The organism is Bacillus nitroreducens (genome assembly GCF_964021195.1).
In genome coordinates this window covers 2,384,363-2,442,033 of record NZ_CAXHYI020000003.1, presented here as the reverse complement: position 1 = coordinate 2,442,033, position 57,671 = coordinate 2,384,363, and the positions used below count along the sequence as shown (strand labels likewise).

General features: G+C 36.7%; 59 protein-coding genes and 1 pseudogene (2 of these 60 running past the window's edge). 11 read left to right on the top strand and 49 right to left on the bottom strand.

Annotation, left to right across the window (positions count from 1 at the left end; genetic code table 11):
• The 8 genes from ACWPVE_RS15670 to rpsU all read right to left on the bottom strand — a co-directional run.
• Window positions 1-20: the 5' end (the start) of a PhoH family protein gene (locus ACWPVE_RS15670; protein ID WP_453994896.1), read on the bottom strand. It extends 952 nt beyond the left edge of the window; only the first 20 of its 972 coding nucleotides appear in the window; its start codon is at window positions 18-20; the stop codon falls past the left edge of the window.
• A 3-nt stretch (window positions 21-23) separates the two neighbouring features.
• Complete coding sequence (gene yqfD / locus ACWPVE_RS15665) at window positions 24-1,211, bottom strand: sporulation protein YqfD (protein ID WP_453994894.1); 1,188 nt, start codon at window positions 1,209-1,211, stop codon at window positions 24-26.
• Window positions 1,212-1,234: 23 nt separating this feature from the next.
• The gene (yqfC, locus tag ACWPVE_RS15660; protein WP_453994892.1) at window positions 1,235-1,519 is read right to left on the bottom strand and encodes a sporulation protein YqfC; all 285 of its coding nucleotides are present in this window, start codon (window positions 1,517-1,519) and stop codon (window positions 1,235-1,237) included.
• A 67-nt stretch (window positions 1,520-1,586) separates the two neighbouring features.
• On the bottom strand, window positions 1,587-2,066 hold the full coding sequence (locus ACWPVE_RS15655) for a hypothetical protein (RefSeq protein WP_453994890.1): 480 nt from the start codon (window positions 2,064-2,066) through the stop codon (window positions 1,587-1,589).
• 42 nt (window positions 2,067-2,108) lie between these two features.
• Window positions 2,109-3,098, bottom strand: a complete 990-nt coding sequence (gene floA, locus ACWPVE_RS15650; protein WP_453994888.1) for a flotillin-like protein FloA — start codon at window positions 3,096-3,098, stop codon at window positions 2,109-2,111.
• Between the two features lie 283 nt (window positions 3,099-3,381).
• Entirely contained in the window at window positions 3,382-4,707 is a 1,326-nt protein-coding gene (locus ACWPVE_RS15645; RefSeq protein WP_453994886.1) for an NfeD family protein, read from the bottom strand.
• 223 nt (window positions 4,708-4,930) lie between these two features.
• A complete protein-coding gene (locus ACWPVE_RS15640; protein WP_453994885.1) occupies window positions 4,931-5,377 on the bottom strand; it encodes a GatB/YqeY domain-containing protein in 447 nt (148 codons plus the stop codon).
• A gap of 16 nt (window positions 5,378-5,393) precedes the next feature.
• Window positions 5,394-5,567, bottom strand: a complete 174-nt coding sequence (gene rpsU / locus ACWPVE_RS15635; RefSeq protein WP_015595024.1) for a 30S ribosomal protein S21 — start codon at window positions 5,565-5,567, stop codon at window positions 5,394-5,396.
• A 628-nt stretch (window positions 5,568-6,195) separates the two neighbouring features.
• On the opposite strand from rpsU, the gene ACWPVE_RS15630 reads away from it, so the two are divergent.
• Window positions 6,196-7,122: a Na/Pi symporter gene (locus ACWPVE_RS15630; protein WP_453994882.1), complete on the top strand. Its 927-nt coding sequence runs from the start codon at window positions 6,196-6,198 to the stop codon at window positions 7,120-7,122.
• Window positions 7,123-7,156: 34 nt separating this feature from the next.
• Here the strand turns inward: ACWPVE_RS15630 and deoC are convergent, their stop codons facing one another.
• The 13 genes from deoC to gpr form a co-directional block, all read right to left on the bottom strand.
• On the bottom strand, window positions 7,157-7,825 hold the full coding sequence (gene deoC / locus ACWPVE_RS15625; protein ID WP_453994880.1) for a deoxyribose-phosphate aldolase: 669 nt from the start codon (window positions 7,823-7,825) through the stop codon (window positions 7,157-7,159).
• A 141-nt stretch (window positions 7,826-7,966) separates the two neighbouring features.
• Complete coding sequence (gene mtaB, locus ACWPVE_RS15620) at window positions 7,967-9,328, bottom strand: tRNA (N(6)-L-threonylcarbamoyladenosine(37)-C(2))-methylthiotransferase MtaB (protein WP_453994878.1); 1,362 nt, start codon at window positions 9,326-9,328, stop codon at window positions 7,967-7,969.
• Window positions 9,329-9,333: 5 nt separating this feature from the next.
• Window positions 9,334-10,077: a 16S rRNA (uracil(1498)-N(3))-methyltransferase gene (locus ACWPVE_RS15615; protein ID WP_453994876.1), complete on the bottom strand. Its 744-nt coding sequence runs from the start codon at window positions 10,075-10,077 to the stop codon at window positions 9,334-9,336.
• Window positions 10,078-10,108: 31 nt separating this feature from the next.
• On the bottom strand, window positions 10,109-11,053 hold the full coding sequence (prmA, locus tag ACWPVE_RS15610; protein ID WP_453997580.1) for a 50S ribosomal protein L11 methyltransferase: 945 nt from the start codon (window positions 11,051-11,053) through the stop codon (window positions 10,109-10,111).
• 125 nt (window positions 11,054-11,178) lie between these two features.
• Window positions 11,179-12,309: a molecular chaperone DnaJ gene (gene dnaJ, locus ACWPVE_RS15605; RefSeq protein WP_453994874.1), complete on the bottom strand. Its 1,131-nt coding sequence runs from the start codon at window positions 12,307-12,309 to the stop codon at window positions 11,179-11,181.
• Window positions 12,310-12,537: 228 nt separating this feature from the next.
• Window positions 12,538-14,367, bottom strand: a complete 1,830-nt coding sequence (gene dnaK / locus ACWPVE_RS15600; RefSeq protein ID WP_453994872.1) for a molecular chaperone DnaK — start codon at window positions 14,365-14,367, stop codon at window positions 12,538-12,540.
• A 158-nt stretch (window positions 14,368-14,525) separates the two neighbouring features.
• Window positions 14,526-15,122: a nucleotide exchange factor GrpE gene (grpE, locus tag ACWPVE_RS15595; protein WP_453994870.1), complete on the bottom strand. Its 597-nt coding sequence runs from the start codon at window positions 15,120-15,122 to the stop codon at window positions 14,526-14,528.
• A 310-nt stretch (window positions 15,123-15,432) separates the two neighbouring features.
• Window positions 15,433-16,464 carry a heat-inducible transcriptional repressor HrcA gene (hrcA, locus tag ACWPVE_RS15590; protein WP_453994868.1) on the bottom strand — a complete coding sequence of 344 codons (1,032 nt, stop codon included), beginning with the start codon at window positions 16,462-16,464 and terminating at the stop codon, window positions 15,433-15,435.
• 101 nt (window positions 16,465-16,565) lie between these two features.
• Window positions 16,566-17,702 (bottom strand): radical SAM family heme chaperone HemW, encoded by a 1,137-nt coding sequence (gene hemW, locus ACWPVE_RS15585; RefSeq protein WP_453994866.1) that lies wholly within the window; start codon window positions 17,700-17,702, stop codon window positions 16,566-16,568.
• Between the two features lie 354 nt (window positions 17,703-18,056).
• A complete protein-coding gene (lepA, locus tag ACWPVE_RS15580; RefSeq protein ID WP_453994864.1) occupies window positions 18,057-19,880 on the bottom strand; it encodes a translation elongation factor 4 in 1,824 nt (607 codons plus the stop codon).
• 350 nt (window positions 19,881-20,230) lie between these two features.
• Complete coding sequence (locus ACWPVE_RS15575; RefSeq protein WP_453994861.1) at window positions 20,231-20,584, bottom strand: YqxA family protein; 354 nt, start codon at window positions 20,582-20,584, stop codon at window positions 20,231-20,233.
• A gap of 18 nt (window positions 20,585-20,602) precedes the next feature.
• Entirely contained in the window at window positions 20,603-21,790 is a 1,188-nt protein-coding gene (gene spoIIP, locus ACWPVE_RS15570; RefSeq protein ID WP_453994859.1) for a stage II sporulation protein P, read from the bottom strand.
• A gap of 201 nt (window positions 21,791-21,991) precedes the next feature.
• Entirely contained in the window at window positions 21,992-23,131 is a 1,140-nt protein-coding gene (gene gpr / locus ACWPVE_RS15565) for a GPR endopeptidase (RefSeq protein WP_453994857.1), read from the bottom strand.
• A gap of 238 nt (window positions 23,132-23,369) precedes the next feature.
• On the opposite strand from gpr, the gene rpsT reads away from it, so the two are divergent.
• Window positions 23,370-23,636 (top strand): 30S ribosomal protein S20, encoded by a 267-nt coding sequence (gene rpsT, locus ACWPVE_RS15560; protein WP_453994855.1) that lies wholly within the window; start codon window positions 23,370-23,372, stop codon window positions 23,634-23,636.
• Between the two features lie 73 nt (window positions 23,637-23,709).
• Here the strand turns inward: rpsT and holA are convergent, their stop codons facing one another.
• Window positions 23,710-24,726, bottom strand: a complete 1,017-nt coding sequence (gene holA, locus ACWPVE_RS15555; RefSeq protein WP_453994853.1) for a DNA polymerase III subunit delta — start codon at window positions 24,724-24,726, stop codon at window positions 23,710-23,712.
• Between the two features lie 426 nt (window positions 24,727-25,152).
• Between holA and ACWPVE_RS15550 the strand changes: the two genes are divergently transcribed.
• Entirely contained in the window at window positions 25,153-25,287 is a 135-nt protein-coding gene (locus ACWPVE_RS15550) for a YqzM family protein (protein WP_453994851.1), read from the top strand.
• A gap of 77 nt (window positions 25,288-25,364) precedes the next feature.
• Here ACWPVE_RS15550 and ACWPVE_RS15545 read toward each other — a convergent pair whose 3' ends face one another.
• The 3 genes from ACWPVE_RS15545 to ACWPVE_RS15535 are packed head-to-tail and all read right to left on the bottom strand — an operon-like array spanning window position 25,365 to window position 28,932.
• Window positions 25,365-27,734 (bottom strand): DNA internalization-related competence protein ComEC/Rec2, encoded by a 2,370-nt coding sequence (locus ACWPVE_RS15545; RefSeq protein ID WP_453994849.1) that lies wholly within the window; start codon window positions 27,732-27,734, stop codon window positions 25,365-25,367.
• A complete protein-coding gene (locus tag ACWPVE_RS15540; protein ID WP_453994847.1) occupies window positions 27,697-28,266 on the bottom strand; it encodes a ComE operon protein 2 in 570 nt (189 codons plus the stop codon). Before ACWPVE_RS15540 ends, ACWPVE_RS15545 begins: the two co-directional genes overlap by 38 nt.
• Window positions 28,267-28,326: 60 nt before the next feature.
• Window positions 28,327-28,932, bottom strand: a complete 606-nt coding sequence (locus tag ACWPVE_RS15535; protein ID WP_453994845.1) for a helix-hairpin-helix domain-containing protein — start codon at window positions 28,930-28,932, stop codon at window positions 28,327-28,329.
• 102 nt (window positions 28,933-29,034) lie between these two features.
• On the opposite strand from ACWPVE_RS15535, the gene comER reads away from it, so the two are divergent.
• Complete coding sequence (gene comER, locus ACWPVE_RS15530; protein WP_453994843.1) at window positions 29,035-29,868, top strand: late competence protein ComER; 834 nt, start codon at window positions 29,035-29,037, stop codon at window positions 29,866-29,868.
• 173 nt (window positions 29,869-30,041) lie between these two features.
• On the opposite strand, the gene ACWPVE_RS15525 is transcribed toward comER, so the two are convergent.
• The 8 genes from ACWPVE_RS15525 to ACWPVE_RS15490 are packed head-to-tail and all read right to left on the bottom strand — an operon-like array spanning window position 30,042 to window position 35,094.
• Window positions 30,042-30,785: a class I SAM-dependent DNA methyltransferase gene (locus ACWPVE_RS15525; RefSeq protein ID WP_453994841.1), complete on the bottom strand. Its 744-nt coding sequence runs from the start codon at window positions 30,783-30,785 to the stop codon at window positions 30,042-30,044.
• A complete protein-coding gene (rsfS, locus tag ACWPVE_RS15520; RefSeq protein ID WP_453994839.1) occupies window positions 30,782-31,138 on the bottom strand; it encodes a ribosome silencing factor in 357 nt (118 codons plus the stop codon). The genes ACWPVE_RS15525 and rsfS overlap by 4 nt, the downstream gene beginning before the upstream one ends.
• Window positions 31,131-31,712: a bis(5'-nucleosyl)-tetraphosphatase (symmetrical) YqeK gene (yqeK, locus tag ACWPVE_RS15515; RefSeq protein WP_453994837.1), complete on the bottom strand. Its 582-nt coding sequence runs from the start codon at window positions 31,710-31,712 to the stop codon at window positions 31,131-31,133. The genes rsfS and yqeK overlap by 8 nt, the downstream gene beginning before the upstream one ends.
• Window positions 31,702-32,271 carry a nicotinate-nucleotide adenylyltransferase gene (locus ACWPVE_RS15510; protein ID WP_453994835.1) on the bottom strand — a complete coding sequence of 190 codons (570 nt, stop codon included), beginning with the start codon at window positions 32,269-32,271 and terminating at the stop codon, window positions 31,702-31,704. The genes yqeK and ACWPVE_RS15510 overlap by 11 nt, the downstream gene beginning before the upstream one ends.
• A gap of 23 nt (window positions 32,272-32,294) precedes the next feature.
• Entirely contained in the window at window positions 32,295-32,594 is a 300-nt protein-coding gene (gene yhbY / locus ACWPVE_RS15505; protein WP_453994832.1) for a ribosome assembly RNA-binding protein YhbY, read from the bottom strand.
• The gene (gene aroE / locus ACWPVE_RS15500; protein WP_453994830.1) at window positions 32,588-33,433 is read right to left on the bottom strand and encodes a shikimate dehydrogenase; all 846 of its coding nucleotides are present in this window, start codon (window positions 33,431-33,433) and stop codon (window positions 32,588-32,590) included. The genes yhbY and aroE overlap by 7 nt, the downstream gene beginning before the upstream one ends.
• A gap of 34 nt (window positions 33,434-33,467) precedes the next feature.
• Window positions 33,468-34,577, bottom strand: a complete 1,110-nt coding sequence (gene yqeH, locus ACWPVE_RS15495) for a ribosome biogenesis GTPase YqeH (protein WP_453994828.1) — start codon at window positions 34,575-34,577, stop codon at window positions 33,468-33,470.
• Between the two features lie 4 nt (window positions 34,578-34,581).
• The gene (locus ACWPVE_RS15490) at window positions 34,582-35,094 is read right to left on the bottom strand and encodes a YqeG family HAD IIIA-type phosphatase (protein WP_453997578.1); all 513 of its coding nucleotides are present in this window, start codon (window positions 35,092-35,094) and stop codon (window positions 34,582-34,584) included.
• A 605-nt stretch (window positions 35,095-35,699) separates the two neighbouring features.
• Between ACWPVE_RS15490 and ACWPVE_RS15485 the strand changes: the two genes are divergently transcribed.
• Window positions 35,700-35,840, top strand: coding sequence for a sporulation histidine kinase inhibitor Sda (locus ACWPVE_RS15485; RefSeq protein ID WP_453997576.1), 141 nt, complete (start codon window positions 35,700-35,702; stop codon window positions 35,838-35,840).
• A gap of 28 nt (window positions 35,841-35,868) precedes the next feature.
• Here the strand turns inward: ACWPVE_RS15485 and ACWPVE_RS15480 are convergent, their stop codons facing one another.
• Entirely contained in the window at window positions 35,869-36,666 is a 798-nt protein-coding gene (locus ACWPVE_RS15480) for a phosphatidylserine decarboxylase (protein ID WP_453994826.1), read from the bottom strand.
• Between the two features lie 318 nt (window positions 36,667-36,984).
• Between ACWPVE_RS15480 and pssA the strand changes: the two genes are divergently transcribed.
• The gene (pssA, locus tag ACWPVE_RS15475; protein WP_453994824.1) at window positions 36,985-37,524 is read left to right on the top strand and encodes a CDP-diacylglycerol--serine O-phosphatidyltransferase; all 540 of its coding nucleotides are present in this window, start codon (window positions 36,985-36,987) and stop codon (window positions 37,522-37,524) included.
• Window positions 37,525-37,668: 144 nt separating this feature from the next.
• On the opposite strand, the gene ACWPVE_RS15470 is transcribed toward pssA, so the two are convergent.
• Window positions 37,669-39,462: a M3 family oligoendopeptidase gene (locus tag ACWPVE_RS15470; RefSeq protein WP_453994822.1), complete on the bottom strand. Its 1,794-nt coding sequence runs from the start codon at window positions 39,460-39,462 to the stop codon at window positions 37,669-37,671.
• Window positions 39,463-39,644: 182 nt separating this feature from the next.
• On the opposite strand from ACWPVE_RS15470, the gene ACWPVE_RS15465 reads away from it, so the two are divergent.
• The 5 genes from ACWPVE_RS15465 to sigK all read left to right on the top strand — a co-directional run bounded on the left by ACWPVE_RS15465 (window position 39,645) and on the right by sigK (window position 44,926).
• Complete coding sequence (locus ACWPVE_RS15465) at window positions 39,645-41,198, top strand: spore germination protein (protein WP_453994820.1); 1,554 nt, start codon at window positions 39,645-39,647, stop codon at window positions 41,196-41,198.
• Between the two features lie 3 nt (window positions 41,199-41,201).
• Window positions 41,202-42,314 carry a GerAB/ArcD/ProY family transporter gene (locus ACWPVE_RS15460; protein WP_453994818.1) on the top strand — a complete coding sequence of 371 codons (1,113 nt, stop codon included), beginning with the start codon at window positions 41,202-41,204 and terminating at the stop codon, window positions 42,312-42,314.
• Window positions 42,286-43,545, top strand: coding sequence for a Ger(x)C family spore germination protein (locus ACWPVE_RS15455; protein WP_453994816.1), 1,260 nt, complete (start codon window positions 42,286-42,288; stop codon window positions 43,543-43,545). The genes ACWPVE_RS15460 and ACWPVE_RS15455 overlap by 29 nt, the downstream gene beginning before the upstream one ends.
• Before the next feature lie 4 nt (window positions 43,546-43,549).
• Window positions 43,550-43,708 (top strand): hypothetical protein, encoded by a 159-nt coding sequence (locus ACWPVE_RS15450; RefSeq protein WP_453994814.1) that lies wholly within the window; start codon window positions 43,550-43,552, stop codon window positions 43,706-43,708.
• A 504-nt stretch (window positions 43,709-44,212) separates the two neighbouring features.
• Entirely contained in the window at window positions 44,213-44,926 is a 714-nt protein-coding gene (sigK, locus tag ACWPVE_RS15445) for an RNA polymerase sporulation sigma factor SigK (RefSeq protein WP_453994812.1), read from the top strand.
• 656 nt (window positions 44,927-45,582) lie between these two features.
• Here sigK and ACWPVE_RS15440 read toward each other — a convergent pair.
• From ACWPVE_RS15440 to mltG, 14 genes and pseudogenes are all read right to left on the bottom strand, one after another.
• Window positions 45,583-45,723 carry a YrzI family small protein gene (locus ACWPVE_RS15440; protein WP_453994810.1) on the bottom strand — a complete coding sequence of 47 codons (141 nt, stop codon included), beginning with the start codon at window positions 45,721-45,723 and terminating at the stop codon, window positions 45,583-45,585.
• A gap of 370 nt (window positions 45,724-46,093) precedes the next feature.
• Window positions 46,094-46,321, bottom strand: a complete 228-nt coding sequence (locus ACWPVE_RS15435) for a YrhC family protein (protein WP_453994808.1) — start codon at window positions 46,319-46,321, stop codon at window positions 46,094-46,096.
• 138 nt (window positions 46,322-46,459) lie between these two features.
• Entirely contained in the window at window positions 46,460-47,593 is a 1,134-nt protein-coding gene (locus ACWPVE_RS15430) for a bifunctional cystathionine gamma-lyase/homocysteine desulfhydrase (protein WP_453994806.1), read from the bottom strand.
• 1 nt (window position 47,594) lies between these two features.
• The gene (cysK, locus tag ACWPVE_RS15425) at window positions 47,595-48,518 is read right to left on the bottom strand and encodes a cysteine synthase A (protein WP_453994804.1); all 924 of its coding nucleotides are present in this window, start codon (window positions 48,516-48,518) and stop codon (window positions 47,595-47,597) included.
• A gap of 12 nt (window positions 48,519-48,530) precedes the next feature.
• On the bottom strand, window positions 48,531-49,235 hold the full coding sequence (mtnN, locus tag ACWPVE_RS15420) for a 5'-methylthioadenosine/S-adenosylhomocysteine nucleosidase (protein ID WP_453994802.1): 705 nt from the start codon (window positions 49,233-49,235) through the stop codon (window positions 48,531-48,533).
• Window positions 49,236-49,255: 20 nt separating this feature from the next.
• Window positions 49,256-49,900, bottom strand: a complete 645-nt coding sequence (locus tag ACWPVE_RS15415) for a class I SAM-dependent methyltransferase (protein WP_453994800.1) — start codon at window positions 49,898-49,900, stop codon at window positions 49,256-49,258.
• Window positions 49,901-50,224: 324 nt separating this feature from the next.
• Complete coding sequence (locus ACWPVE_RS15410; RefSeq protein ID WP_453994798.1) at window positions 50,225-50,965, bottom strand: YrrS family protein; 741 nt, start codon at window positions 50,963-50,965, stop codon at window positions 50,225-50,227.
• Between the two features lie 89 nt (window positions 50,966-51,054).
• Window positions 51,055-52,833 (bottom strand): peptidoglycan D,D-transpeptidase FtsI family protein, encoded by a 1,779-nt coding sequence (locus ACWPVE_RS15405; RefSeq protein WP_453994796.1) that lies wholly within the window; start codon window positions 52,831-52,833, stop codon window positions 51,055-51,057.
• 152 nt (window positions 52,834-52,985) lie between these two features.
• Entirely contained in the window at window positions 52,986-53,462 is a 477-nt protein-coding gene (gene greA / locus ACWPVE_RS15400; RefSeq protein WP_453997574.1) for a transcription elongation factor GreA, read from the bottom strand.
• A 425-nt stretch (window positions 53,463-53,887) separates the two neighbouring features.
• The gene (gene udk, locus ACWPVE_RS15395) at window positions 53,888-54,523 is read right to left on the bottom strand and encodes a uridine kinase (RefSeq protein WP_453994794.1); all 636 of its coding nucleotides are present in this window, start codon (window positions 54,521-54,523) and stop codon (window positions 53,888-53,890) included.
• Between the two features lies 1 nt (window position 54,524).
• The gene (locus ACWPVE_RS15390) at window positions 54,525-55,775 is read right to left on the bottom strand and encodes a peptidase U32 family protein (protein ID WP_453997572.1); all 1,251 of its coding nucleotides are present in this window, start codon (window positions 55,773-55,775) and stop codon (window positions 54,525-54,527) included.
• Between the two features lie 45 nt (window positions 55,776-55,820).
• Window positions 55,821-56,750 carry a peptidase U32 family protein gene (locus ACWPVE_RS15385; RefSeq protein WP_453994792.1) on the bottom strand — a complete coding sequence of 310 codons (930 nt, stop codon included), beginning with the start codon at window positions 56,748-56,750 and terminating at the stop codon, window positions 55,821-55,823.
• Entirely contained in the window at window positions 56,747-57,397 is a 651-nt protein-coding gene (locus tag ACWPVE_RS15380; RefSeq protein WP_453994790.1) for an O-methyltransferase, read from the bottom strand. Before ACWPVE_RS15380 ends, ACWPVE_RS15385 begins: the two co-directional genes overlap by 4 nt.
• 186 nt (window positions 57,398-57,583) lie before the next feature.
• A pseudogene (gene mltG / locus ACWPVE_RS15375) lies at window positions 57,584-57,671 on the bottom strand (endolytic transglycosylase MltG) (it continues 1,045 nt past the right edge of the window).

Sequence of the window (57,671 nt, the reverse complement as noted above, 5' to 3'; positions counted from 1 at the left end):
ATTACTAAATCTTCGGACATCCTTTAGTCTCCTTGAACTAATGGTATCGTTGTAACGATATTCTCAATTACATTATATTTTATTTCCAATTCCACTTTACCATTGTTAATCGATTGACGCAAAACTTTTTCCTCTATAATTTCAGCATCGCTGCCCAAACCTTGTTCTAGTTCTTTCCGTCCGATATTTTTAGCCTCTTCAATGGCTTCTTTTTCCGTTAACTTTTTAGTAATTTCTTCACTTTCTCTTATCGTTTCATTTTCATACGCGATCGGAAGTTCCCAATTAAAAAATTTCACATGCCGCTTATTAAATTCAATTTTATATTCCTTATATTCAATCTTTCCAAATCCCCAAACAGGAATACGTACATGTCCTATAGAAATGTAATGCTTTTGTTTATTTTCCCCAGTTAGAACATCAAGATTCGTGGAAATTTCTTTCCTTACCTCAACCTTGTACCATGTTTCACCAAAAATTTTTCCGCGTGCGGGTACAAAAATTTCTTCCCCCTCTTTCCCAATCTTGCCTGTAACTAATAAATCTCCCTTTTTGACAAAATCATTTTCGCCGACAACTGGTTTTCCTTCTTCAACGATTAATTTCTTTACGATCGCTGTTTTATTTGCTACCAAGTCTCGTGGACTGAACTGTTCTGGAGGCTCCGGTTGGTTCTTTTCGACAACCTCAAAGTGATAGGTCGTCCCATTTAACTCCACACCAATCCATGTAATATCGTTAATTGCTTCCTCTAAATGTCTCTGCAAGGATTCATTATCTTCTATAAAGAATTGGAGTTTCCCTTTTTCGACTCCAAGTTTTTTCAGTTCTTTAATGATTAAATGCTCAGTTTCAGGTTTAGCTCCTTTTACCTCAATCCCCCATACCATATTTGACAGTATGGTAACGATGATAAAAAATGAAATCGCTCCAATTAAGAACCCGCTATTGTATAACGCCTTCTGTACTAGGAACGGTACACCTTTTTTCCCTATGAAACGAAGTTTACACTCATTCTTGCGGACAACTTTCCTAATTTTTTTTATATCCTTTAAATACATAGAGAAGCTCAGGGCTTGTGTACCTGGCTTCTTTACATTCCACACAACAATTCCTTGCCTTACACATTCATTAATAAATCTCTCGGTCCCTTTGCCTGTGATAACGACCTTCACACTACCACTAAAAATGTGCATCCAATGGTTCTTCATTTTTATCCCCCTACCGATTCAATTCAGTTCTCGATATATTGTACATGTTCAATTCTTCCCTCGAGCATTATCTCCTCAGGTAAAATGGTTTTGATTACAAAGGCATTTCCTTTAATTAGAAGTTGTCCTTGTTTCAGTAACAGCCTTACCTCTTTATCTGAAAAGGTTAATAATCCTCGATGATTTTCTATGTATATATGCAATTGTCCAATCATAGTTATTCTCGGAAGATCCATCATTACGTCAGCAGGAAGTTCCATCTTGTTTGTGATCCATCTTTTCATGCGGTGTCCCAAATTTTTAGGCATAACAAAGAACCCCCTTTCATCTCATGTTTATGAGTGAAAAGGGGTTCATAGAACTTTTTTATAAAGCTTAGCGCCTTATTTGGTATGGTTTTTTCGCCCTAGGTGGACCCAGAATTTCAGACCAAATAATTCCTTCAACTACCTTATTTTTTGTGAATGTTTTTACAGCCTTTCTTTCCGATGAATCAGTAGGCTTAATAACAGTAAGGACAGGTTCTTCTTCCTTCCTTTCCGTTTCACTATACGTACCCTGTTCTTGAAGCTCACGGAACCGGTCATAAAACGGGTTTGGTAAATGGGAATCAGTACCCTCACCTTGTTCTAACTCTGCATTTTCATACTTCGTTTCCACCTGATGTTGGTCTTTTTCTGTTTTAGGATCCTGATCAAATGGGTTAAAAGGCTTAGGCATTGGCACAGGTGTAGTCGGCTCAGACTCTCCACTATTAAATCGTCTAAACGTATTTAAAATAAAACCGATTATGATAATAACTAGCCAGGCATTTGCCATTAAGAAGTCAATCAACCCTTGTATAGGTAATTCCATCATGTAAACCTCCTTTCAAGTTTTGAGGTTTATTTACCTTTATTATTGTTGATCATCATCATGATCTTTCGCACTTTTACCAATTGAATCTCTCATGTCAGTATCAGCCATTATATTTTTTAGGTTTGTATAGTCAAGTACACCTAGGTTACCTGAACGTAATGCTTCTGCCATTGCAAGCGGAACTTCAGCCTCAGCTTCCACAACTTTCGCTTTCATTTCTTCTACACGGGCGCGCATTTCTTGTTCACTAGCAACAGCCATTGCACGACGTTCTTCAGCCTTCGCTTGAGCAATTTTCTTGTCAGCTTCAGCTTGGTCCGTTTGAAGCACCGCACCTATGTTTCTACCGATATCAATATCTGCAATATCAATAGATAGGATTTCAAATGCAGTACCTGCATCAAGACCTTTAGCTAAAACAGTTTGAGAAATCATATCAGGATTTTCAAGAACTTTTTTGTGGTCCATTTGTGAACCGATTGTACTTACAATACCTTCACCAACACGGGCAATAACTGTATCTTCCCCTGCACCCCCGACTAAACGGTCAATATTGGCACGAACAGTGATACGAGTTTTTGCTTTTACTTCAATTCCATCCATCGCAACACCTGAAATGAACGGTGTTTCGATAACTTTAGGGTTAACACTCATTTGGACAGCTTCTAACACGTCACGACCCGCTAAATCGATTGCCGCCGCCCTTTCAAAGGTTAAATCGATGTTTGCACGTTGTGCTGCGATTAACGCATTTACAACACGGTCAACATTACCACCTGCTAAATAATGACTCTCAAGTTGGTTTGTACTAAGATTTAATCCCGCCTTTTGCGCTTTAATTAATGGGATAATAACACGGTTCGGGATAACCCTACGTAATCTCATCCCAATTAAAGTAAAGATGCTTACGCGGACACCAGCTGCTAAAGCTGAAATCCAAAGTGTTACTGGTACGAATGTAAAAATTACTGCTAATAAGATAATACCCAGTGCCACTAATATTAGAATTGTTATCATACCTGTTGGCATACTAAATTTCCTCCTACATCATTTTATTATTTATATAGCGAAACCGGCAGCCAGACCTCCCTTATCGACGCTTGTCAAGGGATGCAGGATTCAACTGCCAGTAAGAGCCTGAATTTAAGAACAAAGACTAAGCGGAATACATCTAGTTTCAAAGTCAATGTGAACACAAATATGTAGCTATAACTGATATTTAGCGGGATGAAGTAGACTAAGAGCTCGACATCCTGTTCCAAACATCTGCACGAGCACTTCCTTTTCCCCTCACTAAATGAGTATCACTTTATCAATCTTCAGAGACAACTCGAACGACAATTCGAGATCCTTCTGTTTTGACCACTTCAATTTTTGAATCTTTGGCAATATAATTCCCTTCTGTTACCACATCAAGTCTTTCACCATTAATAATAGCTGTTCCTGATGGCCTTAATGTAGTGAAAGCAATTCCTTGTTTACCAAGTAAATCTTCTCGATTCTTATTGGATACATACCCACTTTCGGTATTAGTAGAATCAAAAAGAATAATCTTTTTAAAGGCATGTAATTTCTTACCGAATACCTTTATTAATATGATTGATACAACGATTGTCGCTACTAATGCAATTAATAATGAGGTACCAATAAGCCATACACTGCTTCCCGCCATGAAAAAGCTTGTTAATACAGCTCCTAAACCTATCAAGCCTATGATCCCCCCTGGTAATACAAACTCCAATAATATCAATACAATTCCCACAACAAACAAGATTATCGATTCCATTCCAGCTAATCCTGCCACTAAATGACCGTAGAAGAAGAGCAATAAGGCCGATATTCCCATTATACCAGGAATGCCAAATCCAGGTGAATACAATTCAACAACTAAACCTAAGCTACCAATAGATAATAATATGGGTACCACTATTGGATTTGTGATAAAACGCGCAATTTTTTCAGCAAAGCTTACCTCTGCCTCTTCAATAACAGCTTTTTCATATCCCAGTGTCTTTAATAGATCCGCTCTATTCTTTACAATTCCTTCAGCATAGTTCACCTCGATGGCCTGACTAGCAGTCAATGTGAGGTACTTACCTTTTTCAGCCCCTAGTTCTGGAAGGTCAATCTCTTTGTCCGCCATTGCCAAAGCATAAATGGGATCTCGACCATTATTTTCTGCTGCACCCTTCATCGCAGACAGCCAGTAAGAAACAGCTTTTTCATCAGCTGTATTTCCTGCTTGATCAATAATTCCAGCAGCACCCATTCTCCCATCCTCAGACATATATATTTTTTCTGCATTTAATGCGATAAAAGCACCTGCTGAGATGGCATCGTTATTGATGAAAGCAACAGTCGGAATCGTCGTATCCTGGATACGTTTTCCAATTTTAGTTGCAGCATCAACTGCCCCACCTGGGGTATTGATTTCGAGAATAATGATATCTGCCCCTTTTTCTTCTGCATCTGTAAGCGATCGGTCAATAAAAGCACTTAATCCTTTTTCGACAGTATCTTCCAAAGGAATGATATAAACTACTTGGTCAGCTGTACCATAGCTTTTATTTGGCGTTAATGTGAGAATTAACGGTAAAAGTATAATGGAAAGGTATAAAAACAATCTTATTTTTTTCAATGTATTTCCTCCTTTCTATTTATTTTATCGTAATCATAACTATACTATTGAATACGATTCAGTGTAGCATGAGGTTTCATTTTCCCTGCAATTATATTCATTTTTTATGATGGTATTACTTACCAAAATCTATGTAATCTTCTAGATGGGTATAGATTACTCATGTTGCAACAAGCTTTTTATTTCAAAAGAAAAACACCTTACACGATGTAAGGTGCTTTGTTTAAGATAATTGCTGTTGAACAAGTTTATTTACAAGACCGCCGTCAGCCTTCCCTTTTACCTTTGGCATGATTGCAGCCATTACTTTGCCCATGTCAGCCTTTGAAGAAGCATTGACCTCTTGTACTGTCTGTTTCACAATCTCAACAAGTTCCTCTTCGGATAATTGTTTTGGAAGGTATACCTCTAATATCTCAATTTCAGTTTGAATTTTATTAACAAGATCTTCACGACCAGCGTTACTAAATTCACGGAGGGAATCTTTACGTTGTTTTAATTCACGAGTAAGAACTGTTAGTTCTGCTTCTTCTGATAGTTCACCGGTGGTTTGCTTAATTCCTTCATTTTGAATTGCAGCCTTTACCATTCGAATAACAGAAAGCTTATCTTTCTCCTTATTCTTCATCGCTGTTTTCATATCATTATTTAAACGCTCGAGAAGACTCATAAAACTACACCCTCTTTTAGAATTTACGCTTTCTAGCAGCTTCAGATTTCTTCTTACGCTTTACGCTAGGCTTTTCATAGAATTCGCGCTTTCTAGCTTCTTGAATTGTACCTGATTTTGATACAGTACGTTTGAAGCGGCGAAGAGCATCTTCAAGCGATTCGTTTTTACGAACGACCGTTTTTGACATTCTAATTCCCTCCCTCCGAAAACAACCACTAACATCTAATTAAGACACATGTTCTAATTCCCAAAGTGTCGATAAATTAATATCGCCTAAAAAAAAATAACATGTACTTTGACATTATAATATATGCATTATTATTGGTCAACTTAAATTCACAAAGCCACTTAAGAAAGAGCGTATCCTTATCTAGTTTTTATTAAATATTCACCTGTTATTCTAATTTTTTTCTCATTTTTGAATGTTTGTTGCTATAGGTCAATTTAATCAAACGGACAAGTTGAGACCCTCAAAAAAGATTTACATCTTCGTTCGTAAATTCATGTGTGTAAGATACTAAGAAGTCTGCTCTAAAATAGCTGGATTATAGATTCCGTAGTAAATACGAAGTTGACGAGTTACAGCTAAAATACACTCTTTGTTGGGGTTTATTGTTTAGTTTTAGCAGCATCCCAGTTGGTCGAAGAGGCTCAGGCAAGCCTGTTCAAACTACCTACTAATATTGTAAGAGCTACAATATTTGCGAAGGCAGCCATCTTTTTTGTTATAATTCGTGCGCTAAACTTCTTAAATAAAGATGAAGTAGTCATTTTCATGCAACCTTGTCCATACAATGTGATAGGGGTGAAAATGCATGATTGAGATAATTTCATTGTTTGCTGTTTTTATTGCCATTTTTTTATTTGGTATGACTGTCATGAGGACAGGCCTTTATAACCTTACTGGGAATAAATTAAAAACATGGCTGATTCGTTTTACAGATAATCCAGTTAAGGGATTATTAACTGGTATGATTATAACCGCAATCATCCACAGCAGTTCTGCTGTAATGGTGCTTGTTGTCGGATTAATTGCAACGGGATATCTAACCTTTAAACAATCTATCGGAATTATACTTGGTACAAATATAGGTACCACATTTACAGCCGAGATGATCACTTTTGATATTTTTGATTGGATTGTTCCGATCCTACTACTCGGTTTTTTATGTTTATTTGTACGAAATCAACAAGTGTTTAGTTTTGGTGCCTTTTTATTTGGGTTAGGATGTATGTTTGTAGCAATGAATGGATTTGAACAACTCGCTAGACCCATCTCAGAATTTCCGTCAATTCATACATTCTTTCAACAAACAAACGAAAGTGGCCTTTTTGGTGTAGGTGTAGGGACAATTTTAACCTCTATTATTCAATCTAGCACAGCGACTACTGGAATTATCATGGGGTTTATGAACGAACAGCTCTTAACGTTAAATGCGGGAATTGCACTTCTTCTAGGTGCAAATATCGGGACATGTATTACGGCTTTTATTGCAAGCATTGGTAGTCGACATGAAGCTAAATTAGCTGCATATGCCCATATTTGGGTCAATGTGATTGGTGTCGTTTTATTTTTTCCATTTATTAATTTACTTGGTGAAATTGCGATGTTTTTAACCACACATCCAGATGTTCAAATTGCTCATGTTAGTTTCATCTTTAACGTTCTTACTTCACTCATGTTCTTACCATTTGTTGGAGTGTTGACAAATTTCATATTAAAGGTACACCGAACTGCATAAGAAAAGCTGGCCGTTACGGCCAGCTTATTCGTTTTTAATAGTCAGAAGAACCTGTTAGTCCGTTTACAATTGCAACGCCAGCACTTGCACCAATTCTCGTTGCTCCTGCTTCAATCATATCTTGTGTTCCTTTTACATCACGTACTCCACCAGATGCTTTTACCCCGATTTCTGGCCCTACTGTTTTACGCATTAAACGGATATCTTCCACAGTAGCCCCACCTGTTGAGAAGCCTGTTGATGTTTTTACAAAATCCGCTCCTGCTTTAACTGCCAATTCACAAGCTCTAACTTTTTCCTCTTCTGTAAGAAGAGATGTCTCAATAATTACTTTTGTTAAAGCTTTTCCTTTCGCAGCCTCCACAACTGAATGAATATCTCTTTCGACTAATTCATCATTTTTATCCTTTAAGGCACCAATATTAATAACCATATCTACTTCAGTTGCGCCTTTTTCAATCGCATCTCTTGTTTCGAACGCCTTCGTTTCCGGTGTATTTGCTCCTAGTGGGAATCCAATTACAGTACAAACTTTTACATCAGAATCTTTTAATAAGCTAGCTGCAGTTTCTACCCATGTAGGATTCACACAGACAGACATAAAGCCATATTCCTTGGCTTCTTCACAAAGTTTTTCAATTTGAGCTTTTGTTGTATCTGCTTTTAATGCTGTATGGTCTATCATTTTTGCGATATTTGTCATTATGTAATACTTCCTTTCTGTTGTACGTACCTCTTATATCTTAACATTGATGCTTATAGGTGACTAGCACCAATTAGTTATATTATGTGATAAAAAAAAGAAGCTAATCAGAGGATTAACTTCTATTGGATAATTTTATGTTTAAGCAGTCGTTTTTGTTGCTTTTTCTTCGATTTGACGGTCCTCTTCAACCTTTACAAATTTGCCTTCGTTATATGGATATCCAGCTTTTGTAATTTTCACTTTAACAATTTTTCCGACCATTTCTTCAGTTGCATCTAGTTTTACTTTTAAGTAATTGTCTGTGTATCCAACGTATAAACCGCTTGATGGATCTTCCTTGTCTAGTTCTTCAGGAATAACTTCTAAGACTTCACCTTCATAGTTTGATGCATATTCTTTCGCTAATTGATCAGAAAGCGTAATTAATCGGTGAACACGTTCATTTTTTATTTCTTCATCAATTTGGTCTTCCATTCTCGCTGCTGGTGTTCCAGTTCTCTTTGAGTAAGGGAAGACGTGTAATTCTGAAAACTTATGTTCCTTTATGAAGTTATAAGTTTCCATAAATTCTTCTTCAGTTTCGCCAGGGAATCCAACTATCACGTCTGAAGTGATCGCTAATCCTGGTAATGCTTTACGTAATTTCGTAAGGCGTTCAGCAAAGAACTCCATTGTGTATTTACGTCTCATTCGTTTTAACACAGTGTTTGAACCAGATTGCAATGGTACATGTAGATGCCTAACAACCTTTGTTGATTGATCTAATACTTCAATGATTTCATCCGTAATTTGACTAGCCTCAATAGAGGAGATACGAATTCTTTTTAGTCCAACTACTTTTGATTCTAGGTCGCGGAGTAAAGCAGCAAGATTATAATCTTTCATGTCTTCACCATAGCCACCTGTATGAATACCTGTTAGAACAATCTCTTTATATCCTGCATTCACAAGCTGTTGAGCTTGCTTAATTACTTCTTCTGGGTTACGTGAGCGCATTAGACCACGAGCCCATGGAATGATACAGAATGTACAAAAGTTGTTACAACCTTCTTGGATTTTTAAAGAAGCACGTGTACGATCAGTGAAAGCAGGAACATCCAGTTCTTCATATACACGTGTTTTCATAATATTTCCAACACCATTAATTGGGGTACGTTCTTGTTTGTATTGCTCGATATATTCAAGCATTTTCTTTCGATCTTGTGTTCCAACAACAATATCAACCCCAGGAATCGCCATGATTTCTGCAGGTGATGTTTGTGCATAACAGCCTGTAACACAAATAACGGCATCAGGGTTTTTTCGTATGGCTCTACGAATGACCTGTCTACTCTTCTTATCCCCTGTATTTGTAACTGTACATGTATTAATTACATATACATCAGCAGTACTTTCAAATTCAGTACGCTCATATCCAGACTCTTTAAATAGTTGCCAAATGGCCTCTGTTTCATAATGGTTTACTTTACATCCTAATGTATGGAATGCAACTAATGACATTGTTGTCACCTCGCTAATTCAAAATGATATGACACAGCAGATAAAACATATAACGGTGCAGTTTCAGTTCGTAATATTCGAGGACCAAAGCTTGCGGAAATAAAGTCATTTTCAATTAATGTGGATACCTCTATTTCTGTTAAACCACCTTCGGGGCCAATCACTACAAAAAGAGAATCACCATGTTTCGCTTTTGATAAAACCTTTGCTAGATTCGATCTTTCTCCACGCTTTGCATCCTCTTCATACGCTACGATCTTATAGGTATAAGATCTACTATAGGACAATAATTCACGAAAGGATAAAGGTTTAGTAATAGTAGGGACTGTCGCACGGTGAGATTGCTCCGCTGCTTCCTTTGCAATCTTACCAAAACGTTCTACCTTTTTATGTCCTTTCTTTTCATCCCATTTGACAATGGAACGTTCCGCAACAAAAGGGACAAACTCAATTGCCCCGAGCTCAGTCCCTTTTTGGATTACATATTCAAGCTTGTCCCCTTTTGGTAGTCCGCTTGCAATACATACCTTAATGGGGAGTTCGCTTGTATTCTCCACCCATTCTACAACATTTGCCAAAACTGTATCATTGGTAATTTCAGTAATTGCACAAAGTGCTACCCTTCCATTATAACAACAATATATAGGGTCTCCAACTGACATTCTCATGACTCGTGTTATATGGTGAACATCATCACCTGTGATTGTGGCCTCTTCCTTATTCATCTGATTGACGAAATATCGTTGCATCTTTTATTCCACCGCCTGCAGCAAGATTCGCTTATTCACTTTTCTTTCTAGCAATCATGGATACCCAATCTTCCATGACAAGTACTTCTTCAATGACAAATCCAGATGCTAGAAGACTATCCTTCACTTCTTGTTTTTTTGTATTAATAATACCTGAAACAATGAATGCTCCATTAGGTTTCAAAATTTTTGCAGCATCATCCGTAAAGCGAACAATGATTTCAGCAAGTATATTTGCCACGACGAGATCCACTGGACCTTCAACATCATCAAGAAGATTATTTTGAGAGACAGTCACAACATCATGTACCTTATTGAGTTCAATATTGAGTTTTGCACTTTCAACTGCCACTGTATCTAAATCAAGAGCTTTGACAGACTTTGCTCCGAGCATCGCCGCAGCTATACTTAATACGCCCGAGCCCGTTCCAACATCAATAATCGTATCTCCATGCTTAACTGTTCGTTCGAGAGCTTGTATGCTCATAACGGTTGTAGGATGAGTTCCCGTTCCAAAAGCCATCCCTGGATCCAACTCGATGATTAATTCATCACTATGAACAGGCTCGTATTCCTCCCATGTAGGTACAATTGTAAATCGCTCTGATATCTTTACAGGGTGGTAATACTTCTTCCATGCTGTAGCCCATTCTTCTTCATGCACTTCATTAATGGAGATGCGATTATGACCCAAGTCAATATCAAATAGTAAAAGGTTATTAATTGCTTCTTTTATCTCTTCAATCGTTTCCCCTAAAAAGCTATTTACAGGGAGATATGCTTTTACAATAACGCCTTCATCAGGGTAATCATCTGGATTAAGTTGGTAGATCTCACCAAACACATCTTCTCTTTCTTTCGTTAAGTCAAATGGATCCTCAATGACTACTCCACTGGCACCTGCTTCATGTAGAATATTTGATACCGGCTCCACTGCCTCTTGTGTTGTGTGAATGCTAATTTCTGACCATTTCAATCCTACCAACTCCAATCCAATATTATCAATTGCACCTTGACGTATTTGCGCTTGATTATATGCCCACAGAAAGTAGGTCATGAAGAAGTCGCCACACGCTGTACGCCTTTATTCCTAAGTTTTTACTACTCGCCTTTAAATGCTCGCTTTACTTTAGCGAAAAAATTATCATGCTGTTCATCAGGAACATCGTTTCCACTCATTTCTGTAAACTCGCGAAGCAATTGCTTTTGCTTTTCTGTCAGTTTTGTTGGAGTGATGACCCGAACATGAATATGTTGGTCTCCTTGACCATAGCCTCGTACATTCGGTACACCTTTGCCACGGAGGCGGAATTTTGTTCCAGTTTGTGTACCAGCTGGAATTTTAAGTTTTACTTTACCATGTAAAGTTGGCACCTCAACTTCGTCCCCTAGTGCAGCTTGTGCAAAAGTTAGAGGCATTTCACAATAAATATCATCGCCATCACGTTCAAAAAACTCATGGGACCGAACGTGGAAAACAACATATAAGTCTCCTGGAGGTCCACCGTTGACTCCTGGTTCACCTTGACCTGCTACACGAAGTTGTTGACCATCGTCAATTCCAGCAGGAATTTTAACATGGATCTTCTTGCGTTTTTTCACTTTACCAGTTCCAGAACAAGTAGAGCATTTATTCTTAATAAACTTACCAGTTCCACTACAATGATGACATACTCGACGATTGACTATACGGCCAAAAGCAGTGTTCTGCTCTACACTAATTTGACCTGAACCACCGCAGTGTGAACAGGTTTCAGGTTTTGATCCAGCTTTTGCTCCTGAACCATTACATGTTGAGCAGTCTTCTTCTCTTGGTATTTCAATGTCTGTTTCTTTTCCAAATACAGCTTCTTCAAAATCTAGTGTCATTGTATATTGTAAGTCTGCCCCTTGACGTGGTGCATTAGGGTCTCTCCGTCTAGTTCCACCACCAAAAATTGAACTAAAAATATCTTCGAAACCAAAGCCACCACCAAAATCAGCACCTCCACCAAAGCCACCGAAGCCTTGATTTGGGTCTGTATGACCAAATTGATCATAATGAGCACGTTTGTTATCATCTGTTAATGTATCGTATGCTTCTGTAATTTCCTTAAATTTTTCAGCAGCATCTGCTTCTTTATTGATATCGGGGTGATATTTTTTTGATAATTTTCGATATGCTTTTTTTAGTTCATCTTTACTCGCATTTTTCGAAACCCCGAGGACCTCATAATAATCTCTTTTACTCATTAAATCCACTCCCGCATCATTCACATAGAGAACATTTTATCACTTATTTTTATGAAAAGACAATATTACTTGTTTATACAACAGTGTTCGTAATTATCTAATTTTTCGCTGTATTATGAAATTAGATGCCTATGAATAAAAAAAGTCAAAGCCAAGACAGGCCTGACTTCGACTTTTTTCTACATTAAATTCAAAATGATGTCTGGCTTTAGCGTCCAGGACACACCATTATTTGTCGTCTTTTACTTCTTCGAATTCTGCGTCTACAACATCGTCATCTTTTTTATCTTGGCTCGCGCCTTCTGCACCTTGTGCAGCTTGTGCTGCTTGTGCTTGCTCATAAAGTTTCACTGAAAGTTGTTGAACGATTTCTTGTAGTGCATCTTTCTTCGCTTTGATTTCATCAAGATCGTTTTTCTCAATTGCTTGTTTTAAAGCATCTTTAGCTTCGTTTGCTTTGTCAACCTCAGATGCATCCACTTTACCTTCTAAGTCTTTAAGTGTTTTTTCAGTTGTAAACACTAATTGATCTGCTTCATTGCGAAGTTCAACTTCTTCTTTACGTTTTTTGTCGGCTTCAGCATTTTCTTCTGCCTCACGTACCATACGTTCAACTTCTTCGTCAGATAAGCCTGAAGATGATTGGATTGTAATTGCTTGTTCTTTATTTGTACCTAGATCTTTTGCACGTACATTTACAATACCGTTCTTGTCGATATCGAATGTTACTTCAATTTGTGGAACACCGCGTGGTGCTGGTGGAATATCAGTTAATTGGAAACGGCCCAATGTTTTGTTGTCAGCAGCCATTTGACGTTCACCTTGAAGCACATGGATATCAACAGCTGTTTGATTATCAGCAGCAGTTGAGAATACTTGTGACTTGCTAGTTGGGATTGTTGTATTACGATCAATTAAACGTGTAAACACGCCACCCATTGTTTCAATCCCTAGAGATAATGGAGTTACGTCTAAAAGAACAACGTCTTTAACGTCACCAGTTAGTACTCCTCCTTGAATTGCTGCACCTAAAGCAACTACTTCATCTGGGTTTACTCCTTTATGTGGTTCTTTTCCAATTTCATTCTTAATTGCTTCTTGAACAGCTGGAATACGAGTGGATCCACCAACAAGAATAACTTTATCGATATCGCTTGCTGAAAGGCCAGCATCTTGAAGTGCGCGACGAGTTGGTCCCATTGTGCGTTCAACAAGTTCTGAAGAAAGTTCTTCAAATTTTGCACGTGTTAAATTGACTTCTAAGTGAAGCGGACCAGCTTCTCCTGCAGTGATAAACGGAAGAGAAATTTGTGTAGAAGTTACACCAGATAAATCCTTCTTCGCTTTTTCAGCAGCATCTTTTAAACGTTGTAATGCCATTTTATCTTTAGAAAGATCAATGCCATTTTCTTTTCTAAATTGATCTACTAAATAATCGATGATCACTTGGTCAAAGTCATCTCCACCAAGACGATTATCTCCAGCAGTTGATAGAACTTCGAATACACCATCACCTAGTTCTAAAATAGAGACGTCGAATGTTCCACCACCAAGGTCATATACAAGAATGGTTTGATCATCTTCCGTTTTATCTAAGCCATATGCAAGTGCAGCAGCAGTTGGCTCATTAATAATACGTTCAACTTCTAGACCAGCGATACGACCTGCATCTTTCGTTGCTTGACGCTCAGCATCATTAAAGTATGCTGGAACCGTAATTACAGCTTTTGTTACCTTTTCTCCAAGGTATTCTTCTGCATAGGATTTAAAGTATTGAAGTAGAATCGCAGATACTTCTTGTGGTGTATATTGCTTACCTTCAATTTCAACTTTATAATCTGTTCCCATGTGACGTTTAATTGACATGATTGTGTTAGGATTTGTGATAGCCTGACGTTTAGCCACTTCACCTACTTGTCTTTCCCCATTTTTAAATGAAACAACAGATGGAGTTGTACGGTTACCTTCTGGGTTAGGGATAACTTTTGGTTCTCCCCCCTCCATAACAGCAACACATGAGTTTGTAGTACCTAAATCTATACCGATGATTTTACTCATATAAAAACCTCCTTAAATTGACAATAACCTAGACTTAACTAATGTATAGCTCCAGGCGCCATCACCTCAAATCATAAGCCATTAGAAGATGATAGGACCTTCTGTCAGCACTCATACTATGCTTGAAGGTGATAAACGGGCACGCTTAGAGCTTTTCGTTATTCATTCACCTTCACCATTGAAGGTCGAATTACTCGATCTTTTAATTTATATCCTTTTTGGAACTCCTCTAAGACGACATTTGATTCTGCATCTGGCTCACTTACCTGCATAACAGCTTGGTGTACATTTGGATCAAATTGTTGTCCAACCGCTTCAATTGGCTCTACCCCTTCTTTTTTCAGGGCATCCATAATGCTGCGGTAGACCATTTCAACACCTTGGATAATAGATTTTGCTTGGTCATTAGTCGCTTCTATTTGAAGTGCTCTCTCAAAATTATCAAGAGCAGGTAACAGATCACTCACAAGACTTTGCGCTCTATATGTAGCAGCTGTCTCTTGATCTAAGCGAGCACGTCTTTTAAAGTTTTCAAAGTCGGCAATTTGGCGCAAGTTGCGATTTTCTGCCTCTTCAAGCTTAGCTTCAAGTTCTGCAATTTTTTCATTGGCTTTCGAAAGTTCAGCTTTCACATCTTCTTCTTGTTCTTCTATAAGTTCTGCTTCAGCTTGTTCAATCGTTTCTACCACATCATTTTCTACGTTTGCTTCTACTACTTCAATTTCTTCTTTCATTACCTCTTTCTCGTTAGCCAATACACTCACCTCCCTCAAAGTGAAATTACTTATTCTACTATATCAAAAATATATGTATGAGAGGGTTATTCACCCTCATTAATCTGACGCACATAAAATAAAGCGGTATAACAATACGTTGTATCAGGATGTAGTGTTTTAAGACTTAAAATTAATATTAGAAAACACCCTGACAAAAACTGTGGTATCCGCTAGAGACTTTTACCTTTATTCCAACTTAGTTGATCCTAAATGGGAATGGTACTCTACTTGCATTATCACCAATATATTAGTCAAGTACTCCCTATGAATAAAGATAATTTAGCCTCTACTATTCATTTTGGTACAACCTAGTCAGTTCCTTCGTAAAATCCTGACTGATGTGTTGTAATAAAGAAATAACACGTGAATATTCCATACGTGTCGGACCTAATATAGCAATCGATCCTAGATGTTCATTTCCAACAGAATAGGTAGCGGTAATTAAACTACAATCGTTCATAGCAATATTGTTATTTTCTTGACCAATTTTAATATTAATTCCTGCTTTATCTGTTCGTAAAAGTTGCGGTAATACATGTTCACTTTCAATCATCGTTAATAATGTACGGACTTTTTCTATATCGTGGAATTCAGGTTGGCTTAACATATTGGCCTTTCCACCAATATACATCCTCTCTTCTGTTTGAAGATTAAGTGTTTTGTCAAGGACATTAATCACCATATCATAATTACGTATATTGGTTTTTAGAAGTTGAGCAACCTCTTTGTAGATTTTGTTTTTCAAATCAATCAAAGGAACTCCAACAAGTCTCTCATTTAGGATGTTTACCATTTTTTCAATATCGCTTGGATCAATCGACTCTGGGAATGAAATGGTACGGTTTTCCACATGGCCGTTATCTGTCACGATAATAGCAACTGCAGTTTCATTATTAATGGGCACAATTTGCAGCCTCTTTACTTTATTATCTTTAAAGGCTGGACCTAGCACGATTGCAGTATAGTTCGTTAGGTCAGATAAGATCTGTGCAGATTTTTGAACAATTTTTTCTAATTCATAAATTTTCTCAGCAAAAATTGATCTTAACTCAAGTTTATCTTTTGTAGATAATCGGCTCGGAGACAATAAATGATCCACATAGTATCGGTAACCCTTTTCTGATGGAACTCTACCAGAGGAACTGTGGGTTTTCTCGATAAATCCTAGTTCTTCCAGATCTGCCATCTCATTGCGAATAGTTGCTGAGCTAAACACAATCCCATCCTTTTTCGACAATGTTCTTGACCCTACTGGCTGTGCAGATCTAATAAAGTCATCAATTATTACTTGAAGAATCAATAGCTGACGATCTGTTAGCAAGGAACATCACCTCTGTTAGCACTCCTAAACTGCGAGTGCTAATTCTATAATTAAATTACCAAATACGAATCTCATTGTCAACGATAAAACAACGATTACCTTCATAACAAAAATGCTTGAAAAACCTCATTCCCAAGAAACTTTCCATTATGTGTTAAACGAATAAAATCATCTTTCTCTTCCAGTAAGCCTTTTGCCTTTTGTTCTTCAATTTGTTCTCCAAAAACGTCAAAGATGCTTTCTGAAAATTTTTCTTTAAAATGTTGAACGGAAACTCCCTCTGTTTTACGCAAACCTAAAAAAAGCTCTTCTTCCATCTTTTCTTGTTTTGTTACTTCATGTTTTTCGACATAAGCAAAGCCGTATTCGTCAATTGCAGACATATATTTTTTAATTGGACCTGCATTTGAGATTCGCTTTCCTGCAATATAACTATGTGCCCCTGCACCAATTCCATAGTATTCTTCATTATTCCAATATGTTAAATTATGACGACTTTCATAACCATCTTTTGAAAAATTGCTAATTTCATACTGATGAAATCCATGTTTATTCATCTCTGCCATGAGTATTTCATACATGGCTGCTTCATTTTCTTGGCTTGGTAGATGTAACTTACCTCTTCTCATTAAATTATAGAACACTGTTTTGGGTTCAATAATAAGGGAATATGCCGATACATGTTGCACATCCAATGAAAAGGCTAATTCAAGCGACTCTTGAAAACTTTCAAGCGTTTGATGGGGGAGGGCATACATTAAATCAATACTTATGTTCTTAAAACCAACATCTTTTGCTAATTCAATCGTTTGAAAAACATCAGTCCTTCGATGTGTTCTTCCAATTGATTTTAGTAGCTCATCATCAAAAGTTTGCACACCAAAACTGATTCGATTCACACCAGAGTCTCGTAATACTTTTAATTTTTCCTCAGTAAGGTCTCCAGGATTCGCCTCAAAGGTAAATTCCATTGTCTCACTTCTATTTTTTAAATGTTTGTTAATACTTGTTAAAAATATTTCTAGTTGTTTGGTGCTAAGAACGGTGGGCGTGCCACCACCGACAAATATGGATTTTAGTGTACCAGAAGGATTTGCCTCAACTGTGTTTTTCATTTCTAAATCCATAGATTGAAGATATTCGTCAACAGGCTGACCTTTTAGAAATACTTTATTAAAGTCACAATAGTGACAGATTTGTTCACAAAAAGGTATGTGAAGGTATGCTGCTTCTACCAAAGAATCACTTCTCTCTAAATTACTGTTAAAAAATAGGGTCGAAAATGACAAGTTAAATTTTTGTGTTATCTAGCTTCTGGAGTTTTCGTACACTCACTTGGCAAAACTTGACACATAGGAAGTCGTATCCTTATCTATGCGGTCTTATCAACCTTCGACTAATATGGAAAAACCGCAGAATTGTCTGCGGTATCTGGATATGAGTTGTCTTTCTATGTCTCGCAACGATAGCAAGACTTACCATACCATTCGTATGATGAATACAAACTACTAAATCATTCTGCGGCACATTTGTGAATCCTACTTCGTGTACGCGTAAATAAAGTACGTCTGTTGCTACTTGATTCGTACTTTTTAGTTATCATCCATTTTTAATACGGCCATAAATGCTTCTTGAGGCACTTCGACTGAACCAACTTGCTTCATTCGTTTCTTACCTTCTTTTTGTTTTTCTAGAAGCTTACGTTTACGAGAAATATCCCCACCGTAACATTTTGCTAAAACATTTTTACGAATTGCTTTAATCGTTGAACGAGCAATAATTTTTTGACCAACAGCTGCTTGAACAGGTACTTCGAATTGCTGTCTAGGAATTAATTCCTTCAGTTTTTCAACTATTAACTTTCCACGATCATATGCTGAATCTCTATGAACGATAAACGACAGAGCATCCACTTGTTCACCATTCAATAATATATCCATTTTCACAAGTTTAGATGGCTTATATCCAATGAGTTCATAATCAAATGATGCATAGCCCTTTGTATTTGATTTTAATTGATCAAAGAAGTCATATACGATTTCGGCCAAGGGAATTTCATAAATGATGCTTACTCGTTTTTCATCTAGATATTGCATATCGATAAAGATACCTCGTTTACCTTGGCAAAGCTCCATGACTGCACCAACATAGTCGTTAGGTACCATCATCGTTGCTTTAACATAAGGCTCTTCGATTCTGTCAATTTTTTGCGGATCTGGCATCTCAGCTGGGTTATCAATTTTTAAATCTGTCCCATCTGTTAAAAATACATCGTAGATAACACTTGGAGCCGTTGTAATTAAATCAATTTTAAACTCTCTCTCGATTCTTTCTTGAATAATCTCCATATGCAATAAACCTAAGAATCCACAACGAAAACCAAAACCTAATGCTTGTGATGTTTCAGGCTCATATTGAAGTGCAGCATCATTTAATTCGAGTTTTTCTAATGCTTCTCGCAAATCATTATATTTTGCTGTATCAATTGGATATAGACCACAATATACCATAGGATTAAGTCGTCTATAACCTGGTAACGGTTCTGTAGCACCGTTCTTAGCATTTGTGATGGTATCCCCTACACGTGTATCGCCAACATTTTTAATGGCAGCAGTTAAATAACCAACATCCCCAACTGTTAACTCTTCACGAATTGTAGCACGTGGAGTGAAAACACCCGCTTCAATCACTTCAAATTCCTTACCAGTTGCCATCATTTTAATTTTATCACCAGGCTTAACTGTCCCTTCAATAATACGAATGTAGGCAACCACACCACGATACGGATCATAAACTGAGTCGAAAATAAGTGCACGTAATGGTGCATCTGGATCACCTTGTGGTGCAGGTACTTTTTCAACAACCTGTTCAAGGATATCCTCAATCCCAATACCTGCTTTAGCAGATGCTAGAACCGCTTCTGATGCATCAAGGCCAATTACATCTTCAATTTCTTGTCTAACCCGTTCAGGGTCTGCACTTGGTAAGTCAATTTTATTAATAACTGGTAAAATTTCAAGGTCATTATCTAAAGCAAGATACACATTTGCGAGTGTTTGTGCCTCAATCCCTTGTGCTGCATCGACGACTAGAATTGCACCTTCACACGCCGCTAAACTACGGGAAACTTCATATGTAAAGTCGACGTGCCCTGGGGTGTCAATTAAGTGAAAAATATATTCTTCGCCATCTTTCGCTTTATATTTTAATTGTACCGCGTTTAATTTAATCGTTATACCACGTTCTCTTTCCAAATCCATAGAATCTAGCAATTGCTCTTTCATTTCACGATGGGTTAACGCATTCGTTTTTTCAAGAATACGGTCTGCCAGAGTAGATTTACCATGGTCAATATGGGCAATGATTGAAAAATTCCGGATTCTAGATTGTCTATTACGTCTCTCTTCTTGGTTCATAAAAAATCCTCCTGATACGAAAAGCGCAAGCGCCTAATTCGTGTTCGTCTACTAAGTACCTGCCACATTCTATTACAAACATAGACGGTAGTACTCTTTGTGCAAGTACGACAAGTGCTTTAGAACCCTGACGAGGTGGCTGTTGCCCACAGCAGGGGGCTAAAAGCGACTTCGTAGGCTAGGCAGCTTGCGCTGGACAATATAATTAATTTTAGCATTCCAGTCTTTTAAAATTACACTATTACACTAGATTAGATTATACAGAACTCTTTTCTTACATTCAATTAAGAAAAAAAGCCGACGACTTATTAAATAGAAATAGAGTTTGCCATCTGGCAAACTCTAGGTAATCAAAGTTTCTCGAGGAGCATCCCTATCCCATTCCCAATGGTTTTCATGATTTTTTCAAACAAAGAGCTTATCCCATCACCGAGTTTCTCTCCTAGCTTTGAAAAAAAGTTGAATGCTTCTACGTCCTCTAGTTGTTTTTGCTTTTGTTCTAAATCATGACTCGACAATTTTCGGCCCAAGACCGATGCCTCAATTTCACCGTTATTATCCGTGATGTGAAAGGCACCTTGAAGAGAGGGGTCATTATAGCCCCTCATTTTCTTCATTCCTTCATTTGCTTGCTGCATCCCAATTAATACTCCTAAGAGAAGAACGGTTACAATCAAGAAACATTTCATCATGAATTTAGCCATTGGAATTCTCCCTATTCATTATTCTACATTTGCATTTACCTTTTCGGCCTGCCAATAGTATTCTGATAACGCATCTGCAACAGCCGCTGCTGTTCGACGTAGCTCTTCGAAATTATTATCGACACCACCGAATTCAAGAAGTAACGCATTTTCTGATTTATTCTGATTATATACACCATTATTACCAGCTCCACCTTGACCTATTACACCTCTACTTAAACCAGGATATTTTTTCTCTAAAATTTGATGCAATTCTTTTGCTAGTGCAGAATTCTTTTCAAACTGAGGATTATCGGTACCAACTATAAAGGCTATTTTTGCATATTCTTTACCGTTTAATGTGATGGTCGTTTTATCTTTTCGATGGGCATCTCGATGGATATCGATAAAATAATTAAGATCTCGATTATTGTTCATAGCACTAGCAAAAATTTCACCAGATGCCTTATAGGATTGATAATAATTGTACCCTTTAGATTTTAAATATTTATCCATATTGGTCTTATCAACCTCTGTACCAATTCCCCTTGCCTCTAATTCCTGAGCTAGCATTTCTCCTACTTTTGTTACATTTACCTCTGGATGTCTGGCATTATTTGCATTTGCAGTATCCACACCTTTTAAATGTGGAAAATATGCTTCAGAAGAATGTGTATGATAAATAAAAGCTACTTTTTTATCACCAGTGGTCATGGTCGGTGGTGGTACTGGCTCGGATGGTTTCTCAGCCTGCTCCACATTTTGAGTTGCTATTTGTCTCTCATCGAGTAATACATCCAATGGAGGAGGAGACTCAATTGGCATATTCGTATAATTTGTTCCTTCACCAGCTACAAGTATTTTTCCATCAAATGCAGAGAATCCAGGAAGTTCCCTACCTAGGAAGCTGCGTGGGTCATCCAAAGAGAGATTGGTTGCCGCTTTAAAGACTGCACCTAAGTAGTCTGGTTTTGTAGTAGATTCAGGTAATCCTTGTACGAAATAATGATTTTCATATCCTAATAAATGAACAAGTGCTTCCCCTGAAAGATTGGTTGCCACATTACTGATGGAAGATGAACTTATTCTATATTCTGGTTTAAGAGAGACGATTGCTCCCGTGATCGTAAACAATAGTATAAAACTAAAAATGAGGAATAGAATCCCTTTTACAATGCTTGTTCCTTGAATTGAGATCATCATTCCTTGAGCACGAAAACTCTTCATATTCTACCTCCTCAATGTTTGTCTATCATATTGATATGTACAAACTTAAGTTGGTAGAACCAAATTGCTAGAATCAATTCTCTTTTTTATTGGTAGCTCTAGGTCTTAAAAGTGTAACCCATTCACTTCACAGCCAAAACAAACCGTATATAACCATATGTCTTATGCTTGAGCCTAGCTTTTAGCGCTTAGCATTTTTTATTAGTGTGTATAAGCACCCGAATTTTCCTGATTTATCTCACCGTGTAATGCTGTGTTAAGCCCACCTGCGATAACGTTAGCCATGTCTTCGATAAATACATCTACTTCTTTTGGTGTGACCATTAAGTTATGCCCGAGAGGTGACAAAACTTCATGAATGAGCTTTCTCTTTTCATCGTCAGGTAAGTTTCCGACTATCCCCAAGAAAGTATTTCTTTCTTCTTCACCTGGTAAATCATCATCCGTTAAAACTTTTCTTTCCCCGAAATTCATACCTGCTGGAACGAGAGAACGTGAAGGCTTATCTCCTTCCTTCAACTCTCTACCAAAATGCTTCAAAATAAAATCAATCGCATCACTGGTAATAGATACAGCATCTACCACAGTTGGAATTCCAATCGCAATCACGGGAATTCCTAAAGTGTCTTTACTAAGTTCTTTTCGTTTATTTCCAACCCCTGAACCAGGATGGATTCCCGTATCTGAAATTTGAATAGTAGAATTAACTCTCTCTACCGATCGTGCTGCTAATGCATCAATAGCGATTACAAAATCAGGCTTAGATTTTTCAATTACACCATAAATGATGTCGCTTGTTTCTATTCCAGTTAACCCCATTACACCTGGTGCTATGGCACTTACAGAACGAAAACCATCTTGAACGTTTTCAGGTTGAAGCTGAAAAAGATGCCTTGTAATAACTAAGTTCTCGACTGCCAATGGCCCAAGTGCATCTGGGGTGACATTCCAATTTCCTAAGCCAACAACAAGACAACTTGCTTCTTTTCCTATATTTAACTTCGATAAGAAATGACTGAATTCCTTAGCAAATACTTTTTGTACCTTTTCTTGGAGTTCAGAGTCTTTTTGTCGTATTCCCTGAACTTCAAGAGTTAAATAATTTCCCTTTTTCTTCCCGATAGCCTTAGCGCCATCTTCAGTAATTTCTACCGTAGAGACGGTAATACCGTCTTCTTGTTTCTCTTTAATGATTACCCCTTCTATGTCTGATACAGGCTGTTGATCTTCCTTTAGGGATTTATTACGTTCTTCGACTGCCATTGCACTTGCTTCTAGTGCCAAGTCAGTACGTACCGAGTATTTAGTTAAATCTAATTCTCCCAATCCAATAACCTCCATTTTTCACATATTAACTATAGCTTTACCTCCAAATCTGAGGTTCATGCAATTTTTATCATGAGTGAATTAGATTAGTATTGCATTCTCACATTCAATTTGATAGAATAACTTTTGTTGTAACATCAGAGTATCAAAGACTGTATATGAGATCATTACGAAGGAAAACTTTATATAGAGAAGGTTTTCGTATTATGATTGATCGTGTTAAATCATCTTGATATTCGCAGGAGGTGAAAGTATGCCAAATATTAAATCAGCTATCAAACGTGTAAAAACTAATGATGAAAAACGTGCTCATAACGCAACTATCAAGTCTGCAATGCGTACTGCTGTAAAAAACTTCGAAGCATTAGTTGCTAACAAGGACGTTGAAAACGCAAAAGCAGCTCTTTTAACAGCTACTAGCAAGCTTGACAAAGCAGCTCGTAAAGGTCTTATCCATCAAAATGTTGCTGACCGTCAAAAATCTCGTCTAGCTAAAAAACTTAACGAGGTTAACGCATAATAAATAAAACGACTCGTTTCGAGTCGTTTTTTTGTGCTTGTCGCCGATGGACGGGCGCCTTGTACTTTTGAATTTATTTAGCTAATTTCATAATAAATAATTCCAAAATTAATTGTTTATCCATTTTTCCGTTTTTCAATTCATAATCTGCTTCCGCCAGCTGGTCCATAATTTTTAATAATTCTTCTTGTGTAAATAAGTTGGCTTGCCCACTCGCAAGTTTTACCCTAAATGGATGAACTTTTAAATTCCCAGCAATCTGCTGTTGTCCATAACCTTGCCTAGAAAGCTCCTTCACATGATATATCAATCTAAATTGAGTAGCTAATAAAGATAATATTTTTATCGGTTCTTCATTATTTTGCAAAAGGTCATAAAAAATTCGCAATGCTTCCTCAAGTTTCCGATTTACCACTTTATCAATTAAGGAAAAAATGTTTTGCTCCAACGATCGTGGCACTAGTAATTTTACTGTATCCTCAGTTATCTCACCATTAATACCGAGGTAAAGACACATCTTATCAATTTCCTGTGTAATGTTCATCAAATTTGTTCCTGCAACTTGTAACAAATCCTGAATAGCTGAAGAACTTATGGTCACCTGATGCTGCATAGCTCTATCCGTAATCCATTTATGTAAATCTTTTTCAGATAACGTATTAACCGTTAATACTTCTGCCTTTGCTTTTAATTGCTTGACGATTTTTTTTCGTTCATCAAGCTTTTCATAAGGTGCTGTTAACGCAAGGATTGTAAAGGGTGCAGGACTATTTAGGTAATTCTCGAGCACAGAAAGATTATGCTCAACCTTTTCTTTGTTTTTTACCGCTGTTAAAAAGTGTGGATTTTGTAAAATAACGAGTCGTCTCTCTCCCATAAATGGAAGTGTTTCAGCGTCAGCTAGAGCTACTTCAACTGGGGTTTCTTCTAAATCAAATACGGATAAATTAAAATCCTTTTCATTATCATTCATGCTATATGAAATAAGTAGATCTTTTGTTTCTTGAATTAAAAAACTTTCTGTTCCATGCAATAAATAGATAGGTGCAAATTGTTTTTTCTTTATCTTTTTCCATAGCTCTAAATTCATACTTAATTCCTCTCCAAGTTAAGCCTTCAATTACATTCTCAATCGTATCGGGAAAACGAAAATTTTTCAACCAAATAAGTAAAGGGAATTGGTTTTTACCAATTCCCAATCTATATAAACATTACCAAACAAGCCCCGGGAATCTTGTCTGAGTAATGATTATTTGAAACTGGTCTATTACAGTGTCGTTTTCATATGTAGTATTAGGTTTTGCATGTTTTTTTGAACTATTTGTGACAAGTGTTGTTAATAAAGGAAGAGTATCGGATAATAGGGGAAAAAGGGTTTTCATTCTTTTTGGAACTTGTTTAACAATTTTAGGAGAGCGTTTACTTATAAATTGTAAAACAAATCCAACTTTTTTAAGGAATTATAGATTTTTTCAAGTAGTTAGGCTATACTATAACTGTTTAGGAGGGGTTAGGCATGAATGAATTTGAAAAAAATATTAAAAACACAAGAAATGACGTTATAGATGCTGGAGTAGCATTCGTTGCATCCTTTGGTTTCTTCGCGGTGATTTTCATTATCGCAACATTAATTAAGATAATCGGAGCTTAATACTGACAGATATACATATTAACTGTCAAATGATGGGACTGCCTACATGAGGCAGTCTTTTTTCGTTCTACCTTATGTTATGGAATTGTTGTCATAAAGGTTCCTGAATTTCTGAAAAAATGATATTGAATCGCTCCATCCTTATCCGTTTGATAAATCTTCATATTTCTCATCTTAAACCGATTTATGACATCAGGATGTGGATGGTTAAAACGATTATTTTGACCAACTGGGATAAGCGCAACTTTTGGATTTAATAACTCGATAAAGTCTTCCGTAGAAGAAGTTTTGCTTCCGTGATGACCTACCTTTAAAACATCTGTTCTTAGGTTCTTATACGTTTTAATTAAATCAAGCTCTCCATTTTTTTCTGTATCACCTGTAAATAACCATCTTAAACCGCCTAGTTTTGCATAAAGCACAATTGAGTTATCATTTTCCTTCATTTCATTTCCAAGTGGTGCAAGAACATGAAATGTGTATCCGCCATGTTCCCACTTTTGTCCACGTTCAACATGAGTGATGTTAATTTCTTTATCGAAAGCTATCTTCTTTAGTTGAGCCTCCTTGCTTGAGTCCTTTTTGGTTTTTCCGAAAACAATTTCTTTAACCTGAATCTTTTCAACAAGCTTTTGCGCACCACCAATATGGTCCTGATCCCCGTGGGTAATGATAAGTTTGTCAATTTTACGTACTCCTCTTGATTTTAGATATGGCAGAATGATATCAGCCGTTGAAAATTCTTTCCTTCGTATTGTCCATTCTTCTTGTTCGAATTGAATGGTTCCACCTGTGTCTATTAAATAGACCCCTTTTCGGAAGGGGAGTTCAATATAGATACTATCTCCTTGTCCAACATCAAGCATTGTAACTTCCCCATATGGATTAAGGTAAGGAAGTACTAAGTGTATAAGTAAAACAACAATTGGTGCACAGAGTGCAAACTGCTTAAGTGTTTTTCGTTTCTCCCAACAAATTAAGAAATAAATGATGGTAACACTATAAAAAACCATTACTATTATCCCTGGCTTACCTAGCGTTAAGACAGATAGATGGGATTGTGATGCCCATACTGTAACTCCATTTATCCAATCAAGTAACAAAGACAAAACATCTGCAAATAGTTGACCTACAGGATCGAAAACTGCAAGTAAAAAAACGGTTATCAATGCAAATGGCAAAATTACGACCGAATATAAAGGAACATACAGCATATTTAACGGCAAACTTAACAATGAGAATTCATAAAAGTGGTGGAGTAAGATTGGCAGTGAAGCAATCTGCGATAAAAATGAAACAACAAATAAAGAAGTGAATGTGTTAGGATAGTGCCTGAAAATAGCCTTTGAGGAAAGAATCAAAGCAGCGCTAACCATAAAGGATAGTTGAAACCCGATATTGGTTAAATAATAAGGGTTAATGGCAAGCATACATAGACATGCCAAACTGATGACATCAAGCATACCGCCTTTTTTCCACCAGATCATACTTGCAAATAGAAGCATACTCATTAATACTGAGCGAATGACTGAAGGGGAGCCACCTGCAATTATGATATAAACTGGAAGGGAACAAAATAGGAAAATCGCTGTAGACTCTCGTGTTATACCTAAACGAATGCAAGTGAAATACACCATACCTGTCATAAGACTTACATGAAGACCTGAAATGGCTAATAAATGAATCAACCCAAGGGATTGGTAGGAATTAATAATTTCACTTTCAATATTTGTCCTTTCCCCATATATCAATGCTTGGATTACTCCAGCCGTTGATCCTTCAAAATATGATTCAATTTTCTTAATTCCCGATTCTCTAATTTTTAGTAACACACGACTGATGGACCAGTTTTCCTGCGGATAACATTCTTGTAGCGAGATTTCATTTACCTCATATATCCAATGAATTTTTTGTGTATATAAATATTGCTTGTAATTAAACGCATTTGGATTGCGTGAGATTTGAGGTGCTCTTAGTAATCCATCAAATGTACATACTAGCCCTACTCTTACTTCATCACTGAATTCCTGTTTTTCAATTTCAGTTTCAATATAGTGAACAAGGAGTAGTTTCTCTTTGGTAGTTGACTTAACGATCACTGAGAGTTTGTTGCCATTTATATCTGGAGTCTCTAAAATTTCGGCTTGAATTTTCGTTGTCTGAGGAGATAACTTCGTCTGATTATTTGAATCGATTATGAAGAACAGACTCATATAAAAGAATAATGTGAGCATACTGAGGAAAACCAAAGAAAAATCGTGGCGGAGAATGATATACCCGATTAAGAGTAGTGTGAGAAAAATACTAAACAGAGAAAATAAAGTATAAGGGACTAAGATACCAAAAACAGCAAAGAGTGCTAAATAGATAAGTTTACCTTGTACATAGTCCCTATACTTTAATGTCCATTTAACTAATATTTGCAAACAATGCAGCAGCTTGTTCATGTAATGCCTTTATCTCTTCATCATCCGCTCCTGATGCTGTTAATTTTCCAATTAGATTATTTACAAATTCCAACTTTTCTTTTGATTTTAAATCAATTACCATTTCCTGAAGTGGAACCTTCTCGACTCTAATATTAGACTTAGCAAACAACTCCATCGCATATGGATGATTTTTATAATCTTCTGCATAGTAGACAACCTTTATACCTGCCTGGATAATCGCCTTTGTACATTGCAGGCATGGAAAGTGCGTCACATAAATTTCTGCATTCTCTGTAGGAACTCCAAACTTCGCGCACTGTAGTAAAGCATTGATTTCAGCATGTACAGTTCTTATACAATGATTATCTACAACATAACAACCCTCGTCGATACAATGCGTACCACCAGAAACTGAACCGTTGTATCCTCCTGCAATAATCCGCTTATCTCGAACAATTGTTGCACCTACCGTTAGTCGTGTACAAGTGCTTCTTAATGCGAGTAAATGACTTTGAGCCATAAAATATTGATCCCATTTTATTCGATTCAACCTTCCCCCAACCCTTCTACAAAATCTTACAATTATTTTATCTGTATTCCTCATCTATCGTCAATTTAATTTAAGCGAGTCCTTTATTTTTTCGAAGGATTTTTCGCCGATTCCACTGACTTGCATAAGGTCCTCAAGTTTTTTAAATGGTCCATTTTCTTCTCTGTACGAGATAATTGCAGCCGCCTTTGATGGACCAATTCCCGATAAAGTCTCAAATTCCTCCTGTGTTGCCTTATTGAGTGAGACCTTCCCTTTGGCCTTATCTGATATTGTGTTAGAGTCTACTTCAGTAAGCTCTTCGCCAATTCTAGGAACGTAGATGACCATCTCATCCTCAACTCGTTCGGCCATATTTACTTGCCTTACTTCCGCTTCTTCAATAAACCCTCCTGCCAAATCCACAATATCCTTAACTCTCATCCCTTCTCTAGCTTCATATACACCTTCATTATGTACAGCACCCTTAATGTCCACAAAAATGTTTTTAGCCTCTTCCACAGATACAGGTTCTAAATTACTTTCTGTTTCTAGTGCAAGTTCCTCGTCAAGATTCAGGTCTCCCTGTGGTTCTTTATCGAAGACCTGATAAAACACAATAAAGATTCCGATACAAATGCCTAAAACCATAAAAAGTAATTTTATTTTTTTATCATTGAAATTCACATTTTTTCTTCCTTTCCATTTTCAAATAGATAAAATCTAATCATATTTCAGTCAAAAAAAACATATTGTGTTAGGAGAATAGTCTGTAAAGGAGGGACGAACTTGAATATAGGGTTTATCGGTACAGGAAATATGGGGAAAATTTTAATAGAGTCTTTTATAGAATCTCTTGCAGTTCCACCTTCAAAATTAACAATAACAAATCGTACAATTGAAAAGGCATTAGCCATTAAAAACTCCTTACCAGATATCAAAGTTGTTGCGACAAACGAAGATGTTGTGAAAGGCTCAGATTTAATATTTATTTGCGTGAAACCATTAGAAATCCACCCCCTTTTACACCAGTTATCTTCTTCACTTACAAGGAATAAATGTATAGTATCTATTACTAGTCCAATTGCAGTCGAACAGATTGAAGCTATTGTAGATTGTCAGGTAGCACGCATTATTCCAAGTATTACAAATCGTGCATTATCAGGAGTATCCTTATTTACTTATGGTAACAGTATAAGTAATAGGTTTAAGGAATACCTTGAATTCCTATTTGAGCAAATTTCCACACCCATTCACATAGATCATGACATTACACGAGTAGCTTCGGATATCGTGAGCTGTGGCCCTGCGTTTTTCACCTATTTATTAAGACGCTTTGTATTTGCAGCAGAGAAAGAAACGAAAATCACGGAGGAGAAAGCGACAATATTAGCGAGTGAGATGATTATTGGAATGGGAAAATTGCTTGAAAAGGAAATATATACGTTACCGACTCTCCAGGAGAAAGTTTGTGTGAAAGGCGGTGTAACCGGAGAAGGAATTAAAGCAATGGAAGAACATATTGGTGAGTTATTTGAAGAGTTGTTTAGAAGCACTCATAAAAAATTTAATGAGGATATCTCTGAGGTGAATGAACAATTTAATGAGACACCATCTCGATAAATATATCATTTTGTAATAAAATGCGCAAGGCATCCACTTTAGCGGTAACAAGCTCATCACATGCGTATTTTTGCATCTTAGGTAAGTTGCTCGTGATTCGAGTAAAATGGCGGCTAAAGTGCTATTAGGTACTACGTGAAGAAGAAATAGAGGAGCGAACTTTGTTCACTCCTCTATTTCATTACGGTAAATAATATTCGTTCAGAAGTGTCAAGGACACCATTCGTAAAATCTCCGATTATTTCTAGCACGGTAAAACCAGTTTCCTCTAGCCAAGTATGGTATGTTTCAACTGGAAAACTTCGTTGTTCATGATATTCGTCAATTCTTGTGTAATCCTCATTATGGTCATTTTTCACAAAAAAAGACAACTCATGTTCAACACTGTGGGGATGTTTTCCCTCAAAACAATTCCAAATAAAACTCACTTCTTCATTACTGCTTACAAACGGACCATCCAAAAAAATCGAATCCATTTTATAGACAGAATGAACATCAAACATAAATAAACCACCAGGACGTAATTGTTGAAACACATTTCGAAAAGTAGTTTGAACTTCTTCTTCTGTATGCAAATAATTAAGCGAATCACAGAAAATCACAATCACATCAAATGGAGCAAATCCTTCGATTTCAACCATATTTTGCTGGTAAAATTCTACTTTTACTCCCATCTCCATTGCTTTATGATTCGCAACAGCCAACATATCTTCAGAAAGATCTATCCCAACTACCTCAAAGCCTTCCTTTGCAAGACGGATTGCTATCTCACCAGTTCCACAGCCTATATCAAGAACTCGTAATGGGCGAGAGCGGTCTAAAGAAGAGACTTTGTCTTTAAAGTACATAATCCATTGCTCATAATCTACATCTCGCATCAATTCATCGTAGATATAGGCAAATTCTCCGTAACTCATAAACTTAGCACGTCTTCAACTGTTTCAGTAGGCGCATCTCCCCATAAGCGTTCTAAATTATAATACGTTCGTTCATCTTTATGGAACACGTGAGCAATGACATCGCCAAGATCAACAAGTACCCATCTCGCTTCGTCAAACCCCTCAAGTCGTTTAATATGAATGCCATTCTCATCTGCTTTATCTTTAATTTCCCGCGCAATTGCTTGTACTTGTTTTTCTGAATTTCCGTGGCAAATCAAGAAATAATCTGCTATTAATGAAAGACCCTTCATATTTAGTGCAACAATATTTTCTGCACGTTTATCATCAGCTGCTTGAACTGCTAAAGTCAGTATGTCTCTTTCATTCATTCGCTGATTCCCCCTTTTTTTCAAATATTAACGCATTATACGTGTGTATTGTTTCAGGATAGATGGCTTGATTTTTCTTTGCCAAAAACATGATTGTGTTTCGTAAGGAATATATAAGGGCTAAGTCTAAATCCTCTTTCACAACTTCTCTTACTTCTTCAACTCCTGGAAAATGCCTTCCTGGTTCAATATAATCCGCTACAAAAATCACTTTTTCAAGTTGAGTCATGTGTTCTCTTCCTGAAGTATGATAACGGATAGCGTCGAGGATTTCTTCATCCTCAATCCCTACCTCTGTTTTAACAAGATAAGCTCCTACTGGTGCATGCCATAATTCAGAATGATGAAATAATAAATCTGCAGGCATTCGCTCGTTGATGATAATTTGCTTCATTTCATCCTTTGGTCTAAATTTTGCATAGTCATGTAGGATTGCAGCTGTTTCTGCCTTTTTCACATCTACATTGTATCGTTCCGCAAGCTTGATGGCTGTCTCCATTACACCAAGCGTATGCTGATAACGATGCTCGGTTAATTGTTCTCTCACAATTTTAAGAGCATGCTCACGTTCCATATAAATGCTTCTCCTCAATATAGTTTCGTACTTTTTCTGGCAGTAAATACATTGTATTTCCATTTTCCCTTAATCTTTTTCGAATTAAGGAAGAAGAGATGTCTAATTGGGGAATATCAAGCTCCACAATTGGATATTCTTTTGGAAATGAGTAGCCTGGTCGCTTTACGCCAACAAATGTTACCATTTCGACAAGTTCCTCAATTTTATGCCAATGCGGCAGATATTCAACCATATCACCGCCAATAATAAAGTAAAAAATCGTATCTGGATAGTTTTTACGTAATAATTGAATTGTGTCATATGTATATGAGGGGCCTTCTCTTTCCAGTTCGATTAGCTGTAATTTAAATGTAGGCTGATCCGAAATGGCAAGATGAAGCATTTCGACCCGCTCCTCATCGGTCACATAACTCTTTCGTTCTTTATGTGGAGGAATACGATTGGGCATAAGCCACACTTCCGAAAGATTTAGCCTAATCAATGCCTCAGAAGCTATAAATAAGTGACCTATATGTGGTGGATCAAATGTACCACCTAGGATTCCGATACGGTTCATAATAGCATTACCACCTAAAGCACCTATTTTGACTTTGGTAATTCTAGTTGCTTGTTTTCCTTCGATTCTTTGTATAGTACAATTGTATTCCCAATAATTTGAACTATCTCGGCTTTAGCACCCTTACTTAACTCTTCGGCAACCGTATCACGGTCATCCTCACAGTTTTGGAGCACACTGATCTTTAATAATTCACGCGCTTCAAGAGCGTCACTAATCTGTTTAATCATATTGTCATTTACTCCACCTTTTCCAACTTGGAAAATGGGGTCTAAATGATGTGCTTTTGATCTCAAAAATCGTTTTTGTTTTCCTGTTAGCATGTCTTACCTCCTAATAACTTTGTAACTAGTCTTTCCATTCGATCTGTATCTGGAAATCTGCCTGTCCATTTTTCAAAAGCTAAGGCACCTTGATAAACGAACATACCTAATCCATTTTGGGTGATTGCCCCGCGCTTTTTAGCTTCAAGCAATAGCTTGGTTTCAAATGGATTATAAATTATATCACTTACAATTGTTTTTGGTGCGAGATAATCTAATGACAGAGGGATATCATCCACATTCGGATGCATTCCAACTGAGGTCGTATTAATGATAACCTGATATTCACCTAAATGACGTGTAACTTCTTCAAAATTTATTGCTTGTGATTCAACCTCAAACTTGCAATCTTCGATGATTGCTTTTGCTCGTTCAATGGTGCGATTGACGATATCAATTTTTTTCACACCCATCGCTGCTAAAGAAATAAATATTCCTCTCGCAGCACCACCAGCTCCAACAATTAATACATTTGCACCTCGTAATTCCTCATTGCTAATTACACGATTTAATGAGCGAATGAACCCATTACCATCCGTATTATAACCAACCAACTTCCCATTCTGATTCACAATGGTATTAACCGCACCTATATTGGCTGCAACCTCTTCAACTTCATCCAAATATTCAATTACTTCAACCTTATGTGGAATCGTAACATTAATGCCTGAAACCCCGAGTGCTCTTATCCCTTCAATCGCAGCCTTTACTTGTCCAGGCTTAACATGAAAAGCATGATACCTTGCTTCTAGTTTATAATAGTCAAAAATATCATTGAGCATCGCTGGCGACATTGAATGTGAAATGGGATCTCCTATCACACCATAAATCTTTTCCATATCCTCACCCATTGCAATTGATTTTTCTCTCTATCTAAATTAAAGATTTTCTAATAATAACTCCAACACCCTTTGGAACGTGAGCTACGACTTTTGTATGTGGTTCGTTAATTGTTACCCAACCCAAGCCAGAAAAAACCACATCTGTTTTCGCTTCTTTGATCATGAATTCATGAGCAACCAGGGGTGGAAATTCATCCAATTCATTTTGCCTAGGGGGATGCAAGAGCTCCCCTTTATGTTTTTCATAAAGTTCGTCAGCATTTTCTAGCTTCGTTCGATGGATCGTAAGCAAATTAGAGAAATGACAAACGAATGATTGTCTGTTTCCACTTACAAAATCAAATCGTGCCAGGCCACCAAAAAATAAAGTTTGCCTTTCATTTAACTGAAAAACTTTAGGCTTAATTTCTTTTTTAGGGGTGATGACTTTTAAATCTTGTTTTGATACAAAATGTGCCATTTGATGATGATTGATTATTCCAGGTGTATCATATAAAGAATGCTCGTCATCTAGTGGAATATCAATGATATCTAATGTTGTACCAGGGAAATGCGAGGTCGTGATAACGTCCTCCTTCTCTCCGCTAAATTCTTTGATTAAGCGATTGATGAAAGTTGATTTTCCGACATTCGTACATCCAACAACATATACATCTTTTCCAAACCGATAGTGCTCTATTGCTTCTGCTACCTCTTTTATGCCTGTGCCTTTCTCCGCACTTATTAAAAAGACATCAACTGGTTTTAGCCCTAGCTCCCGAGCTGATTCCTTCATCCAGTGAATGAGTTTATTTGGTTTAACCGATTTCGGGAGTAAATCTACCTTATTACCTATTAATAAGATATTATTGTTACCTACAAACCGATGAAGACCAGGCAACCAACTTCCATTAAAATCGAATATATCCACGATTTTTACAATTAATGCGTCTGTAGAACCAATCCCATGTAAGATTTTCAAAAAGTCATCGTCTGTTAATGAAACATCTTGTACCTCATTATAATGCTTAAGCTTGAAACAACGTTGACAAATAATTTTTTCCTTTTCTAATGCGGAAGGTGGCGCATATCCTAATTTTGTTTGGTCGGCTGTTTGGATTTCAACTCCACAGCCAATACAACTTATTTTTTCCTGTTCCACTTTATTAATCCTCCCAATACAGCATTCCACGACGCTTCATCCATGAAAGTATCCTTCTTTCGACTAAGCGATTAAACTTTGTAAAGAAACCATCAGTTTGTGCTACTGGAACAACAAGTATCGTGTGCAAGCCACTGCGATTTCCTCCAAATACATCCGTTAGTAGTTGGTCTCCAATGACCACAACCTCATCCTTCTGTAGCCCCATTTCCTTGACAGCACGCTTAAAGGCTCGTACTAATGGTTTTCTTGCCTCAAAAATAAATGGGATCCCTAGAGGATCTGCAAAATCTTTAACACGTTTTTCATTATTATTTGAAACAATTGTTATATCAATCCCATGTTCTTTCACTTCTTTAAACCATTCAATAAGTTCAGGTGTTGCGTTGGGACGATCCCATTCAACCAATGTATTATCTAAATCGGTTATGACACCTTTGATTCCAAGTTCTTTTAATTTAGTAGGTGAAATCTCATAAACTGATTTCACATGTTCGTTTGGTAAAAAAAATTTCAACAATTCACTTACACCTCACTGGACTAACCTTTATATCCCAAACTTAACAGACAGCTCAGACTCCCATCTTTTGATTGTAAGGACCTAAAGTAGATAAAGGGGAGAATAACGATCCGTAAAGGTCTGGTAAAGAGAAAAGACGATAAACACCCTATCTGCTAACGTTTCTATTCCCCACAGATTTTGGTTCTAAACTAACAATCCGTTGAGGATGGAAAGAACCATCCTAACAGATGAGTTTCTCTTTATATCCATCCTATCATAACGAATTAAAAAGATTTCTCAAAGTATAATTAGACAAATTTCTTCAATTTATGGATATTATAAAAAAGTTTTCGACAAAAATCAGTTAATTTCAACACTTGTGGATAAACTTATACACATATTACACAGCGATATCCTTAGATTTCCAAATTTTATAAACAAAATACTCACAAGTTATCCACTATCTTCTGTGGATAACGGAACGGTTGTTCTATATTTTTTTTCATGATAAAGTGAATTTAACAATAAGACAACCTATTAGTATATGACAACATGAAGGATTTAGAACATATTGTTTTACTTTTTATAGGAGGTGAATGGCCAACTATTGGCAGCATGTTATGAAAAAATTATCAGATGACTTGTTAATTGAATCTTACTTTAAGGCAATAAAATTAAAGTTAAGTCCTGATTTTATTCACCTTATAGAAACTGAAATTATACGCAGATCATTGGGACATCGAATCAGAAATATATCATAATTAAGATGGAATAATCAAAGAAGAGCCATTAATGGCTCTTTTTTTCTTTTTGAAGGATGCCAAGAGCTTCGCCAACTTTTACCTCTGTTGATGGCCCAATTTTTGGATTAAGGGTAAAACTGTCTTTTTCAAATAGGAGAATAACAGTTGAACCGAATGAGAAATAGGCAATTTCCTCTCCTTTTTCTACAGTTTCACTTGTATGGGTTGTTTCTATACTATTGACAAACATTGCACCGACCTTAACCATCACAATATGGGAGTCATTTACTTTTATTTCCGTAACTTTTCTAAAATTCTTGGACAAGGGGTCCTTTCCATATTTTAATCCAAGTCGATTAACTGGATATGATTTCAGTCCCAACTCCCACTGTTTTGTGATGACCCCAGAAATTGGAGCATGAATTCGATGATAGTGGCTTGGACTTAAATAAAGAATAAGAAAAGTCCCACCAATGTATTTGGAAAGTGATTTTTCATCTCCAAGCATTTCTACAACTTGATAGGGTTTATTTTTCACCATCATTTCCTTGGAGGCAGTGATGGTTCCTGTTTCTTCAATTACAGCATCGACTGGGCTAATCACAGAATTTAACGTTTGGTCAAACGGTCTACTTTCTTTTTTTAGCCTTCTAATAAAAAGGTCATGTAAAGTTGGAAAATCTTTTAAATTTTTTTCCATTTCAGCCTGGTCAATATTGTATATTTTCGCATAACTTGGAATAAGTATAGCACTAACTCTTGATTGCGAGAACTTTTTTAATAATGCAGATGATAGGCGATGGTTTGTTAATTCAATGAAGAAACGGTAAAGCCATTTTTGCAAATCAAATTCCTCCTAGAAACTTCATAAACTTCTTTACAAATCCAAAAAGAAAAGAATAAAATAAGGTTAATAATGCCAATACTATTCTATTTTATGTATTTTTTGCTCGTATTACAAAGAATTTATAGATTTATCGTCCAAATATAGGATGAAAAGAACCACGTCGACAAAACATCAATCTAGTTGTCTTGTTGACATTAGCACAACTTGTGAGGCGAAGTGAGGCACTACAAGTTTAATCATCATCTTTCTTGTACGTATAAAAAGTTTTTATTCTACCAAGAAACACAAAAACAAGCCAACGAAAGGAGTGAAGAAATGTTTTTATTGGATTATCTAGATTCTACACTAAAAAAGCTTAAAGCTCACACTGCTAATATACTCACTTTAGTCAACTTAAGCTTAGGTGGTTTCTCCATTTTATTTATATTAAAGAACGAACTAAATTTAGGGTTATTACTCATCTTCTTAGCTGCGCTTGCTGATCGTTTTGATGGAATGGTAGCAAGAAAGTTTCAAATCGAATCTGAGCTGGGAAAGCAGTTGGATTCAATGTGTGATATTATATCATTTGGCGTCGCACCCGCGCTTCTTTTATACCAAGGAATTATCCATGAATTTGGGGCACCTGGTATGTTTTTTACCGTCTTCTATATTGGATGTGGAGCATTTCGCTTAGCCAAATTTAACATTAGCGACAATAAAGGCTTCTTTGTTGGATTGCCAATTACAGCCGCTGGCTGCCTATTAACACTTAGCTTCTTAGCAATCCCGTATGTATCTCCTCAATTTTTCATTTACCTAATAATTATTCTTTCCTTCCTCATGGTCGGTACATTTAAGTTAAAGAAAGTATAAATAAAAAACACCAACCCACTACTAGTGGATAGGTGTTTTTTATTTATATATCAAGTGCTAACAAGGTTAGAAATCACAAGCAAACTGTAAGCTAGATCGTACTCTGTCATCGCTTTTGTTGTGATGGTATATTCTATCTGTTCATTATTTAGTAAGTAATAAAAATTCTTCAACATCTTTAATGGATAGCTTCACTGCCATTTCCCAGAAATCGCGTTTTGTTAAGTCAACACCTAAGTGTTTTTCAGCTAAGTCTTCCACACTCATACTCGCAGTATCCTTTAATAAAGCAATATACTGCTCCTCATAGTCTGTTCCTTCCTCTATAGCCTTTGCGTAAATACCTAAAGAAAATAAATAACCAAAAGTATATGGGAAATTGTAAAATGGTACACCTGTAATATAAAAATGCAACTTGGACGCCCAGAACTGCGGATGATAGTCATTTAATGCTTCACAATATGCCTCCTTTTGTGCTGCAAGCATTAATTGATTCAATCGTTCAGTACTAATGATCCCCTGTTTCCGTTCCTCATAGAATCTCGTTTCAAATAAGAAGCGCGCGTGAATATTCATATAAAACGCAACACTTCTTTGTATTTTATCTTCAAGCAATGCTATTTTTTCCTCTTTTGACTTAGCATTTTTTACAGAGGCATCTGCAACAATCATTTCTGCAAATGTAGAAGCTGTTTCAGCCACGTTCATTGCATAACTACGATTTAATGGATGAACTCCTGCCATAGCATGTTGATGGAATGCATGCCCTAGTTCATGAGCAAGGGTTGAAACATTGGATGGAGTCCCTGAGAACGTCATAAAAATTCGTGATTGATTACTTTCAGGGAAGCTTGTACAAAATCCACCTGGACGTTTTCCTGGCCGATCTTCTGCCTCAATCCACCTATTTTCAAAGGCCATTTTCGTAAATTTTGTAAGCTCAGATCCAAATTTACCGAATTGCTCTACTATAAATTCAGCTCCTTCTTGGTAAGTGAGCTTACTTTCTGATTGGCCAACCGGTGCATCCAAATCGTACCAACTTAACTTATCAAGACCTAATAATTGTGCTTTACGATTTAAATATTCCACAAATGGTGCTTTATTTTCCGTAATAACCGTCCACATCGTTTCCAGTGTTTCCTCGGACATTCTATTAATATCAAGAGGTTCTTGCAGTACGTTTTCCCATCCACGTGATTTATACACGTTCAAACGAAATCCACCAAGGTGATTTAATGCTGCACCGATATAATCCGTATGCTCTTCCCATTTCTTTTCCCACGCTTCAAAAACCGTTTTACGAACACTGCGATCAGCGCTTGAAAACTTGTTAAATGCTTGGCCAACCGATAGCTGCTTCGTTTTATTATTGTCCTCGAATGGAATCTTGATATTTCCAACAACCAGATTATAAAGCTGGCCCCATGAATGATATCCATCAACACCTAAAGCATTAATCAGTTGTTCCTGTTCGAGTGATCCTTTTTCTTTTGCTCTTCTCCTTCTTTCCTCTAACACATAGGATAGTTCCTTTAAAGGTTCTTCTGATACTAGCTTATCCCAAACAGGTTTATTGATTGCTACGAGCTTTTGATCAAAGTCTGTAAGTATGGATTGAAGTTCACTACTCAATTGTGTCGTTTTCCCTTGTAAAAGCAATGCTCCTCGATCTGTTGTGTCCTGTGCTGTTAAACAACTGACAAATGCTCCTGCTTGACGCAGCTTTTTAAAAGTTGATTGGAAGGCGTTTAGGATAATGATTAACTCTTCCTTCTCATCTACGTTAGTTGGTACTTGAAAGGACTCAACTAACGCACTAAATTCAGATAACTCCTTTTGTAACGCTTCCAAAAAAGACTGAAATTCAAGAGAACTGCTTCCCCCTTTGAAAAAGACATCTAAATCCCATTTTTGTTCATATGTATTTGTACTCAAAATGAACTCCCCCTTCCCAATTACTTAGGCTCCCTAAATAATTATAATATTTATTATATAAGGATTTTTATGAAATTTCTATCCCTCATGGAGTTTTTAGTAGAAATACAATCTTTTCCCATCACCTGTATGATTTTCCATCTTCGGTGGCAAACTTAGGAAAAAGACGGGAGTTGAGTGCGTTGAAAAAAATTCCCATTCAGAATTATTTTGATAAATTCAAAAATCCGAAACTCGCCCCTGCACAATATCCTGAGGAATCAGCCTCTGAAGATATTCAATTAAAAAAACAAGAGATCGATCCAGATATTCAAATAAACATCTCAAACTTTGAAAAAATATATACACTACCAGAAAATAGCGATGTGAAAATCCACGAATTTACGATTGGCGGAATAAATAAAAAAGCAGCTATCTTATTTATTTCAACGATTACTTCAATCGACATAGTGAATGAGCATATCCTTGAACCATTGCTACAAAATGATGATTCTTCAAAGCAAGTTCAGGATCTTATCGAGGTCCAATCCTTTTCAAAGCTTCAACAAATAAACGACATAGTGAATGGGATAAATCAAGGAAATACTGTTTTATTCGTAGATGGTGAACTAAATGCTTATGTGATCGGAACATCTAACTTCCAAAGTAGATCTGTAGAAAAGGCAGAAAGTGAAGTTGTGCTCAAAGGCCCAAAAGAGTCATTTAACGAAAAAGTTGATACCAATATTTCATTAATTCGGAAAAAAATCAGAAGCGAAAATTTAATCGTTGAACACACAACGATTTCAAAACGTTCACATAATGAGTTGTTTTTGCTTTATGTCAAGGACCTTGCAAATGAAAAAATGATTAAAAATATTAAAGAAAGAGTTGCTGCTCTAGACGTGGATGCGATTCAAAATCTCTCTTTACTAGAGCAATACATTGAAGAAAGACCGAAATCTATTTTTCCAAGTATCTTATACACTGAGAGGCCAGACCGCGCTACTTCGTTTTTAGAGGATGGGTATATCGCCTTATTAATGAATAACTCGCCAGCAGCTTTAATACTTCCAGCAACCTTTTGGTCCTTTATTCATAACCCTGAAGATCATTATTTACGTTTTATTTATGGGAACTTTATACGTATCCTTCGAGTATTTTCGTTATTTATTACAATTTTTGCATCTGCTATCTATGTATCCTTGTTGAATTATCATGCAGAAATGGTTCCAACCGATCTTTTATTAGCGATAGCCTCAACACGAGAAAAAGTTCCATTTCCTTCTCTCATAGAAGTTCTAATGATGGAAATCGCCTTTGAATTAATAAGAGAGGCTGGGCTTCGAGTTCCTAATCCAATTGGTCCCACAATAGGCATTGTTGGCGCCCTAATTTTAGGTCAAGCAGCTGTGCAGGCTAATATTGTCAGTCCTATTGTTGTGATTGTTGTCGCATTAAGTGGATTATGTTCATTCACGCTTAGTGATGTTAGCATGAATTTTGCGATTCGAATTATTCGATTCGGCTTTATCATTTCAGCAGGATTTTTCGGGATTTTCGGGATGGCGGCCTTATTTACATTAGGCATGTTTTATCTGAATTCCATTAAATCATTTGGGGTTCCTTACATATCACCAATGTCACCAAAATATCTTTCTTCTGGAGATACAATCATTCGAAAAATGCTCAAAAACGAAAGACTACGCCCTGGTTACTTAAAACCAAAGGACGTAATAAAAAAGGCAGATGAATAAAATATGGAGCATTCAAGAGGGAAAATTGGAATAAGAGAATATGTTGCGATTGTCGTTTTAGTAGTTGGTTCAAAGCTATCAGATGACACACCCTCCATTTTTGTTGGCTACCTTGATAGCGCATTTTGGATGGCACCCATATTAATAGGGATCTTATCAATCATTCCCATTTATTTTACGTTAACAGTCATTACATCATACAAAAATAAAAATTTACACGATATGATTATCCATTTATTTGGAAAATATTTCGGGACCTTGTTATCGATTGTACTTATTCTAGTACTCACCACCGCACTTATTACTGATTCTGCCCTATATGTTGACATTATCGGTACGATGTATTTTTCTCAAACACCTATCCTGTTCATTTATTTGCTCATGATGATCATTTGTGCATATGGTGCAAAAAAAGGGATTGAACAAATTGGAACTGTTTCATGGTTAGTTTTTTTTTATATCCAATTTACACTGATTTTAGCAATCATTTTAGCATTTAACGAAAGTAGCCCAGCATACATTTTTCCAATTTTAGGTCCAGGTTATTGGGAAGTGATTAAAACAAGTACAAGCCATGTATCCATGTTTGGCGATTTTTTTTATTTTGGGTTAATAGCTCCTTATATCACATCCGAAAAGGCCTTTAAAAAAGGAACATGGATTGCATTTGTGGCTGTAATTTTTTATATCACTTTTTCATTTTTAGCCTATTTATTTGTATTTGATTATGAAGGATTAAAAATGATTGATTATCCTTATCAAGAATTAATACGATTAATAAGATTAGGTTTTCTAACAAATATCGAAACCTTTTTCTTTCCATTTTGGCTCATTGCTTCATTTATTCGCTTTTCAGTGTATTTGTATTTAATTGTAGTCTTTATAGGAGGCGTCTGTAATATTAAACAATTTGAATACTTAGCACCCATTCTGGCGTCCATTGTTGTCATATTCGGAATGGCTCCAGAAGCACCGAGTTTTACAATCTTTTCTATGAGAGAAGCTTTATTGGGTTTGGCCAGTCCTCTGTTTTTCTTTATTCCGAGTATAATGTGGATCATTGCAAAACTAAAAGGGGATTTAACATATGATAATAAAACGAGCAAAGACAACTAGATATTCTCTTCTATTTATTATGATATGTATGTTGGTTGGATGTTCCGATTTACAGGAGATTGACCAGCGTGCCTATGTTCTAGGGATTGGATTGGATAAAGCGGAGGAAAAAGGTACTTTTAAAATAACGTATTTAATATCAAACCCAGAAGCTGGTTCAACACAACAAGGTGGGGGTGGTGATGAACCCACTCACGAGATTATTACATTTAATGCATCAAGTTTTATTGAATCTCAAAATATTGCAAATGCGGTAATCTCAAAAGCCATTACATATGATATTTTAGACTTTTTTGTCATTTCAGAGGAACTTGCAAAGGAAGAAAAATTTATCCGCTTGATTTATGATGCCGCGAAGGACCGTGAAGTTAGACGTGATACGAGGCTAATCGTTACAAAGGAAAAAGCGTATACGTTTATGGAAAAAAACAAACCAAGACTAGAAACTAGGAGACATGAATATTTTGAAACATTATTTACTAATGCAACTGAAATTGGACTTATCCCAAATTCTGAACTTCAATACATGTTCAAAATAACTGAAGCAGATGCTGAGCTCTATATTTCTGCCCTTGCAACAACGGACAAGGACGAACATACATCGGAACGAAACGCGGATCATGAATTAATTGCTGGAAATATGAAGGTGTCTGGAAATACAAATCCGGCTCAATTTCTCGGTTCTGCCGTTTTTAAAGAAGGACAAATGGTCGGAACACTATCTGTACAAGAGACCCGATTAACCAGAATGTTACACAAATTGATGGACAAACCAAGTTTTTTGGCCTCCTTACCTGATCCGTTTATGGATGATTTTTGGATTACTGCACGATTCACCCAACTATCCGATCCAGATGTGACCGTTGATGTAACTAAACAAGCACCTAAAATCAAGGTCAAACTTCCAATCCAAGTGGACATCTTAACGGATCATAGTATGACTAATTATGCAAAGGACGAACAAAAAAGGAGTGAACTAAAAGAATATGTTAGTGAAAGAATTGAAAATAAAATAAATGATCTATTAAAACGCTCGCAAACGGAATTTAAAGGAGACCTATTTGGGTTCTCTTTAGTAGCAAGAAGACATTTCTTAACGATTCCACAATGGGAGGACTATAATTGGATGAATAAGTATCCTGAAGCTGATATTAAGGTTAACGTTGATGTCACGTTTGGTGAATTTGGACGCCAATCAGTAATACCAAGATATGATGAGATAAGGGATTAGAAAAATGAGTGGATTCATTTATTTACTGATGTTGATCATGTTAATTTATACAATCGGTTTTTCCATCTCTCTTTGGAAGGATAAAAACAAATTAGGTTCCGTCGTTATATTTGGATTTGCTTTAGTTATAGCTGTCGCCCCTTTTTTCACATTACTAAAATAATGCGACAGCTTTTGTTGACAAAAAACATCAATTACACCCTCCCAATGTGATTGACTTAAAAAGGAATACCAAACTTTGAACTAGGATAATCATGGCGTAGAATCAAATACGCCTTAGCGTATTTGCGCCCAATTTTTTTAGGCCCACACGAGGTGGGTCACAAAGACGTTGCCACAGGACGTGGCGTTCTTAGTCTTTGATCTTTACTCAAAACGTTTTCCCCGAAAAATTTTTGCATCCGCCAGAGGTTTTAACTTTATTAAGCCAGTGTTTAGACCACCAATGAGTTGGTTAGTCTTATCGCATTCATGCCCACATATTAAAGTATAGGACTTTTGCTGAATAAAATTAATGGTCTTTTTAACTAACCTTAGCTTTTTTCAATAGGACAGACACATGCAAGCATCTCTCCTCATAACATTAAGTAATAGGCAAAAGCCTAGATAAAGTAGTGTATAGCGTAACGCTATGTACATACACTGCGATTATTGTGGAGGTGAGCGAATGTCTGGACTGTTAGTAGCATTAGGTTATTTTGTAAAAGAATTATTATTTTTAGTATCCTATGTGAAAAATAATGCTTTTCCTCAACCGTTATCATCTTCAGATGAGAAAAAATACTTACAGTTGTTGTCCGAAGGAGACGAAAACGCTCGGAATGTGTTAATTGAACATAATTTACGGTTGGTCGCTCATATTGTAAAAAAATTTGAAAACACTGGTGAGGATACGGAAGATCTTATTTCAATTGGCACAATCGGCTTAATAAAAGCGATTGAGAGCTATTCACAAGGTAAGGGTACGAAACTAGCTACGTATGCCGCTCGGTGTATCGAGAATGAAATTCTCATGCACTTGCGAGCGCTCAAAAAGACAAAAAAAGACGTTTCCCTTCATGACCCAATTGGCCAAGATAAGGAAGGCAATGAAATTAGTCTTATTGATGTACTGAAGTCCGAAACAGAAGATGTGATTGAAACGATTCAATTAAACATGGAACTTGAAAAGATTAAAGAATATATTGATGTCCTTGACGAGCGAGAAAAGGAAGTCATCGTAGGCAGATTTGGCCTCGATTTAAAAAAGGAAAAAACACAGCGTGAAATCGCTAAGGAACTAGGAATCTCAAGAAGCTATGTATCGCGAATTGAAAAACGGGCGTTAATGAAAATGTTCCATGAATTTTATCGGGCGGAAAAAGAAAAAAGAAAAACATAACAAAAGGTGGATTGCCGTTTTTGCAATCCACCCTATTTTTGTTTATAATTCTACACTTACCTCTGTTCCAATTATAATCGCAATAACAGACGCAACGACAATCCCCAAAACGATTGCTAGCATATGCATCAACCTCCATATGAGTTATACATTTTTTAAGGTGTACTCCTTACTTTTACTTTATCACTTACAAACCGTGTAAACGTTATCCACTTTTGAACATTGTGTTACCGAAAATTGACAATAATATGGCAGTAATCCCAATAAAAAAGAGAGTACCACATATGATACTCTCTACATTACCCCGCTTTAATTGTCAGTAAGACCTCTGCTCAAAACATTAAGAGATACAAGGGCAGTAAAGACTCAGGCATATGCTAAACCAGAATGCCAGATCCCATAGGGCAATGTCCTTATAACTACCTTACCACCCACCAGCAAGGGCAAAGAAAATTCAAACTGATGGGAGTTTCCTTTGTTATTTAGCTTTCTTTGTAAACATAATTGTAAAAATAAGCACGTGAACAGTTAGCATAGATAACTCCTCCTATATTTTTATGCGTTAGGTGGAATCCTTCTCCACAGATAACCAAGCTACAATCGGACAACTTCTCATTAACATATTCATATCCCCTTTCTTTCCTATTTTTCTATTCTTAGAATAAGCGCATCATGGAATATTGGCGATCCTTCATTTCTTCCATGTGTTTATTAATCCGTTCCTCACGTACATATTCTTCGAGAGACTTTTGACGTTTCGAAATCGAGATCGTTAAAAAAAATAAATTAATGGTCATTATTTACTCACCTCCTTTAAGGTGGAATTTCATTTTAACAGGAAAAAAAGACACAAAAATGCCACAGGCATACTACTAGTCCTGTGGCATTTAAAAAAAGGCATACTAAAGCCACAGGCATACTATTCCACCTGTGGCATAATTAACGTAACGTATCTTTACAATTAAAAATTAATCACCAGTTTGGTCGAATAGACTGTTCGATATGAAGTTTGAAGTTTTAACATAATTCCGTTTACTTTAATCATGATATTCGACCTCCTTTTTCGATTAATTTTCCTTATGTGGTAATTATAACCAAATTCGATATGTATGTAAACACTTTTTTTGCAAAAAAAAGTCCTTCACCATAATTTAGGTGAAGGAACAATTATTCTTCCATTTGTTTTTTATATTTGATCACTGCCATAAAAAATATAAATGACAAGCTTAATAGAACGAGAGTTGATCCCATCATAACATGAAGTTGAAACGGAGAACGTCCCTCGGGAATGATAACACCAATATATATATATGCACTTAACACAAGCAGGATATATCCAAAGTTTTTGTAATCTTTCACTTTACTACGCAGGTTTTTCATTTCTTTGTCTTCCATCAACTATCACACCTACCAATATAGTAAACTACAATTCTTATCATAACATATCTTTATATTGGGGTAAGAATGTAAATTTTAGCAGTTTACTTACATCAAAAGACCTCTAACCTTTTAAGGCTAGAGGTCTTGATATTCTTATTTTAGACCTTGCTCAAGGTCTTCGATTAAGTCTTCTACGTCTTCCAATCCTACTGAAATACGAACGAGGCCATCTCCAATACCTAGTTCTTCACGACGGTCTTTCGGAATAGAAGCATGCGTCATTTTTGCAGGAACAGAAATTAAACTTTCAACTGCACCTAAGCTTTCTGCTAGAGTGAAGTATTTAACTTTGCTCAGTAGCTTATCCGCATTTTCAGCACTGCCAACATCAAAAGACACCATTCCACCAAAACCTCTTGCTTGAGACTTTGCAATGGCGTGATTTGGATGTGTCTCAATCCCAGGATAGAATACCTTTTTTACAGCTGGATTGTTTTGAAGGAATTCCACAATCTTTCGTGTATTCTCTTCATGTTCCTCCATCCGAATCCCTAGTGTACGAATTCCTCGAATTAACAGCCATGAATCTTGAGGTCCAAGTACTCCACCAGTAGAATTTTGAACAAAGTGCAAATCCTCTCCCAGCTTTGCAGAATTCACCACAACAAGACCAGCTACCACATCACTATGTCCGCCAAGATACTTGGTCGCACTATGGAGAACGATATCAGCACCAAGAGCAATTGGATTTTGCCAATACGGCGTGTTAAAGGTATTATCAACGATTGTTAATAGATTATGTTTTTTCGCGATGTCTGCTGCACCTTTAATATCTGTAATTTTTAGTAAAGGATTAGTTGGTGATTCAATGAAAATCGCTCTTGTGTTTTCACGAATTTCACCTTCAATATTGTCTAAGTTACTTGTATCGATAAAGGTTGAATCGATCCCTAAACGTTTAAGTACTTTTGTCATAACACGATAAGTACCACCATATACGTCATCCGTTAGAAGCACATGGTCACCACTGTTAAATAGCATCATGACTGCAGTGATTGCTGCCATTCCTGAACCGAATGCAAATCCTCTTTCTCCGCCTTCTATATCTTTAATTAATTCCTCAAGAGCGTGTCTAGTTGGATTTCCAGTACGGGAATATTCATATCCCTTAAAATTTCCGATTCCTTCTTGTTTATAGGTGCTCACTTGATAAATCGGGGTATTAACAGCACCCGTTTGTGGATCCTCACCAACTCCACCATGGATAAGCAATGTTTTTCGCTTCATTCTATATCCCACCCTCATAAATTTTTTTACTTAAGTAACGTTCACTACTATCTGGAAAAATCACAAGTATATGTGAACCTGGCTTAGCATTTTGAGCCTCAGTAAGTGCTGCATGAAGAGCAGCCCCTGAAGAACTTCCAACTAGAAGTCCTTCCTTCTGTGCAACTTCTTTCACCCGATGGAATGCATCCTCATCAGAAACCGTATGGATCGAATCAAAATAAGATGTATCCATATAACCTGGAAGGAATTCCATTCCTATTCCCTCCGTCTTATGTGGGCCTGATTCGCCTCCGTTTAGGATAGAACCCTCTGGCTCCACAATAACAGTCTTTATAGAACGGTTCATTTCTTTTAAGTAGGTTGCAGTTCCCATAAATGTTCCGCCTGTACCTGCACCTGCTACAAAAATATCAATTTGTCCGTCAAGTTGCTTCCAAATTTCTGGTCCAAGCGTTTTATAATAAGTCTTAGGGTTAGCTGGATTTGCAAATTGCTGTGGACAATAAGAATTTGGGATCTCGTTAAGTAGTTCTTTTGCCTTCTCAATCGCACCAGTCATCCCTGCTTCTGTTGGTGTGTTAATAATCGTTGCGCCCAACGCCTTCATTAATTCTTGTTTTTCTATTGAAAACTTTTCTGGAACGCACAAAATCACATTGATATTACGGTTTAATGCTGCAAGTGCTAATCCAATCCCCGTATTACCTGCAGTAGGTTCAATAATCGTTCCACCTTCAGTTAATTGTCCTGTATTTAACGCTTCTTGAAGAAGTTCGATTCCTAAGCGATCTTTTATACTTCCACCTGGATTATAAAATTCGAGTTTTGCAAAAAGACGAACATCATTTTGCAACGGAAAGTTTGTCAATTCCACAATTGGAGTATTTCCGATTAACTCATGAACATTTTGAAAAACTTGCATATAAATCCTCCGTTACATGGATGTATTGATTTGTTCTACCATTTTTTCTACGACGTTTGATGAATTTTTAGCTGCCGTTTCTAAGAATTGATCAAATGAGATATTAGATTCTTTTCCTGCAATATCTGACAAAGCACGAATGACCACAAAAGGTGCTCCAAATTGATGACAAACTTGGGCCACCGCAGCAGCTTCCATTTCAACGGCATATAAGTCACCAAACTTTTGACTTACAAATGAAACCCGCTCAGGATCATTCATGAAGGAATCACCTGTTGCAATCAAACCTGTTGCAACCTGTATATCTGTGATTCCCTCAGCACTTTTTTGAGCTAATTCAACCAGCCTTGCATCTGCTTTAAATGCTGCTGGTAGTCCTGGCACTTGCCCATATTCATAGTTAAATGCAGTAACATCGACATCATGATGCCTTACTTCTGAAGAGATGACGATATCACCTACATTAAGGGTAGTTAAATAACCACCTGCAGAACCAGTATTTACTACAAAATCAGGTTTAAATTGTGTAAATAAAATGGTTGTTGATATGGCAGCATTTACTTTACCAATTCCTGATTTTAATAAAATGACATCGTACCCATTTAATGTACCTGTATAGAATACACTTCCAGCTACTGTGGTTTCCTGTCTATTCTCAATTTTATCTCGTAAAATCGCTACTTCTTCATCCATTGCTCCAATAATTGCTACTTTCATAAATACAAATCACCTTTCATTTACTGTTTCGTTGCTTCCATCACCCATACAAAGTGATTAAACCGTGTAAACTCCACTGTAAATCCGTTTTGTTTTGCAATTCCTTGCAACACTGGAATTGTTGTGTAATATTCCGTTTCCAAGTCTTTCGCTAGGTTTAAGAAGCCCTTTTCTTTAGCGGACTCAATCGTCATGTTATATTCTTGTTTATTTTCGAACATTGTATCCGCAAACACTATTTTACCACCTTTTTCAAGAATATTGCTATATTCGATAAATGCTTGATTTTTCTCAGTATCATTTAGGTGGTGAAAGGCATACGTACTTACAATTGTATCAATCTGTTCTTCAGGTTTTTTAAATACAATAAAATCACCATCATCTATTTTTAGAGAGTAGCCCTTTAGTTTCTCAATTGCAATCTCACGCATCGGTTTTGATGGTTCAACCCCGTATACTGTTTTATTTTCGTTTAGGAGTTTTTGAGTGAGATTACCTGTACCCACTCCAAATTCCAAGACAACGTGGCCAGATTTCTGTACAACATCATTTAAGATATCATCATATCGTGAAAATACTTCTTTATATTCAACATCATGGCCAGTAACTGTTGAATCATAAGTTTCTGCCCAACCTTCAAATACCTCTAAAAATTCTCGCCCCATTTTTCTCACTCTCCGCAAAATAATATTATTCCTATAGATATACTATGATTTTAAAAATGAACTGCTCTAAATTTAACATATTAATCTATGATTTTCAATTATCACTCATTAAATAGGTAAAAAAAAACGCAGGCATCACCTGCGTTTTTCATTCAAATATGCTTTGGCACTCTATCCTGAAATTTGGCCACATGTCTTGTTAAAAATTATCATACAGATGGAGTGCTCTAAAACGTATATCATAGATTGTTAACAAGTTTTCTGGCATTCGTCTAAACGCGTAATCTCAAACTCAGGTGAGGGTTACCCCTATCAAAATGTCAGTTAATCATCGTCATCGCTGTCATCATCATCGTCTGGTTCCGATGTATTCGTAGCCTTTTTGTACGTTTCACTGTCATTTTCTTTTAATTCTTCAATCTTGGTTGGCTTCCATCCTTCATTAGGTACCCAGTCTAAATAGACTTTAAGCACTTGTTTCGTTGTTTTAGATGAGACTGTTGCAGTAATTGAATTTCCACCGTTTCTTCCAAGCCACCAAACAACCATATCAGCCCTGTCAAACCCTGTGGCATAGCTGACTGCTTTTTCCATTTCATTACGGTCAACTGAACCAGAATCAAAGCTAGTGGTATGTGGTTCTGCTTGTTCAGTACCGATTGGTTTCCAGTTAGGATTGACAATTGTATTCACTATATTTGAATTAGGGTCACCTTCAGTTACAATAGTAGAATCATCTGATTCTGGAGCTGTTTGCTCGTCCTTGTTTTCCTCATTTGGTTCTTCCAATTCTTTATTGTTTTCTTCATTTTCAGGCGTTTCTTCCGTTTTGTCCTCGGTATCTCCAGAAGCTGAATTGCCTTTATTATTATCTGGTTGTTCAGTTTGATTTGAAGACACAGTATCCTCCACATTTTTGTCACCAAAAATGAGTTTCCCACCAAAGAAGACAATCAGAACAATAACAAGGACAATTAACATATTTAAAACTCGATTTACTTTTTTTCGTTTCGCCCTTCTCTCAGATCGAGGCCCTGCATAAAGTTTATCTAGATCATTCCCCATGTTTATAGTACCTCCTATCATCAACCATCACAAACGGTAGTCTATTTTTCTATTCTAGCATGTGAGTCTGAAAGGTTGAAGACATTTCTTTATCCATCATTCGAATTGGTACCTTTTCCCTGTTCTGCGTCATATATTCCTTGAACGATATCATAAAAGACAGTGTTTGCTACTGACTTTGCGCCAGGTTGCTCTAAATCAACGACAACAAGCGCATATTTAGGAGCTTCAAATGGAAAATAACCCGCAAACCATTTATTCACAAGGACAGTGTCACCCTTCTTTTTTCCTGTTTGGGCAGTCCCAGATTTTCCAGCCACTTTGTAAGGTAGCTGTGCAAATCTTTGTCCCGTCCCAGAAGTAACTACAGCCCTTAACAATTCCTGAAGTCTACTTGCCGTATATGGGGCAATCTTTGGACCTTCCATATTCTGCTTAGTAAATGAAAATAATGTTGTGCCATTTTTATATAAAACATCACTCACTGCTCGAACTTCTTTCTTTGTACCTCCTCGAGCAATTGTAGCCATCATATTTGCAATTCCCAACGGGGTTACTCTAACATCTTTTTGTCCGATAGCCGTCTGTGCAACGGCCTTTGCCACATGTTTATCACGTTCATCTGACCAAATCTGACCATTGTATTCATTTGGAAACTGCTTAAAGTCTTGAAATCGAAAAACATCCCCGTTCCAACCAACTGGTCCAAGTAAACCGAGCATTTCAGAATACTTTTCAATCACCTCGTGGTCATTCTGGATTAACTCTTGAGCAATTGTAGCAAATGTATAATTACAGCTTTGAGCAAAGCTTTGATGAAAGTTTAACATGCCATGCTGATATTCTGCTGGACCTTCTCCATACAAATCTAAGTCACAATTAAACATTCGTTCATTTGAGATTTGTTGGTTTTCAATTGCTGCAGCAGCAATTACAGCCTTGAACACTGATCCAGGAAATTGTGGCATAATCATTTGGTTTTCGGCAGTACCATCTCTGAATGGGTTTGATGTATTAATATCTGGTTTACTAACCATTGCAAGTAAATCACCCGACTCTATGTCAAGCAGAACTATTCCACCTTTTTTTAGTTCATGCTTATCAACGATCTCCTCTGCTAATACTTGAAGTTCTTTATCTAGAGTAGTTTGAATGGCAACAGGATAATATGGGTTTGCTGGAGCTGTGTATTTCACATCTATACCGAATAAGGGACCACCATCCCCCGCTACATGGTATAAAAGTTTAGCCTCTCCTTCTGGTAATAGAAATTCATCAAAAGTTGATTGTAAACCTGTGATTCCTAGTTTTGTATTTTTGGGTAAATAGTTTTTATCTGGGTAACGCTCTTGGAACAACTCACTGTTTTCCCGGATTAATCCGATTAAATGTTCTGCAATAACACTATCAAGCTCATATTGTCGGTGAATGGCGAATACTCCAGGGATTTGCAGATTGTTAATTTTGTTCATTTGCGTTTCGGTTAATTCTATGGGTTTTTCATCGCCGAAGATAACTGGCTTTTTAGCATCTGCAATCTCACGTTTCAATTCTGTTGCTGAAACATTTACGATTTTCGCTACATCTTCTGCAGGCCATTCTATATTTTTTAAAAAAGGAAATAACACAAGTGTGGGATAATATTCATGAGTGAGTGCCTTTTTATTGCGGTCTATAAATCGCCCCCGTCCTTGGTCAATGACGAGTTCTTGCGTACGCTGCGAAACACTTGCTTCAATTAAGTTTATATCACGTTTTGTAAATGATTCAGTACTTATCAATTGAAGCTGAATCAATCTCCCAATTAATCCTGCCAATAGGATAAGCACAATCATTATTAATATATATGCACGTTTTTTTAGTACCATAGAAAACACCTCGTCTACAGTTTGGACGAGGTGTAAGTGTTTTTATACTTATAATTGGTTGTCAAAAAAGCGGTGATTACGCACACGTGGCATGAACTGCGACTAAGTGTCGAAGTGATTCTTTTCATCCACTTTTTTGAACACTAACTTATTTAGTCGATTTTCGTAATCTCAACAAGCATTTCTCCACCTGGAGTCTGTACAGTTACTTTGTCTCCAACATGTTTTCCAAGTAAACTTTTCGCAATTGGAGAATCATTTGAGATTTTACCTTCAAATGGGTCTGCTTCCGCACTACCTACAATTGTATATGTTTCTTCTTCGCCGTCTGGAAGCTCAATGAAAGTTACTGTTTTTCCAAGCGTAACTTTCCCTTCACTATCGGCATCTTCTTCAATGATTTTAGCATTTCGAATCATATTTTCAATTGTTGTAATACGTCCTTCAACAAATGCCTGTTCATCTTTTGCAGAATCGTACTCGGAGTTCTCTGATAGATCCCCAAAACTTCTTGCAATTTTAATGCGCTCTACAACTTCTTTACGCTTAACTGTTTTTAAATATTCTAATTCTTCTTCTAATTTTTTCTTTCCTTCTAATGTCATCGGAAATACTTTCTCTACCATAATTCCCTTCACTCCTCAATCGTCGTTACAATCCCCCTGTGATTGCTGTTAAATCAAATGTGCCTTGGCATATTTGCACCCGATTTTTTGGCCCACACGACGTGGGTCACAAAGACGTTGCTCGCGTGTCGTAGCGATTTTAGTCTTTATCCTAAGCTTGAAATGTTATAACTAAAAAATCGTCGCATCCGCCAGAGGCTTTACCTTTATTCAGCTGGGGTTTTGATCCCCACCCAAGTTGGTTCGTCTTATTGCATTCTTACCCCACTTATAGAAGTAGGAGGTCTTTTGCTGAATAAAGGTAAATAGTATGTAGTACGAAATGGTTTTCATTATTGTAATAGTAAGGAAAGGAATGATAGGTAACTTCTACCATTCCTTTCCTTTATGTTTAGTACTATCATAACACCTTTATCTCTGTTATGTTATTACAAAATGACATTTTGTTCAAGAATTGTTTGGATTTTAGTTACCATTAAATCGATAGCAACGTGATTTTGTCCACCTTCAGGAATAATAATATCTGCATATCGTTTTGTCGGTTCAATGAATTGATTATGCATTGGACGAACTACCGTTTCATATTGCTCAATTACAGACTCGAGTGTACGACCACGGTCTTTAATATCACGTAACATTCTTCTAATTATTCGAATGTCAGCATCAGTATCCACGAATAGTTTAATATCCATTAGGTTGCGTAATCGTTCATCCTCTAATACGAGAATACCTTCTAAAATGATAACATCTTTAGGTTCAACATGAATCACTTCGGAGGACCTTGTATGAAATTTATAGTCATAAACTGGTTTACTTATACCTTTGTATTCAAGAAGTTTTTTTATATGTTCAATCAGCAGGTCATTATCAAATGCCAAAGGATGGTCGTAATTTGTATTTAATCTTTCTTCAAACGGCATATGGCTTTGATCTTTATAATAAGAATCCTGCTCAATCATCATAATCGAATGGCCTCTGAAATGCTCGTATATTGCTTTCGATACACTAGTCTTCCCAGATCCCGAGCCTCCAGCAATGCCAATGACGATTGGCTTTCTGTTCATCTTACTTCCCCTTTCGCATCATGTTGTTCGGATATACAGGCTTATCCACCTTAAATGAAACAATTTGTAGCGGATGTCTAGCAGCATCCATTTCATTACCATTTTCATCCCAAATGGTCTCGATTTTTTGGGTAAAGTTTTCAATCTCAGGACCAAAGAATTCGACTTGATCTCCTTTTTTAAAGAAGTTACGCTGTTGCAACGTTACAACTCCAGTTTCCTCCTCATAGTCTAACACTAGACCTGCAAAATCATAAGTTGTTTTTTTACTATGCGTTCCAAACATTTGTTCGTTAACGCCAGGAACCCCTTCAAAAAAGGCAGGAGCAGTATCACGATTTGCACATTTATCGAGTTCTTCTAGCCATTCTTTATTGATAACAAAATTGTCAGGATCTGCACAATAAGCATCGATTACTTTTCGATACACACTTACAACTGTTGCAATATAATGGATTGATTTCATCCGTCCTTCGACTTTCAAACTGTCAATCCCTAACTCAATCATACGTGGAATGGACTCAATAAGCTTTAAGTCTTTTGGACTCATAGCAAATGGTGAGTCATCTTCACTAAATAGAGCTACCTCGTTTTCATTAGCATCTAGTTTAAATAAATCATAATCCCATCTGCACGATTGACAGCAGCCACCACGGTTGGAGTCTCGTGCTGTCATATGATTACTAAGGGTACAACGACCAGAATAAGCAATACACATTGCACCATGTACAAAGGTTTCTATTTCAATATCCACTTTTTCCTTCATTTCTTGAATTTCTTCAGCACTCGTTTCACGTGCTAGTACAACACGTTCTAGTCCTTCTTCCTTCCAGAATTGAACAGCCTTCCAGTTCGAAAGTGATTGCTGTGTACTTAAGTGAACTTCCATTTTTGGCGCGACACGTTTACATGTTTCAATGATAAGTGGGTCAGCCACAATAATCCCAGATACACCCGCATTCTCTAGTCCCATTAGGTATTCATCTAAACCGTCAATATTTTCGTTATGTGCGAAGATGTTTGTGGTGACATAGATTTTAGCACCATATTTATTTGCAAACTCTACACCCTCTGCGATTTCTTCTAGAGTAAAATTATCAGCATTTGAACGCAGCCCATATTCTTGACCACCGATAAAGACAGCATCTGCACCGTAATGAACAGCAATTTTTAATTTTTCCAAATTCCCTGCAGGTGCAAGTAGTTCTGGTTTTTTCACAATCACACGCTTACCGTCAACAATTTTTGACATAGGTTCTCTGATTGCTGTTGACATGCATTTTCCTCCTTTTTGCTATTAATAGACCGTTTCTTTAAAGTAGAAGCCTGTGTCTAAAGGTCGATTGATTGGTTGTAACTCTTCTAGTTGTTCTAAAAGATCATCTTTGATATCTTCGTATTCATCCCGATTTTCCACACATAAATCTATCGCTTTTCGATAGATTTTTGTCACTTCAATTAAATATTCCGTAGATTTTAAAACACCTTCGATTTTAAAGCTGTCGATACCTGCATCTATCATTTCTTCCAATTCATCCACAATACAGACATCATTTGGGCTCATGATATGCGTTCCATTTTCATCTTCAAAAATCGGATACTTATTTCCACGTTCTTTATCAAATAAGAACATATCTTTCTCTTTTTTACGGTTCTCGATTTCCATCACATTGCCTTGATATTCGAAATAGTTACCAATTAAAGAACGTTTGGATTGGAACATGCACATCATTCCATGTACTTGAACTTCAATTTCTACTTCAGCATTCTCTTTGATTTCGACAATTGCATCCATATTTAGCTCACGTGCAAGTACTGCACGTTTTGCACCTTTTCTTCCCCAATAATTACACGTATACCAGTTGGTCGCTGTTGTTTCAGTGTTCCAGTGTAGCTTCATTTCTGGGGCTACTTCACGGGCAGTCATTAATACTGCTGGGTCACCGAAGATAATCGCATCTACATTACTATCACGTAGAAATTCAATATAATCTCCTAGCTCAGGAACTTTATCATTATGGAATAAGGCATTCATGGATACATAGATTTTCGCATCTCGTGCATGAGCAATTTCAACCGCTTTTACAATATCCTCTCGGCTAAATTCACCTGCAAGTCGCAAACCGTATCTCTGTTCACCTATAATAAAAGCTGTTGCTCCAGCATTAATCAATGGTTCAATATCTTCAACACATGTAGGAGTTACCAGAAGTTCTGGTTTTTTCATTCCTTAACACCTCTTCTTTTACTTAATGCCACACCATCTCCAACAGGTAAGATGGTCGTATGATATTCTGGGTGCGCGAGGAGCCATTCATTGTACGATTTTATTTTTGTTACTAGACTTCGGATTCTTTTACTCTCGATTTCCTCCTCAGTAACAAGCCCTTTAAATAGTACATTATCTGTCACTATTAAACCATCCCCAGATAGACATTTTTCATAGATGTCAAAAAAATGTCGATATTGTCCTTTTGCAGCATCAATAAAAATACAGTCAAATTCACCATGACTCTTTACTTCATCAGCAACTTCGAGTGCATCACCAAAAATTACTTTGATTTGTGAGCTTGTCCCCGTTCGTTCAATGTTCTCTAAGGCTTTTTCATATCTTTCTTGATCGCGCTCTAGGGTTACAATCTTTGTACCTGGAAGTGCATTTGCCATTCGGATCGCAGAATATCCAATTGCAGTTCCAATTTCAAGGATTTGCTTTGGCTCAGATATTCGTAATATTTGAAGCATTGTTTCAATGCCAATAAGCTCCATAATCGGAACATTATTTTCTTTGGCATATTGTTCAATTTCTTCAACGTTGTCATCTCTTTTTGGTATTAAGGCTTCTAAATAATTGGTTAATTTACTTGATAACAAGAAAAAAACCTCCATTTCAGTATGGTGGTATAGTTTAAAAATATAGACATTCGATTTTGGAAAACATGAAAGTGTGGATTATCCCTTGAAGGGACAATTCCTCCAAAAAGTTTCACTTTATTTTACCATAAAGAAAAAGGGAACGCTAATAGGTAATAATTAGGTTCCCTTTATTCATTTAATTGATTATTGATTTGTGATATGTTGAGCTTTTTTTACATTATGTTCATCCAATGTTTTTGAGAAAAGCACTTCCCCTGTAGGTGTTGCTAAA

Excerpts from the sequence above, each read along its gene's own strand:
- yqfD (WP_453994894.1), bottom strand. The coding sequence starts at position 1,211 with ATGAAGAACCATTGGATGCACATTTTTAGTGGTAGTGTGAAGGTCGTT.
- yqfC (WP_453994892.1), bottom strand. The coding sequence starts at position 1,519 with ATGCCTAAAAATTTGGGACACCGCATGAAAAGATGGATCACAAACAAG.
- ACWPVE_RS15655 (WP_453994890.1), bottom strand. The coding sequence starts at position 2,066 with ATGGAATTACCTATACAAGGGTTGATTGACTTCTTAATGGCAAATGCC.
- floA (WP_453994888.1), bottom strand. The coding sequence starts at position 3,098 with ATGCCAACAGGTATGATAACAATTCTAATATTAGTGGCACTGGGTATT.
- ACWPVE_RS15640 (WP_453994885.1), bottom strand. The coding sequence starts at position 5,377 with ATGAGTCTTCTCGAGCGTTTAAATAATGATATGAAAACAGCGATGAAG.
- rpsU (WP_015595024.1), bottom strand. The coding sequence starts at position 5,567 with ATGTCAAAAACGGTCGTTCGTAAAAACGAATCGCTTGAAGATGCTCTT.
- ACWPVE_RS15630 (WP_453994882.1), top strand. The coding sequence starts at position 6,196 with ATGATTGAGATAATTTCATTGTTTGCTGTTTTTATTGCCATTTTTTTA.
- deoC (WP_453994880.1), bottom strand. The coding sequence starts at position 7,825 with ATGACAAATATCGCAAAAATGATAGACCATACAGCATTAAAAGCAGAT.
- mtaB (WP_453994878.1), bottom strand. The coding sequence starts at position 9,328 with ATGTCATTAGTTGCATTCCATACATTAGGATGTAAAGTAAACCATTAT.
- ACWPVE_RS15615 (WP_453994876.1), bottom strand. The coding sequence starts at position 10,077 with ATGCAACGATATTTCGTCAATCAGATGAATAAGGAAGAGGCCACAATC.
- dnaJ (WP_453994874.1), bottom strand. The coding sequence starts at position 12,309 with ATGAGTAAAAGAGATTATTATGAGGTCCTCGGGGTTTCGAAAAATGCG.
- dnaK (WP_453994872.1), bottom strand. The coding sequence starts at position 14,367 with ATGAGTAAAATCATCGGTATAGATTTAGGTACTACAAACTCATGTGTT.
- lepA (WP_453994864.1), bottom strand. The coding sequence starts at position 19,880 with ATGAACCAAGAAGAGAGACGTAATAGACAATCTAGAATCCGGAATTTT.
- ACWPVE_RS15575 (WP_453994861.1), bottom strand. The coding sequence starts at position 20,584 with ATGGCTAAATTCATGATGAAATGTTTCTTGATTGTAACCGTTCTTCTC.
- spoIIP (WP_453994859.1), bottom strand. The coding sequence starts at position 21,790 with ATGAAGAGTTTTCGTGCTCAAGGAATGATGATCTCAATTCAAGGAACA.
- gpr (WP_453994857.1), bottom strand. The coding sequence starts at position 23,131 with ATGGAGGTTATTGGATTGGGAGAATTAGATTTAACTAAATACTCGGTA.
- rpsT (WP_453994855.1), top strand. The coding sequence starts at position 23,370 with ATGCCAAATATTAAATCAGCTATCAAACGTGTAAAAACTAATGATGAA.
- holA (WP_453994853.1), bottom strand. The coding sequence starts at position 24,726 with ATGAATTTAGAGCTATGGAAAAAGATAAAGAAAAAACAATTTGCACCT.
- ACWPVE_RS15550 (WP_453994851.1), top strand. The coding sequence starts at position 25,153 with ATGAATGAATTTGAAAAAAATATTAAAAACACAAGAAATGACGTTATA.
- ACWPVE_RS15545 (WP_453994849.1), bottom strand. The coding sequence starts at position 27,734 with ATGAACAAGCTGCTGCATTGTTTGCAAATATTAGTTAAATGGACATTA.
- ACWPVE_RS15525 (WP_453994841.1), bottom strand. The coding sequence starts at position 30,785 with ATGAGTTACGGAGAATTTGCCTATATCTACGATGAATTGATGCGAGAT.
- rsfS (WP_453994839.1), bottom strand. The coding sequence starts at position 31,138 with ATGAATGAAAGAGACATACTGACTTTAGCAGTTCAAGCAGCTGATGAT.
- yqeK (WP_453994837.1), bottom strand. The coding sequence starts at position 31,712 with ATGGAACGTGAGCATGCTCTTAAAATTGTGAGAGAACAATTAACCGAG.
- ACWPVE_RS15510 (WP_453994835.1), bottom strand. The coding sequence starts at position 32,271 with ATGAACCGTATCGGAATCCTAGGTGGTACATTTGATCCACCACATATA.
- yhbY (WP_453994832.1), bottom strand. The coding sequence starts at position 32,594 with ATGCTAACAGGAAAACAAAAACGATTTTTGAGATCAAAAGCACATCAT.
- aroE (WP_453994830.1), bottom strand. The coding sequence starts at position 33,433 with ATGGAAAAGATTTATGGTGTGATAGGAGATCCCATTTCACATTCAATG.
- ACWPVE_RS15485 (WP_453997576.1), top strand. The coding sequence starts at position 35,700 with ATGAAAAAATTATCAGATGACTTGTTAATTGAATCTTACTTTAAGGCA.
- pssA (WP_453994824.1), top strand. The coding sequence starts at position 36,985 with ATGTTTTTATTGGATTATCTAGATTCTACACTAAAAAAGCTTAAAGCT.
- ACWPVE_RS15460 (WP_453994818.1), top strand. The coding sequence starts at position 41,202 with ATGGAGCATTCAAGAGGGAAAATTGGAATAAGAGAATATGTTGCGATT.
- ACWPVE_RS15455 (WP_453994816.1), top strand. The coding sequence starts at position 42,286 with ATGATAATAAAACGAGCAAAGACAACTAGATATTCTCTTCTATTTATT.
- ACWPVE_RS15450 (WP_453994814.1), top strand. The coding sequence starts at position 43,550 with ATGAGTGGATTCATTTATTTACTGATGTTGATCATGTTAATTTATACA.
- sigK (WP_453994812.1), top strand. The coding sequence starts at position 44,213 with ATGTCTGGACTGTTAGTAGCATTAGGTTATTTTGTAAAAGAATTATTA.
- ACWPVE_RS15440 (WP_453994810.1), bottom strand. The coding sequence starts at position 45,723 with ATGACCATTAATTTATTTTTTTTAACGATCTCGATTTCGAAACGTCAA.
- ACWPVE_RS15435 (WP_453994808.1), bottom strand. The coding sequence starts at position 46,321 with ATGGAAGACAAAGAAATGAAAAACCTGCGTAGTAAAGTGAAAGATTAC.
- ACWPVE_RS15430 (WP_453994806.1), bottom strand. The coding sequence starts at position 47,593 with ATGAAGCGAAAAACATTGCTTATCCATGGTGGAGTTGGTGAGGATCCA.
- cysK (WP_453994804.1), bottom strand. The coding sequence starts at position 48,518 with ATGCAAGTTTTTCAAAATGTTCATGAGTTAATCGGAAATACTCCAATT.
- mtnN (WP_453994802.1), bottom strand. The coding sequence starts at position 49,235 with ATGAAAGTAGCAATTATTGGAGCAATGGATGAAGAAGTAGCGATTTTA.
- ACWPVE_RS15415 (WP_453994800.1), bottom strand. The coding sequence starts at position 49,900 with ATGGGGCGAGAATTTTTAGAGGTATTTGAAGGTTGGGCAGAAACTTAT.
- ACWPVE_RS15410 (WP_453994798.1), bottom strand. The coding sequence starts at position 50,965 with ATGGGGAATGATCTAGATAAACTTTATGCAGGGCCTCGATCTGAGAGA.
- ACWPVE_RS15405 (WP_453994796.1), bottom strand. The coding sequence starts at position 52,833 with ATGGTACTAAAAAAACGTGCATATATATTAATAATGATTGTGCTTATC.
- udk (WP_453994794.1), bottom strand. The coding sequence starts at position 54,523 with ATGAACAGAAAGCCAATCGTCATTGGCATTGCTGGAGGCTCGGGATCT.
- ACWPVE_RS15390 (WP_453997572.1), bottom strand. The coding sequence starts at position 55,775 with ATGTCAAAAATTGTTGACGGTAAGCGTGTGATTGTGAAAAAACCAGAA.
- ACWPVE_RS15385 (WP_453994792.1), bottom strand. The coding sequence starts at position 56,750 with ATGAAAAAACCAGAACTTCTGGTAACTCCTACATGTGTTGAAGATATT.